Source organism: Pelagimonas sp. (genome assembly GCF_058892305.1).
The window spans coordinates 1-57,671 of the sequence record NZ_JBZXVN010000017.1 but is presented as its reverse complement, the minus strand read 5'-3'; the positions used below and the strand labels follow the sequence as shown (position 1 = coordinate 57,671).

The following is a 57,671-nucleotide window of genomic DNA, read 5'->3' as shown; positions in this document are numbered from 1 at the left end:
TCAAGGACCGTATCGTCGCCTGCGCCAGCATCGACAAAATCACTCCCCTCTCCCCCTACTAAGGAGTCGTCACCGTCACCGCCAAAGATTGTATCATCGCCGTTCAAGCCATTAATGGTATCATTGCCGTCACTACCTTCGATGCTTTCGGAAACATCAGGTGAAGGTATCGGTGCAAGGGGAACCTCAACCTCGTCTGCCTCGTTGACCTCATCGGATTCATTAGCATCAGACGATGCGAAACCAAGTAGTCCAATAGACAACACACCTGTAAGAATCAGCAACAATTCCATAGCACTCATCCAGTATAAAATTTTAAATCAAGGGAAAAATAGCAAACAGAAATAGGGGAAGCAAGCATTCCAAGTAATGTCACATCAGCATTAGATTGACCGCTGGCGAACAACAAAAACATGGCTGAATCTCATGAAGGTTAAAGGCGTGTCCAATCAGGCATTTCAGACACAATTTTAAAAAAGGAGGTTCTTCCGGCAATAATCCCGCTGGACAACGCGAAACCTCATGCTCGATTGTTTGCCCAATTTCTGTGTATATATTTTGTGGTGCATTTGGTCCGTTTTAGCCAGAGATATTTCATATGAGCACTAAAGCACTATTGCAACGACCAAGTTGGCAAAGCACCCCATTCACAAAGTTAGCTGTTCTGATGGGCGCTTCCGGCGACGAGGCTTCTAAGTAACAGCTATATGATTATTGTCGGCCTGACTTTGCAAATGTCGTTGGCTGCGCTTCGCGGACCTTCGCACGATCCAGGGTTGCGCCGGGGCCGCTCACTTCGACCAAGACGATCGGTGTCAGCCCAAAATGGCTGATGTCTGACGACTGTGAGCAGCCTCGCTACTGGTTCCAACTGTTTGCCTCCACTTACCTATAGCCGAAATTCATACCGAAAGAGATTTGTTTCAAAGCGCGACGCCCGATGCCTTCGCGAACATCACGGGTAGAGCACCCATACGTCATTACATACTCTTTCTGCTTGCCTAGTCGTGTAAAATCGGGCTTGGTTGGAATGGAACGAAAGAAATCTAGAAATTGGATTCTGGCAGAGGCTATGAAAAAAGGGCTTTCACTTATCATGCTGGTTGTGCTCGGCTTTGGTGTTCTGGGCTTCATTATAAAGGTAATTGTGGGGATTGATTTTGTTGACGAAAGCGTTTTCCCCGCCGAAATTCTCGCTCTGGCCGATGTTTCTTTTGCGATTTTTGTGGCCCAAACATTGGCGTTGGCGGCATATGATTTGCTAAAATAAATTGAACGAAATCTTTGGAAACATGGTTGGGCGCGCAATAGAGCGGGTTTAGGTCACGTTAACTAAAGGCGCACCCAGAGCCGGATGAATGTGATACCTATGAAGCCCAAGAGGCTATCGGCATTTTTGTTGCGGCATTCGTCTCTTCGGGCTCACTGCGAACATACGGCGGTGCTACGCAAGGTATTCGCCCAAGTTGTGCTGCCAGAGCAACACTGGATGACGAGAGACAGCCCGGAGCGGACACGGAGGGTTACGGAGAAACAAATATCTGGTTTAAAGTGACACTTAAACGTAACGAGTGAGATTTCGATGGTTATGCAATGAGTGGACATCAATGAATTGGCTCTCTCGATATTTTCGACTCTATATCCAAGCGTGTAGAAACCTGCTTAGTTTGTTTGTCTGGGCATTTGCAATAGGTGGTGTTTTATTCATCGGTATCGTTCTGCTTCATTATTTTTCTGTGTCGCCTAACTGAATACGCAGCGGAAGAGCTCCCACCTTCCGCAGCTACCACACAATCGCAAGCGACACCGGATGACCGCAGTCAGCCCAAACCAGACGTGTCGCTTGAATTCCGAGGCACCAATGCGGACTTTCAACTTGGGCTGATTGCTTCGACGTCAGACCTTAGACTGGATTGCGCGCAGTCTGGTACAGTGATTTGCACAAACGGTTCAAAACACAAAAGGTTTTGCTCCGGTTTTTTTGAGCCTCGAAAAGGTCAGCAAGTGTGAACGGCTGGGTAGGCAGCTCAAAAACGACCGATATTGGTGAAAAACTCGACCTAATAGACGTTGCGTTTAGCGATGAGTCACTCCCATCATACTGCCATGCGCGCGAACTATGGTGCTATCAACCACTTGCAGGGTGTCGGGAACCTCACCGCTCTGGCTCAGGGCTTCCAGGATTTCGTCCCTAGTCCTGACCAAGGCGGTGGCGGGTCGGTTTTGCGCCAGTTGGAGACGCGGATAGCGAGGAAAAAGTTTTAAAAAACGCCCATTCTTCGTCCGCCATCGGATCTCGTGCCAAGCTGGCCTCCATAGCAGATACTAATTTGAATCATGTTTGCTGTCCGTTGGGAAATCTTGTTGTCAACATGACCTAACGCACTGCACAATTGCCCCAGTCTTTACGAACGAACTTCCGGCCCTCAATCTCTAATGCCCCGGCGGCTAGAAGGATTTGCGAATAGGATGCAAATTCATAAGGACTTATGTCGGTAGACTTGAAAGTCTGTTGGATCTCCGCATCCGTTGTAGTGCAATCTCGCCCCAGAAAAAAGTCCTGAACAATTAGAAAACGTGCCTTGCTTGCTGACAAGTACGCTGGAGGCCTATCACATTTTCTGGTATTTGCTTCCAATCGGGCGTCAAACACGGAGAGCTTCCCCGTTTTCGTTCGCAATTCCCAAATCAAATCGATGCGTTCCTGCGCGGACGAGAAGCCAGCGGAAGTAAAGATTTTTCGTGTCCGTTCGAGCGGAATTGCACACCCATTCTGTTCCTCAACGACAGTTAATAGGGCAATTGCCCGCGTACTGGTAGACTGCGTCCCCCCGTTCTGACAAGCAACCAAGAGAAAAACACATAAAGTGGCGCAGGCCGCGCGGAGAGAAAAAGATGGGGAAATAGTCATTTGTTTACTCAGTCTATTTTTTAGGAACATAATTTCTTTTTTTTGGGATGTACGCAACTTCTGGATAACTGCGCATCTCCCAAAAAAGGCCGTTCAAGCCGTAGTAGGCGCTCGATCATACCGTTGGATCGCCCGCGATCTTGGGGTCAAAAAATACTGAGCTCGATATCATGAAACGGTAGCGTCAGAATTCCTTGTGATGCGATCATTCCAGTAATCTGGGCCTCGCTAAATCCGCTTTTTCGCATCCGTTTGCCCCTTCGAAAGGTTTAGAAAACTCGACATCAAGGTGAGGGAAGTTTCAGGGATCAGGTCATCCCGATTATGTATCTCCGCTAAAAAGTGCCGCCTAAATTCAATTTCACTATTGTCTTTCACTCTTTACCTTCTCGAGTGACAATTCATTGTCCCCTTTCGGAATTGCATCCAGCGTTGCAAACTCCGCTTCCAGCGTTTAGCTGCCTTCACGATTTGTAGTCTGCCTTATTCCAATCGGCACGACGTCTGTTCTTCGGGAAACACTTATTCCACGGCAATACGCCAATTTGCCTGTAGACCTCTTGCGTGGACAAAAACGCCCCACTTTACACGCCACGTTGACACGGGGGCCTCGGAAAATAGTGCGGCCGAACCACCCATTCCCCAAGCCCCCCCGGCCCCTTATCCCATCTTGCGCAAACGTTTGAACAGACTGGACGTATCCCAGCGACCGCCGCCCATTTTTTGGACGTCTTTGTAGAACTGATCAACAAGCGCCGTCACCGGCAAGGACGCGCCGGTTTCATCGGCTGTATCAAGGCAGATACCAAGATCCTTGCGCATCCAATCCACCGCAAACCCATGTTCGAACTCGTCATCAATCATGGTTTCAAAACGGTTGACCATTTGCCAACTGCCTGCGGCTCCGCCACCGATCACTTCGACAACCTCGCGCCCGTCTAGACCGGCTTTCTCAGCGAAATGCAGCCCTTCGGACAGGCCTTGAACCAAGCCAGCGATGCAGATTTGGTTGACCATTTTACACAGCTGCCCTGCCCCGCTTTCACCAAGACGTTTGCAGAGTTTCGCATAGGCGGACATGATCGGTTCAGCCCGCGCATAGGTCGCCAAATCGCCCCCACACATGATCACCAGCTGGCCGTTTTCGGCCCCCGCCTGACCACCCGACACTGGTGCATCGACAAAGGCGACCTCGGCGCTTGCCGCGATGTCGTGCAACTCGCGTGTTACCTTGGCCGATACGGTGGTGTGATCGACAAAAACGCTCCCCGCCGCCATTCCTGCAAAGGCCCCGTCTTTGCCCAAACACACGCCGCGTAGGTCATCGTCATTGCCAACGCAGGCCATGACAAAATCCGCGCCTTCCGCGGCCTCACGCGGTGATGGGGCCGCCTTGCCGCCAAATTCCGCCGCCCATGCTTCGGCCTTGGAAAAGGTCCGGTTGTAAACTGTTACCTCATGACCGGCTTTGGCCAAATGTCCGGCCATCGGATAGCCCATCACACCCATGCCCAAAAACGCAAGTTTCGCCATTCTCTGTCTCCCTCAACTCCCCCGCCCCTTGGCAAGCCGCCACACACGGGATAGGTCCAATCTCACCTTCAACTAACGCATGGTGAGGACAAGGGAAATGGTACTTGTGTTCCGGTGGCTGTTTCGGCTGACTGTCTTGGCTATTGTGGTGATCGTGCTGGGTGGCCTTACTGTGCGCTATCTCGCCGGGCGCTCGCTCCCCAATTATGACAAATCCCTGCCTGTGGCCGGGATCACCGCCGATATTGAGATCGTGCGCGACAATGCCGCCGTGCCCCACATCATGGCGCTATCGGATCGCGATGCGTTTTTTGGCCTTGGCTATGTCCATGCCGAGGATCGCCTTTGGCAAATGACGGTTCTTCGCCGCACAGTTCAGGGGCGGTTGTCCGAAATCTTCGGCACGCGCACGATCGAGACCGACACGCTGATGCGCCGCCTTGACCTTTACCCCCTGGCGGTCAAATCGGTGCCCCATCAGGACGCCGCGACATTGGATGCGCTTGAGGCCTATGCCGCTGGGGTCAATGCCCGCATCACAGAAATCAATTCCAATAGTCTTGGCCGCGGTGCGCCGGAACTCTTTGTCTTCAACGCGCCAATTGCCCCATGGCAACCGGCGGATTCCATTGCCATTGTCAAACTGATGGCGCTGCAATCGTCCGGCCACCTGCGCGAAGAGGTGCTGCGCGCCCGCACCTCGCTCTTGCTTGATGACAACCAGCGTCTGTCGGACATCCTGCCGGACATGCCCGGCGGCGGTATTGCGGCCCTGCCCAAATATGCTGATCTGGCCCCCGGCCCTTTGAAACGGTTCGCCGAAAATCAGGTTCCCCCGACATTCCTCCCCCCCATTCCCGAGCGCGGCTTGGCCGGGGCATCAAACGCTTGGGCGGCTGCGCCTGAACGCAGCGCCGGGCGCGGCACCCTCTTGGCCAATGATCCGCATCATGGCCTCTCCGCCCCGTCCTTTTGGTATCTTGCCCGCCTGCAATTGGCCGACGGCGGTGTGATTGGTGGCACTATTCCTGGTGTCCCGACCATCACCGTTGGTCGCTCTGAAAACCTCGCTTGGGGCGTGACCTCCTCTTATCTTGATGATCAGGATATTTTCATCGAAGAGTTGAACCCGGACGACCCAGAGCAATACCGCACGCCGGACGGGTTCAAACGGTTCGAAACCCGCAAATCCATCATCAACATCAAAGATGCGGCCCCGATCACCGTCACATTGCGCTGGACAGACAACGGTCCGGTGTTGCCGCGCTCGGTCTTTGACATCGACGCTGTGACGCCGCCGGGCCATGTCGCGACGCTAAGCTGGACGGCGCTATCGGCCCAAGACACGTCGATGACCGCCGCGATTGGATTGATGTCGGCGAAATCCGTCGAGGACGCGCTTGAGCTGTCCCGTGCCTATGTGGCCCCGGCGCAGAACCTAACGTTGATTGATCGTGACACCGTGGCGATGAAGCTTGTCGGGGCGATGCCGCGCCGCGATGTGGGCCATCAAAGCAAGGGTCGCCTACCGAGCCCCGGCTGGATCGCGGAGAACCGTTGGCAGGGCGTGTTGCCCTACACTTCGAACCCCGAATTCCTTGCCCCCGAGGGCGGGATTGTTGGCAATACCAACAACAAAACCATCGACCGCGCCTTTCCCAACCATGTCAGCTATGACTGGGGTGACAGCCAGCGAGTTCAACGCTGGCGCGGCTTGATGCAGGGGCGCAAGGTGCACACCCGTGATAGCTTTATCGAAGCGCAGCTTGACACCGTATCGGTCACCGCGCGCACCCTTTTGCCGCTAATAGGCCGTGACCTTTGGTACACCGGCGAAGCCGCCGCCGAAGGTACACCCGAACGCCAACGCCAACGCGCTCTTGATCTCTTGGCCAATTGGAACGGTGAGATGAACGAACATCTCCCCGAGCCGCTGATTTATAGCGCTTGGCTCCGTGCCCTTCAGGAACGTCTGATCCGTGACGATCTTGGCCCGCTGGCGGACAAGTATCACCATGTGGAACCCTTGTTCATCGAACGGGTGTTCCGCGATTTTTCAGGGGCGTCTAAATGGTGCGACATCATCCGGTCGGTCAAGACCGAAAGCTGTTCCGACATTTCGCGCCTCGCTTTGGATGACGCGCTGATTTGGATCAACGAAACCCACGGCTCTGCGCTGGAAAGCCTGCGCTGGGGCGATGCGCATGAGGCCACCCACGAACATCCTGTGCTTGGCAAAGTGCCGCTTGTGCATTTGTTTATGAACATCACGCAATCGACCTCGGGTGGAGATCATACCCTGCAACGTGGTCGCACCTCGGGCAAAGACCCCGAACCTTTTGCCAATGTCCATAGCGGGGCCTATCGCGGCGTCTATGATTTCGCCGATCCCGATAGCTCGGTTTTCATCATTTCGACCGGTCAGTCCGGGCATTTCTTGTCGCGACACTACGAAGATCTGGGGCAGCTCTGGCGGCGTGGTGAATATATCCCAATGTCGCTGGATATTGGGCTTGCTCGTGCGGCCTCGGTTGGGATCACGCGACTGGTCAAACCGTGAGCGGTGCCACGCATTTGACTGGCGAAGCGGCCTATGAAATAGCCATGGCCGCTTTGGGTCGATTGTGGCCGGATTGGTCCGGTGAGCTAATGCCGCTCAAACCCTTGACCCAACCGTTGCGCGCCACGCCTTTTCGGCTGTCCGGTGGGGCAAAACCCGCTGTGATCAAAGTCTGGGGTCCCGGCAATGCCTCCAAGGCTGCGGCCCAAGCCGCGCGCCAAGAAAAGGTCGCTTTGGCGATGGCTGCCGGTGTCAACCGGGGCGTCCCGGTTTTTGGATTTGACGCGGCGGCTTGTGCCCTTTTGATGCAGGATGTGTCTGGTGAAACCGTCGACCACGCCTTGCAAGAAACGCCGGATCGGCTCAATGAACTGGCCACCCGCGCAGGCACTTGGGTACGCGACTATCATGCCCTGTCCCTGCGCCCTGCCTCGTTTCGACCCGCTGGGCATATTGCATGGTTGGAAAAACTGCGCGCTCAGATTGCAGACGGTCAGCGAGATACCCCCGATCCAAACAGGTTTTGCCGTCTCGCGACTCAGGTCTGCGACCGCGCCATGACCTTGCGCAAGCGTCCAGCCCCCAAGGCCATCACCCATCGCGATCTCACCCTTGGCAACCTATTGGTTGATGATCAAAAAACTCTTTGGGGAATAGACTTCGAAAACAACCGCGAAGACGAGCCACTGCGCGACCTGTTTTCCCTTGCCGTTGATCTGATCGGGTTTTCCTCTAACGGCACACAGGCAAGCCAAACCTATCGCGGTCTCACACAAGCCTATGCCGATCGCGAAACCGACCCAGAGGTTCACGCGTTTTTGTTTCACTGTTTTGCGCTTGGGGTTTGGGCCAACACGCCGGCCACACCGTCAAAACGGCAGGCCAAGCGGTTTCGGGTTTCGCAGTGGATGTTGCAAAACCCTAACGCAATCGCGGGTTAAAGGCTTTCGAACCGCGCCTTGTCTTTGGCGGACCAGCGCAGGCTTAGATGATACCCATCCTCGTCCTGCCGCTCCGCTTCGATCAGGCCCTTTTCAAACAACCAAGCCCGCTCGCGGCCCTTTTCATAGCCAAGAACCAGCTCTTCGTCGCGCTTCTCTTCGCCAAGCGCACGGGTGACTTCGGTGAGGAAATCATCCAACCCTTCGCCGCTTAGGGCCGACACCGCAAAGATATGATCTTCTCGCTCAGCACGGGATCGGATCGCCTCGGCTTCCTCCGCGCCAAGCTGATCCATCTTGTTCCAAAGCTCAATCTGTGGTGTGCGTTCGTCCACTCCAAGACTATCCAGAATGGTCGCCACATCACGGGCTTGTTCGGTGGTTTCGGAATGGGAAATGTCGCGCACATGTACGATCACATCGGCGGCCAAGACTTCTTCCAAGGTCGCACGGAACGACGCCACCAATTCGGTGGGCAAATCCGAGATAAAACCAACCGTATCCGAGAGGATTACATCCGCTCCTGTGGGCAAGCGAACCGAGCGCATCGTCGGGTCAAGCGTGGCAAAGAGCATGTCCTTGGCCATGACTTCGGCCCCGGTTAAGCGATTGAAAAGCGTCGACTTCCCGGCGTTTGTATAGCCTACCAACGCCACAATCGGATAGGGAACTTTGGCGCGGGCCTTGCGGTGCAATTCGCGGGTTTTCACCACTTTTTCAAGCTGGCGACGCAGGCGAACAAGTTGTTCATCAATCGCCCGACGGTCGGCCTCGATCTGGGTTTCACCGGGACCACCGACAAAGCCCAAACCGCCACGCTGACGTTCTAGGTGGGTCCAAGCACGAACAAGGCGGGTGCGCTGATAACTGAGCGCCGCCATTTCGACCTGTAACACCCCTTCGCGGGTGGCTGCACGGTCCGAGAAGATCTCCAAAATCAACCCGGTCCGGTCGAGCAATTTGACCTTCCACGCCTTTTCAAGGTTGCGTTGTTGAACCGGCGTCACCGGGCCATCAATCAGCACCAACTCGACGTCATTGGCATGCAGCTTGGCTTTAAGCTCTTCGATCTTGCCAGACCCGAAAAGCATCCCCGGCTGAGGTTTCGACAAAGGCACAACATCGGCCCCCGCCACCTCAAGTTCGGGCAAGGCACGGGCCAATGACACAGCTTCGGCCAAGGCCATCGTGGCATCACGACGGTCCCTATCAATTTTGATGTCAGGATGCAGGACCCAAGCGCGGGTCACATGCGCAGCATGTTCCTTCAAGAGGCGTCTTCACCATCATAGAGGTTGATCGGCTGACTTGGCATAATCGTCGAAATCGCGTGTTTATACACAAGCTGCGACTGACCATCGCGGCGCAAAAGCACACAGAAATTGTCAAACCAAGTGATCACACCCTGTAGTTTAACGCCATTAATCAAGAAAACCGTGACCGGAACCTTGGTTTTACGAACATGGTTAAGAAATGCGTCCTGTAGGTTCTGTCTATCCGAAGCCATTGAATTGCCTTTATTCTTGCCATTGCCCCGAATGCGGGCCGTCCCTCGTCGAACGGAGTATGTCTTGCAAATCCGAGAGTTTCCAGCGCAAAAATGGACCTTTTCGAAACCGTGTCTTATCCGCGCCAGCTTTCGGGGCTTATCATCACGATAATTGCCAGCAATTCCAACCGCCCCAGAACCATGGTTGCACATAAAATCAGCTTTGCTGACGGGGCCAGGCCGATGAGGTCAATATCTTGGGCCGGGGCAACAGAAATCAGCGGGCCAGTGTTGGACAAACAGGCCACCGTCAACGTGATCGCCGCCTCAAAATCAATGCCATACAACCCAAGGATCATCGTCAAAGCCGCCAAAGACACCGCAAAGAGCATGAAAAACACCCAAGCGATAAAGGCCCCTTCGCGACGAATGCGCCGCATCACCGGGCCGGACCTTCCGACCGACGAGGGGTGGATCAACTTTTCGATCTCGCGTGCGCCGTTGACATAAAGCGCAAACACCCGGAGCAGTTTGACGCCCCCCGCCGTGGTGGCCACGCCGCCGCCTAAAATCGCCAGCGCTATCAGGATGATACCCGGCGTTGCTAATCCAGACCAGCCCTGCGCCGACGCCCATTCCGCGCTGACAAAACCGGTGGTGGTCAGGAACGACAACCCGGTAAACAAGCCCCCCCACAAGGCTCGGAACCCGGCGGCAAGGTTTTGTTCATCACCAACCTCAAAGGCCGCAACCCAATGGCGCAAGAATAACAGCATTGGCACAATCAGAATGATCGCAATCCCCATCCGGAACTCAGGATCATAAAGTAAACCCGTGCGCGTACTTTGCCCGGTGTCGGTTGAAAAAGTCAGACGCGACAAGGCAAAGAACAAAAAGCAAAACACGATCATTTCACCGGGCAACCCGCTTGGGCTAGAGGCCACTCCGCCAACCGGCGAAATGCCCGAGGTCGACATCACCGACATGGCATGGCTCAGCGCGACAAGGGGTGAATCCCCCGATACCAGCAACATCACACAGAGCGCGGCGGTCAATCCGACATAGACCGGAAACAGCTCTTGGGTGCTGCGCAGCAGGCGCGCGGCAGGGTCGCTTTGCCCATCCCGTGCTGCGCCGTGGGTCATCGCCTGCCCCGGTGCGCCCGCGGCGGTGACTTCGAACCCGCCAAGCGCCAAAGGGGCCAAAATCGCCGAAGCCGCCACCCACATCAACAAGCCTCCCATCCACCCGACCTGAGCGCGCCACAGGTGTTCGGGACCAGACAATCGGTCCGGCTCAAACAATGTCGCGCCAGTGGTGGTCATCGCCGACACCATTTCGAAATAGGCGCTGGAAAAGGACGTGTTGCGCACGGCTTCGTGGAAAGGCACCGCCAAAATGATCGGCAAAAGCGCAAACCCTGCCAAAAGCGCCACCAACTGCCGCAACGCGCTGGTGTTATGTGACCGGGTCGCCAAAGCAATGCCAAGGAAACTGGTTAAAATCAGGCCGATCACCCCGGCATAAAAGAACGACCGCGCATCGTGAAACTCTTCGATCACCAAGGCATAGGAGGCAGGCACAAAGGTCGACACGGACGCAATGGCCAGCATCAGAAGGAAAAACGGCAGGTTCTTGATCGTATTCATGGCGCGCAGAGGCCTTTCGGCTCAGAAGAAATCGATCGAAACTTGCAACAGACGCTCAACTTCGGCCACGTCTTTGCTTAGGACAAACAAAACGATATGATCGCCCTCTTCGATCGGCAATCCGCCGGTGATCCGCACCACATTGTCGCCCTTGCGCACGGCACCGATCAGCACGCCCTCAGGGAAATCAATGTCGCGCACCTTGCTGCCGGCGATGGGCGATGTCGAAAGGACTTCGGCCTCAATCACTTCGGCCTCAGCATCGCCAATCGAATAGACCGATTTCACTCGACCATGGCGAATATGGCGCAGGATCGAACTTACCGTGGTCGCGCGCGGGTTGATATAGGCATCAATCCCAAGCGGTTCCATCAGGGGCACCAAGGTTGGATCGTTGATCAAGGCAATCACCATAGGACAGCCCGCCGCCTTGGCCCGAACCGCCGCCAGCATGTTCACCTTGTCATCATCCGTCACACAAAGCGCCGCATCGGCACGATCAACCCCGGCCTCGCGCAAAAGCGCCGCATCCATCCCATCGCCGTGCAAAACGATGGTCCGCTCAAGTGCTTCGGCAGCTTGTTCGGCGCACTTGCGGTTGCGTTCGATCATCTTGGCCCGCACCCGGCTTGGCCCGGATTCAAGATGTTGCGCCACCGACAGGCCGACGTTGCCACCGCCGACAATCACGACACGTTCCTGTTTGCGGGTGCTTTTGCCAAAGATTTCAAGCGTTCGCGCCTGGTCCTCGGCATGCACCATCACATAGCAACTATCGCCTACAAAGAGCTGATCACGCGGTTCGGGGGCAAAAAGGCTGCCCTCGCGGCGCACCCCAACCACAACCGACCGCAGGGTGGAAAAGAGATCGCTCAACTGCCGCAAGGGCGTGTTGACCACCGGACATTCTTCGTCAATCGACAGGCCAAGCAACTGCGCATTGCCATCCAGAAAGGTTTCCGTGTCAAAGGCCGCTGGGGCCGACAACCGCTGCATCGCGGCGGCGGCGACTTCGCGTTCCGGGCTGATCACCACATCAATCGGAAGGTGGTCGCGGCGATAAAGGTCGGAATAAATAGCCGTCAAATAGCTTTGCGCCCTCAATCGGGCGATCTTGCGTGGCACTTCAAACACCGAATGGGCCACCTGACAGGTCACCATGTTGACCTCATCGGAATGGGTGGCGGCAATGACCATGTCCGCATCACGCGCGCCCGCCCGATCCAACACATCCGGATATGACGCAAAACCGGCAATGCCCTGTACGTCCAAAGTATCCGTGGCGCGGCGCACCAACTCGGGGTTGCTATCCACAACCGTCACATCGTTGCGCTCACCTGACAAATGTCTGGCGATCTGCCAACCCACCTGACCCGCACCACAAATGATGACCTTCATGCCCATCCCTCAAACGATTTCGTCCCTTGGCATGACACGCCCCCGCGCGCCCGTCAATCATTCCACCGTTTGCAAAGGGCCAACTCCTGCGCGACAGGCACCCTAGCCTATCATCCGCTCTTCGTTTTGCATAAATCGTCACCTTGCCACGCACCAAAACAAAGCGCGCGGAAGCGCATAATAAAACAGCGGTTCGTGCCCAAAAAAGTTAGCTGTCCGTGTTGTTGCGCGCGTCGCGACGTTTGCGTTTGTAGGCAAAAACCTCGGACCGTTCGACCCAACGATACTTTGGGTCTTGTGTCACCTTGGTGAAAAACAGCTGCCCCTGCCCCAATCGCCATGGGTCAAGCACAACACCATCGGCCATGCCGTCGCCCTTGGCCGACACAATAAGCGTTGAATGCTCAACAAGGATGTTGTCGTGATTGGCGATCGCGCGGTGCCAATCAAGGGTTTGAACCCCTTCGCGGGCCATTCGCACTTGCAGATCATCGGCCCAATCCTTGCACAAGCCGCGCGGTTTCATGCCTTGGTTCACCTTGATATTGTGAATATAGGGCGCGTCTTCAACGCCCCATTCCTTGGCCCATACCAGCGGATCTTCAACCGCGATCCGCGCCACAAGGGCGGCCTCGGCCGGGTCTACATCGGGACCAAGCGCCGCGATCAACGCCGTCAATTCGTCGATCTTGGCCTCTTCGGCATCGACCTGAGCAAAAGCCATGGTTTGGGGAACGGTGTCTACCCGCTCCGGCGCAACACATCCCGCCGCCCCCACAACCATCAAAGCCGCGAAAACTCCGCGCATCACATACTCTCCCGTGGCTCAAGGCACCCTATTTAGGAGGCCTCTTGCACTTCATCCTCAAGCCGCGCAACCCGCGCGCCCGATTTCTGCGAGGTCACAACTCCAAGCGATTTTAGCTTGCGGTGCAAGGCTGAGCGCTCCATGCCAACAAAGGACGCGGTCCGGGAAATATTCCCGCCAAACCGGTTGATCTGGGTGAGCAAATATTCGCGTTCAAACGCCTCGCGTGCTTCACGTAGTGGCAATGTCGCCAAGGTTCCCGACAAAACAACTCGCCCGTCATCGCTTTCGGTCGGGCCGCTGTCTTGGGGCAACTCACGGGCCTCAATCGGGCCAGTGCCATCGCCTAAAATCAACACCCGCTCGATCAGGTTCTTAAGCTGTCGCACATTGCCGGGCCAGGTCATGGTCTGCATCAAGGCGACCGCATCATCCGACATCTCGCGAAGCGGCAGGCCCTGCGCTTTGTTGCACAGTTCCACAAAGAATTGCGCCAAAACTGGAATGTCCTCGCGGCGTTCGGCCAAAGAGGGCACTTGGATCGGCACCACGTTCAGGCGATGATAGAGTTCCTCGCGAAATTGCCCGGCGGCTATTTCCTCCTGCAAGTTCCGGTTTGTCGAACTGATAACCCGCAGATCAACCTTAACCTTGTCCGAGCCCCCTACACGGGTGAATTGCTGATCGACCAGCACACGCAAAATCTTGGATTGAGTCCCAACCGGCATGTCCGCGACTTCGTCGAAATAGATCACCCCGCCATGGGCTTGTTCCAACAACCCCGGCTCAACACCGCGCTGCCCGCCTTCGCGACCAAACAGCATGGCCTCCATCATTTCAGGCTCCATCCCGGCACAGTTGACCGTGACAAAGGGGGCACTGGCGCGATTGGAATTGGCATGAACATAGCGCGCCGCCACTTCTTTGCCCGACCCGGCCGGGCCGCTTAGCATGACGCGACCGTTTGATTTCGTCACCTTGTCAAGCTGGCTGAGCAGGGTTCGGAACGATGCACTGTCCCCGATCATCTCGGCGGGCTTGCTATCGCCTTGCTTGAGCTTGCTATTTTCACGACGCAAAAGCGAGGTTTCCATCGCTCGGCGGATCACCACCAAAAGCTGATCAATATTAAAGGGCTTTTCGATGAAATCATACGCGCCCTGTTTGATAGCAGCGACGGCGATCTCGATATTGCCATGCCCGGAAATGATCACCACAGGCACGTCTGGGTAATCTCGTTTGACGCATTTTAGGATGTCGATCCCATCCATCTTGCTGTCTTTCAGCCAGATATCAAGGATCAACAAGGCCGGCGGTTGCTCTGCGACCTGTGCCATGGCCTCCTGGCTGTTGCCGGCCAATCGCGTGGTATAGCCTTCATCCTCGAGGATATCCCCGATCAGCTCCCGAATATCACGTTCGTCATCGACGATCAGAATATCGCTCATGTCATGTCCCTCAACAAACCCATGGTCAAACTCCCTCCAATAACCGAGCCCGACCCCCATCCTCTTGCGCGTCGCTCAACGGCAATTGGATAACGGCCATAGCCCCTACATTGGCACCTTCCTCAAAGGCAGGTGCAGTTTCGAGCGCCAGCGTTCCGCCATGCTCTTCGATAATCTTTTTCACGATTGGCAAGCCAAGGCCGGTGCCCTCATCGCGCGTGGTGACATAGGGCTCAAACAGCCGTGCCCGATCTTCGGGAAGGCCGACCCCATTGTCCATGATCCGAATTTCAACCCGCGCATTGTCAACAATATCAGCCGCCACGCGAATTTCAGGTCGATGCCCTTCGGGGGCCCCCTCCCGGTGCAGGCTTTCGATCGCTTCACCGGCGTTTTTAATCAGATTGGTCAACGCCTGCCCGATCATTGTCGCATCAAGGTCGCCGGGCATTGGCTTGCGCGCGATGTCGGAAACAAATTTCACATCCGGCTGGCCGTTTTCCTGCAAAAGCACGGCGCCGCGCAGTAAATCACCAATATCTTCGTGTTTCCGTTCCGGTTCCGGCATCCGGGCGAATTTTGAGAATTCATCGACAATGCGGCGCAAATCGCCGGTCTGACGGATAATCACACTGGTCATATCTTCGAGTTGATCGGCGCTTGTCTCGTCCAAATGACGGGCAAATTTGCGGCGAATACGCTCCGCCGAAAGCTGGATCGGAGTCAAAGGGTTCTTGATTTCATGGGCAATACGGCGGGCCACATCGCCCCAAGCCGCGGTTCGCTGAGCGCTTACCAAATCGGTGACATCATCAAAGGCCACAACATAGCCTTCAAGGCTACCGTTGGCGCGACGGCGACGCGAAAACCGCGCCAAAAGATGCTCCATTCGCCCTTCCCGGCTGACCTTGACCTCGTCTTGCACCATCTCACGGCCTTCGTCCCGGATACGGTCAAACAAGGCCCCGAATTCCGGAACCGCCACGGCGATTGGGTCGGCGCGATGGGTTTCATGCCAGCCCAAAAGCCGTTCCGCCGAGCGGTTCACAAAAGTCACCTTACCCTCGGCATCAAGACCAACAACACCAGAGGTGACCGAAGACAAAACAGAATCAAACAGCCGCTGGCGGCGTTCAATCTGGCGGGTGTTTTCAAGAAGCTCTTCCCGCTGGCCCTTAAGCTGACGGGTCATTTGGTTGAAATACCGCCCCAGCATCGAAATCTCATCATCGCCGTCTTCCTCGATGACCTGGACATCCAAATCGCCGCCACCAACACGTTGCGCCGCGCCGGTCAATCGCCCCACCGGGCGGCTTAGACGTTCGGCGAACCAAAGGCCCGCCCATGTCGCCGCAAGGATCAACAAAACCGCAAACCCTAGATAAAGCAGCGCAAAATCAAACAACCGGCGGCCGCGTTCGCTTTCTTGTTGTTGGTAAAACTGCGCAGTTTCCTGAGTTTCATCCAAGAGCTTCAACAGCTCGCCGTCAATCTCGCGGCTCACATAGAGATAGCCATCCGGAAAGGTGCGCAACTCGATCAAAGCACGCATCTCGTTGTTTTCCCAATCGGCAATCACGCTGACGCCGTCGGCCCCAAGGTTATCAAAGGCCCATTGCGGAGGCTGTTCGTAGTCAAAAAGGTAGCTACGCTCACCTCTGACCTGAATTTCACCAATGCTATTAATGACATAGGCTTCGCGCAATCCGCGCTGGATTTGCCCTTGCCCTTGACTTAAATCCTGCCGCAGCTCGCCGTAGTCGGCGATAAAGCGCCCGCGCTGTTTCGCGTCCAGAAATCCGCCAAGCGCCCAGACATCCTGAACCAATCCTTGCCGCTGTTCCTCTTCATAGGCCTCCGCCGCCGAAAGCGATGCCCCGACCACATTTTGCACTCGATTGGAAAACCATGTTTCGAGGCCGATATTGATGGTCAAAACCGCAAACACCGCCACGGTCACCGTGGGCAAAAGCGCCATAAGCGCAAAGGCCGCCGTCAAACGCAGGTGTAGACGCGATCCGGCGGATTTCGCCCTCCGCGCGGCGATCATCCGCGCCACGCGCCCCAACACCATCGACGCCAGAAACATCACATAGATGAGGTCTGCTAAGATGACCAAACGCAGGCTGATATCCGACGCACTATGATCCAGCGGCCCCAAAACCAAGAAGGTCACAAAGGCCAATATTGGCCCCAACGCAACCACCGTCAGGGCAAGCGCGTTTTGCACACGGCGTGTGCGCCGCAGTCGGCTAAACCGACTCCAAGTCCAAGAGCGTGCCCGTGTGGCCACAGCCATACCTCTTACTGATGTGCCGACCTAGGGTTCCCCAAGCCAGCGACCGCCATATTTTGTGGTCTTTCCAACACAGCTAGGCATTGGCGCCACAGTTATGTGGCTCTTTTACATCAATTTACGGCGACGTGTCACGCGAATATCGAGTTCGGTGATTTTCTTTCTGAGGGTATTCCGGTTGATTCCCAATAAATCAGCACATTTGGCCTGATTTCCGCCTGTCGCCTCTAGCGCGATTTCGATCAAAGGGGCTTCAACCTCTCGAAGAATGCGGCCGTAAAGACCGGGCGGCGGCAACATCGCACCGTGCAAATCAAAATAACGGCGTAGGTGACGCGCAACACTTTCACCAAGCTTATCCCCGTCTCCGCCGCGCAGTACAGGTCCGGTGTCAGGTTGGTTGCCAAGCACGGCCTCAACCTCGGACCGGCTAATCTCTTCGTTGCGGCTGGTGAGGCTGAGACGGCGCACCGCGTTTTCCAATTGGCGCACATTGCCGGGCCAGGAATAAATGCGAAAAAGCTCCATCGCGCTTTCGGACAAAACCCGATGCGGCGCGCCGTCACGTTCACAGCGGGTTAAAAAATGCTGCGCCAACAAGGGGATATCCTCAACCCGCTCACGCAACCCCGGCACTTCGATCGCCGCGCCATCAAGACGATAAAACAAGTCTTTGCGCACCTTGCCGTCTTCGATAAGCGCTGTTGGATCGTATTGAGACGACGCAATAAAACGCGGAACATGATCGCCCGGCACATCCATCATCCGAACAATGCGGCCCTGCACCTCGTCATCAATATCGGCGATTTCATCAATCAAAAGCGTACCGCCACGCACCCGCGCCAAGACCCGCGCCGGACCATCGAGATCGGTCAGATCAGCCCCGGTCACCGTCACAAACGGCAGGCTTCGCCGATCTGAAAAGTCGTGCAAAGCTTTGGCAATAAGGGATTTCCCCGTCCCACTTTCACCGGTCACCAAAACCGGTAGATCCGTGTTCATCACCCGAGCGACCAAACGATAAAGCGCCTGCATCACCGGTGTTTTACCAACAAGCGGCAGCTCTTCGGGCGCATCGGCCTGTGGCACCGGCTCGTCGCGTCGCGACGTGCGATTGCGACTATCCAAAGCCTTTGACGTGCGTTTCATCAGGTCCGGCAGGTCAAACGGCTTGGGCAAATAGTCATAGGCCTCGGCCTCGGCCGCCTGAATGGCTGTCATAATGGTGTTTTGCGCGGAAATCACAATAACCGGCAGTCCGGGGCGGTCTTCGGCGATTTTAGGAAGCATTTCCAAACCATTGCCGTCTGGCATAACCACGTCGGAAATCACCACATCGCCTTTGCCCTCACCGACCCATCGCATCAGCGTGGTCAAGCTAGATGTGGCATGCACCTTGCAGCCGGCCCGTGTTAGCGCCTGGGTCAAAACGGTGCGGATTGTGCGGTCATCATCCGCAACAAGGACGGTTCCATCCATCACTTACTCTCCTGTGCTGTGCCTGCCGGTTTCGTCACCGCGCGAGGCAGAGATATGCGAAAAACGGTGCGACCGGGGACGCTATCCACCGAAATCCAACCGTCATGATCTGAAATAATTTTGCTCACCAAGGCCAAGCCCAGCCCAGTGCCATTTTCTTTGCCCGACACGAACGGATCAAAAACATCGCCCGCTATTTCGGGCGGCAGACCTTTGCCGTCGTCGATGACTTCGATCTGCAAAGGCAACACTTGCGTTGCACCATCGGCCCCTCGTGTGCGGAAGCTGTGATCGTAATAGGTGTGCAAACGAATGTTTCCGCCTTTTGAATCAGCGGCTTCCGAGGCATTCTTTAACAAGTTCAAAACGACCTGCAAAAGCTGATCCGGATCGCCAAGCGCCATGGGCAAGGAGGGGTCGTAGTCTTCGACGATGGTCATATGACCACCAAACCCCAACAACGCCGACCGGCGCGCCCGGTCCAAAACGTCGTGAATATTCACTTCGCGCCGCTCAGGAGCAGAGAGGTTTCCGAATTGCTCAACCTGCTCCAAAAGTTTGACGATACGGCGGGTTTCTTCGACGATTAAATCCGTGAATTCAAGGTCTTCCGGTGGAAGGCTCATGCTTAAAAGCTGGGCCGCGCCAGTGATCCCCGCAAGGGGGTTTTTGATCTCATGAGCCAGCATTTCGGCCATGCCAATCGCAGATTTCGCCGCCGATTTCACCGAATGGTTTTGGGTCATACGACCTGCCAACTCGCGCGGCGAGATGAGCATGATCATCCAGTTTGGCTGTCCCTGAAGCGGTGCAATCTGCAGATTACAGACAAGCGGCGCGCGGTTTCCCGTCCCGACATCGACGTCGTTCACAAACAACGCCGTTCCGTGATCTCGCGCGCGGATCAGGCTTTCTTCGAGTGGGGCATCCACATGTATTCTGTCCCAAATTGGGTGTCCTATCAAGGACTTGGCTGAGGAGTTCATAAACCCTTCGGCAGCGGGATTGACCCCACCGATGTTTTCATCCGGGTCAATCAAAAGGGCGGGTACCGGCAAGGAGGACCAGATCGGATCGGTTTGAACAGTCATGCCGCCACCGCCTGATCCATCGCCAGTGCGTCGCGCAAAAGAACCAGAACCTGCTTGGGGTCTTTTTCCGTCAAAACCCGCCCACGCAATGCGCGCGGCGTTGCAGCACGGTCCATATACCACCCCAAATGTTTGCGGGCGACGCGATTGCCAAGCGCCTCTCCGTAGAAACTCAACATTGCCTCATAATGACCTGATACCATGTTATAAAATTCAATTCCTTGCGGGATATTTGGCCACTGCGAGCCATAAAGAGCGGCCGAGATTTCGGCCAATTTCCAAGGTGCGCCCTGCGCCCCGCGCCCCACCATAACCCCATCGGCCCCTGACCCGCGCAACGCCGCCTTGGCCGAGCCCGCACCGACGATGTCACCATTGGCAATAAGAGGGATGTCGATGGCTTCGCGCACGGCGCGGATGGCCTGCCAATTGGCACGCCCCTTGTAGAACTGGCATCGGGTGCGACCATGGATGACAACCATTTGCACCCCGGCATTGGCCGCTCGTTTCGCGAGGTCCGGCGCATTGATTGACGCGCCATCCCAACCCAATCGGGTTTTTAGCGTCACCGGCAAATCTACCGCATCAACCACCGCCTCGATCAGACGTAGCGCATGATCGGGCACCTGCATCAAGGCCGAGCCAGACCAGCCGCCAGTGACCTTTTTCGCCGGACACCCCATATTGATGTCGATGACCCGCGCGCCCATGTCGGCGACCATTTTGGCGGCCTCGGCCATGGGGGCAGGCTCACGCCCAGCAATCTGAACGCTGGTGTTTTCGATCTGCGCGCCAAGCTCGGCTTTTTCGCGGGTACCGGGGCGGGCCGTTAGGAATTCGCCCGACGCGATCATTTCCGACACAACAAGGCCTGCGCCAAAGCTGGACACCAGATTCCGAAAGGGCAAATCGGTGATTCCCGCCAACGGAGCGAGCATCACAGGTGCCGATATTCTTTGTTTTCCGAGTGAAAAGCCCAAACGCTTAATCCTTGTGCAGTGCCTCTGAGGTAGCCGTTGTGCTGCTATTGTACAATATTTCAAGCGCATTTTGCAGGTGCAGCAAAGTCATTTGCCTATTTTTTAAGCAACCCCCTTGGCCAGATTGCCTAAATTGTCTCAACGCCCTACACCCAAGAGCAAAGAGGACAGGATATGACAACAGCCGCCATCATCGTTGCCGCAGGGCGTGGGACGCGCGCCGGTGGGCCGCTGCCAAAACAATGGCAGGAGGTGGCTGGAAAACCTGTTGCGCGCTGGACGCTTGAGGCCTTTGCCGCGCAGGTCGACACCCTTGTGATGGTTATCTCACCACGGGATCGGGCGCGGGCCGAGACCTTGATCGACGGTCTTGAGGTGCTTTTGGTCGATGGCGCAGATGAACGCGCCGGGTCCGTGCGCAATGGGCTCGAAGCGCTGGCGCATAGCGCTCCCGATCATGTTCTCATCCATGATGTCGCCCGCCCCTGCATCCCGTCCGAGGTGACGCAATCGGTTTTGCACGCCTTGACCCAAACCCCCGGAGCGGCCCCGGCCCTTGCGGTCACCGACGCCTTATGGACCGGCGAGAACGACAGGGTGAGCGGCACACAAGACCGGACCGGCCTATATCGCGCCCAAACCCCACAAGGGTTTCACTATGATGCCATCTTAAACGCCCATCGCGCCCATCCGGGCGGCGCAGCAGATGATGTTGAGGTCGCGCGTACCGCAGGGCTGGACGTTGCCATCGTTCCGGGCGATGAACGCAATCTCAAAATCACCACCCCCGCCGATTTCGCCCGCGCCGCGGGCATTTTGGCCAAACAGACGGAGAGCGCTTTGGATATTCGGTTGGGAAATGGCTATGACGTGCATGCCTTTGAGGACGGCGATCATGTCATTCTATGCGGCGTCAAAATCCCCCATCATCGGGCGCTTAAGGGTCATAGCGACGCCGATGTTGGCATGCATGCGGTGACCGATGCGATCTACGGGGCTTTGGCCGAAGGCGACATTGGCCGTCACTTCCCGCCGAGCGATCCGCAATGGAAAGGCGCGGCCAGCGAAATCTTCCTCAAACACGCCTGTGATCTGGCGCGCTCTAAGGGGTTTGAGATCGGCAATGTCGATTGCACGCTGATTTGCGAACGCCCCAAGGTTGGCCCGCATGCCGCCGCCATGATGGCAGAGATGGGGCGTATCATGGGTTTGGCCCCGGATCGCGTGTCGATCAAGGCAACAACGTCTGAACGGCTCGGCTTTACCGGGCGCGAAGAAGGGATAGCGGCGATTGCGACCGCGACATTGGTGAAATCATGAAAGCTATTGCCTCCCTTTTCTATGTCGGCTTCCTAAAACCCGCGCCGGGTACGTGGGGGTCTTTGGCCGCCCTACCCCTCGCCTATCTTGTGCATCAAATCGGTGGTTTCACCTTGCTGGTTGCCTTGACCACCATCGCCTTTGGGCTTGGCTGGTGGGCCACGGCACAGGTTACCGCCAATGCTGTCACCGAAAAAGATCACGACCCGAGCTGGGTGGTGATTGATGAGCTGGTCGGGCAATGGATCGCGCTTTTCCCGGTGAGTTTTGGCGCAGGGATGATGGGGATCGAGATTTGGCGGTTGTGGCCCGGTTGGATCGCTGGCTTTGTGCTCTTTCGCTTGTTCGACATCACCAAACCGTGGCTGGTCGGCAAAGCCGATCGCATGGGGACGCCGCTTGGCGTAATGTTGGATGATGTGATCGCAGGTGTCTTTGCCGCCATTTGCGCCATAGCTTTGGCATCGCTTTATCATGGGTGGTTGATGTGACCGCGGTCTTAGCCACCAAAATCCTTGAGTTGGCCAAGGCGCAGGGCAAAACAATAACCTGCGCCGAAAGCTGTACCGGGGGCAAGGTGGCCGCCGCCTTGACCGACATCGCGGGTAGCTCGGCAATTTTCGAGCGCGGCTTTGTCACCTACTCCAACACGGCCAAAAACGAGATGCTCGGCGTCTCTGCCGCAACTTTGGAAACTTACGGAGCCGTATCCGAACAGGTCGCCCAAGAAATGGCACTTGGCGCGCTAAAGGCCGCCAAGGCGGATATTGCCGTCGCGATTAGCGGTATTGCGGGCCCCGGCGGATCGGACTCCAAACCCGAAGGTCGGGTCTGTTATGGGCTTGCCACCGGACGGAAGTTGATGGCGCAGACAATCGAACATGGCACCCTTGGGCGCGACAACGTGCGTGATGCGGCCACACAACACGCCCTGACTCTGATCCTTGATGCGCTATCGAAGTGATCAAGATGACCGAAAACGCGGCTATAAACTAAGCGCTTTCAAAAATTAAAAATCGCCTCAATAATCGCCAAAACTGCAATTTTACGCACAATTTTTAAGCATTTCACAAACCGCCCGCTATTTGCGCGCCCTCAAACGGCCTTGCTTCTTTTTTCCGCGCCCGAATCCCGCTTGAAGCCCTGTCAAACGGGACAATTGAAGGGAAAGACCAATGAACGGAGCGGATACCGCCTGGATCATCGTCGCCACAGCGCTGGTGTTGTTCATGACACTGCCAGGATTGGCATTGTTTTACGGCGGGCTTGTACGGGCGCGCAACGTGCTCAGCGTATTCATGCATTGCTACGCCATCGCCTGCTTGATGAGTGTTCTCTGGCTGGCCGTTGGCTATTCCATCGCCTTTGGCGGCGGCGGCACCGGGTTTTGGGGTGGTCTCGACAAGGCCTTCTTGAACGGTGTCACGGTTGATAGCCTCGCGGGCACCCTGCCCGAAGTGCTGTTCTTTGCCTTTCAGATGACCTTTGCGATCATCACACCGGCGCTGATTGTTGGTGCCTATGTGGAACGCGTCGGATTTGGCTTTGTCATGCTGTTCTCAGGCCTATGGATGCTGCTGTGCTATGCGCCGGTGGTTCACTGGATCTGGGGCGGCGGGATGCTGGCTGATGGTGGCATCTTTGGTGAAACCGGGGTCAAAGACTTTGCCGGTGGCATCGTGGTTCACGAAACCGCTGGTCTGGCTGCGATCCTGATCGCCGTCTTCCTTGGCCCTCGTAAGAACCAAACCACACCTCCGCACAACCCCGGTTTTGTGATGATCGGTGCTGCGATGCTTTGGGTTGGCTGGTTTGGCTTTAACGGTGGCTCGCAATTGGCGGCCGATGGCGGTGCAGCCATGGCGCTCACCGTGACCCATATTTCCGCTGCGACCGCATCGCTGTCATGGGCGGTTTGGGAAAAGATCAAGTTCGGCAAAGCCTCCTTGGTTGGCATCGTGACCGGCACCATCGCGGGTCTCGCCTCGATCACGCCGGCGTCTGGCTTTGTTGGTCCAATCGAAGCGCTGATCATCGGGGCCGTCGCGGGTATCTTGTGCCAAGAGGCAGTGGTTTTGGTCCGCAACAAGCTGAAAATCGACGACACATTGGATGTCTTCGCGGTTCACGGTGTTGGCGGTATCTTTGGCACCATCATGATCGCTGTCTTTGGCGCGGGCACATGGGCCGCACAATTGGGTGGTCTGGCTGTGGTTGGTGTCTTTACCGTGGTTGTCACCACCGTGCTGATCTTTGTGGTCAAAGCAATCACACCACTGCGCGTTGATGCGGAAACCGAAACCAACGGGCTTGACCTGATGGTACACGGCGAACGCGCCTATGATCACAACAGCTGATCCAATGCTAAATTAGTACCAAAACGGGCCCGGTTTCGGGCCCGTTTTCTATCCGACCCTCTGGCGCGCGTCGTTTCCAATATGGAAACATGAAATGCATCGTTTCCCAATTCGAAACAAAAGCTCGACCAAGATCGCCGCCCCTTCAACGGTGCCCCGCCTTTGACAGACGCCAAGACACATCCACCACCTAACGAAAAACGGGCACACACAAGGTGTACCCGCATTCATGAAAAGACCGGACTTTTAATGATATATGGCCCGTCACTCACACCGCGCCACGTATCGTCCTTGCCAAAGGTATACCCAATTATTGGTAGGTATTTCAACCGCCTTGGCGGCTAGTTTTCCGACATCAATGCCGCAATCGCAAACATGTCACTTTGGCCGACTGCCTGCCACAGATGATCAGTCCCGGTTAATACACTGGCTTTGTTGCGGATTTTTCGGGTCTTTGCGGACAACTCCAACGGAGTGTTTAAGTCAAACCGTGCGGAAAACTTTTGCTTTGACTGGATGGAAACATGCGCCTCTGTTTCGGACAAGGCGGGATCAGAAGTGACAACAACCTTGTCACGCAACGCACCAACATCCCGACGAGCAATTAAATCATCGCGATAGGTGTCCAAGGCGGCGGTGTCATGCCCCAACAAAGACAGGGCAACAACGGTGCGATAGCTGAACTTGGCCCCGAGACCGGTTTGCGGGCTAAGGTGATTGCAGACCGTCATCCAACGCGGATGGGTTGTAATATCAATATGTTGAATGTTCTGCACATCCAGGGGCTTCAAGGTCTCTAACGCCTCAAGCGTCGCGTGCAATCCGTGACAACAGGCATGGAACTTGTGGCTGATCCCTTCCATCAACCATCCCTGTACATCGGCCTCTTGCCCATCCGCATGATGCGTCGGCAAAAACCCGTTTTGACCGGTCAAAGCGTCGGGGTTGGCCTCAAAACCACGGGCGATCAACAGGGCTGCTTCGACCCCATTGGATGCGGCAATCCCAGCGTTATAAGGTTTGCCCATGGTGCCAAATTGCGACTTTAACCCCGAGGCGCGCGTGCTGACCAAACCAAGCGCTTGCGTCATTTGAAACTCATTCAGGCCAAGCAATTGGCACGCAGCAACCGTCGCCCCAAAGGCCCCCGCCGTACCGGTTTGATGAAACCCGACTTGATAGTGGCCACGTCCCATCAGAACCCCAAATCGAATCGAGGCTTCGCAACCGGCCAAACAGGCGCGCAGAAACGCATCAAAGCCCGCCCCCTGCGCTTGCGCAATGGCCAATGCCGCCGGAATCACCGCCACAGAAGGGTGGCCGATATGGGCAAAATGGGTATCGTCATAGTCAAGCGCATGGCTGGTTGCGCCATTGACCAAAGCCGCCGTGCGACATGGAACGTGTCCGCCGCCAAATAGTGTGGCTTGCGCGGTGCCGCCTTCTTCGAGGGCCAAGGACCGGGTGATTTGAGCAACCGGTTCCGACACGCCAGCGATGCCGCAGGCCAACCAATCCACCAAGGACAAGCGCATAATTTCAAGCGCTGCCTCACTTGGGTCCGTCAAGGCCGGGCGCAGCCAGCTATCAACCATAAAGCTCCTTTGCACGCTCTTCAAAGGCGCGCACCACACGTTGCATCGCCTCATAAAAGAACAGGCCAGCGGCCTTTTGCAAGATTACATTCTTGAATTCAAAATCCACGTCGAAAGAGACATCACATCCTCCATCCTCGGCATCGGCAAAGCGCCAATTGGAAACCAGATATTTGAACGGCCCGTCCAAATACTCGGTTTCAATCCGCTTTTCACCTTCGAACAAGCGCACCCGCGATCCAAAGCGTTCCCGAAAGACTTTGAAGCTGATCACCAAATCGGCCAGCATCTCGGTATGATCCGCGTGCTGATCCGTTGACCTAATCCGCGCCGCAGCTGTCCAAGGTAGGAACTTGGGGTAATTGGCGACATCCCCCACCAACGCATACATTTGATCCGCGGTATAAGGCAGGCGTTTTGTCTCGGAATGGGATGGCATCTTGCTCTCGGTTAGGTGTTTGGGGTACGGCAGGTTGGGCCGCATGACGTGCGGCAGATGTCGTATGCCACGCGTGAAAATACAAGGGTCCAGCCATGACACAGCGTCCTTATGTCGTAGACGAAATGATCTCGGCCAAGGCCATTGCCGCCCGGATCGAAGAGCTGAGCCGCGAAATTCATCGCGATTTCTCCCAAACCGACAAGCTTTATGTTGTTGGCCTATTGCGTGGGTCCTTTGTGTTTATCGCCGATCTGGTGCGAGAATTGGATTTGCCCGTCGAGGTCGATTTCCTTGAGGCGTCATCCTACGGAAATGACATGGAAAGCAGCCGAGAAGTGCGCATTCTCAAAGACTTGCGCGGCCCAATTGAAGGGCGCGATGTGCTTTTGGTCGAAGACATTGTCGATACCGGCCACACGTTAAACCATGTGATCCACCTGCTCGAAAGCCGCGCGCCGGCCCGCTTGCGCACCATTGCCTTGCTCGACAAACCCACCCGGCGCGAAGTTGATGTGCGCGCCGATTGGATTGGCTTTGAGATTCCGGATGAATTTGTTGTTGGCTATGGCATCGACTACGCACAGCGCAACCGCAACCTGCCCTTTATTGGCAAGGTTCGTTTCGACGATTGACCTGAGGGCGCGCGGGGCGGCGGGTTATTCCGGCTGATACGCCGCCAATTCCGCAAACACCCCACCATATCGACCAAGCATGGCGCGATCTGGCTTGTAAAACATCCAGTTTCCAAACTTCTGCCCGCTCACCAGCCCCGCAGCCGCCAGCTTTTTCATATGTGAGCTGATGGTCGGTTGGCTCAGGCCGGTTTTTTCGGTGATCGCCCCGACACAGACCCCATCCCGCACCAAATCCCCGTCGATTTGCGGCGGGAAATGCGAGCGCGGGTCGAGTATCCACAGCATGATTTGCAACCGCACCGGGCTCGACAGCGCCGCAAAGACCTTGGCGCTTGACTCTGTATCCATATCGTCAAATATCAATATAGATGATTCCCTATATAGGCTGATTTCGATATGACCATACCTGAACCTCCCCTGTCTCGCCAAGCCTCGGCATATGCGCTTGGGTCACAATATGGCCGTGCCTATCTTGAGACTCTGTCGGACCGATCGGTTTTGGCCGAAAAATCCGACCTCGACATGCTCGACCTTGCCTTGCCTGACCAAGGGGTGTCGGCCGAAACCATTCTTGAACTTATGCATCGGGTCGGTTCCCCGGGAACCATGGCAAGCGCGGCGGGGCGTTATTTTGGCTATGTGATCGGCGGGAGCCTCCCTGCCGCATCCGGGGCGCGTGCCTTATTAAGCGCTTGGGATCAAACCGCCAATTCCGACACAGGTCCGTCTGTGATCAAACTGGAAGAGATCGCCATTCGCTGGGCCATTGACCTTCTCGACCTGCCGACCGAAAGCACCGGAGCCTTTACGACCGGGGCCACGATGGCCAACATGACCCTCTTGATGACCGCCCGCGATCGACAATTGGACCGGCTTGGCCATCCGCGCGGCAAGGGATTGATTGGGGCCCCTGCCCTTCGGGTAATTGCCAGCGCCGAAATTCACGCCACCGTTCTAAAATCCCTGCGCATGATTGGCCTTGGCAGCGACGCTATCGAATTTGTTCCCGTTGATGATCAAGGTCGGATGCGCGCCGATCAAATGCCAGACCTTGACCCAAGCTGTCTTGTGCTTGCGCAGGCGGGCAATGTTTGCACCGGCTCCTATGACCCGTTTGACGCCTTGGCAGATCAATGTCAGGCGGCCGGTGCGTGGTTGCATGTGGATGGGGCCTTTGGGCTTTGGGCACGGGCATCTTCGCAACTCGCCCCTGCTTTGGCGGGATTGGAACGCGCCGATAGCTGGGTTGTCGATGCCCATAAAACCTTGAATGCGCCGTATGATTCGGGGCTGGCGCTTTGTCGTCACCCCGATGAATTGCGCGCTTCGATGGCGATTGGGGCCGGGTATTTGCCAAAGACCGATCCAACCCCGTCTGACCTCGCCCCCGAGTTTAGCCGGGCCGCCCGTGGCGCGGAAACATGGGCCGCTTTGTTGTCGCTTGGAAGACAGGGGTTGGATGAGATGGTCACGCGGTTTCATCATCAAGCCGTCTCGCTTGTCCCGCGCTTAGAGGCGCTAGGGTTTGACGTGCCACATCAGGTCCATTTCAATCAGGTCTTTGTCACCCGCCCCGGCGAGGATGCGCTTTGCGCCAACGTGGTCAAACACGTCCAGCGATCTGGCGAGGCTTGGTTTGGTGCCGCAACTTGGCAAGGCCAGAACGGCTTTCGCATCAGCCTCTCGAATTGGGCGACCCAAGACCAAGATTTGGATCGCTTGATGGGCGCACTCGAGACCGCCCTAGGTGATCTTGCTTAACCGGTCAAAGCCCATCCGCAAACAGGCGGGCTGTTTCCTTTTCCGTATCGGAAAGATCGGCGGATGTTCCCGCACAAATCGGATCAGCCTGTTCCGGATCATGGCCTAATTCCAAAGCCTTAAGGCAATATCCATAGGCCTTGACCGGATCGCGCCAAACACCGTAAAACCGCGTATCAACAGAGAATTGCGCCAACCACAGGGCCGCTTTGGAATTGCCGCGATCAACCCCATAGAGGTAAAGCGTATAGGCGCGCAGTGGATCAGCATCGAGGCCTTCGCTCCCCTCGTAAAGATACGCCAAATCGGGAATCGACCGCGTGTCGCCCGCTGCAACCGCTTGGTCTAGATAATCCCGAACAAGCGTAATGTCGCGCTCGACACCTTCGCCATGGAAATAGGCATATCCAACCGCGCGCAGCCCAACATAAGACCCCATATCGGCCGCCTGTTTGTAGTGCATAAAGGCCTTGAGCAAATCCTTATCGGTGCCCTTGCCTTGATGGAACATGTCGCCAATCAGATTGGGCGCATGGATGTAGCCCATAGAGGTGGCTTTTTCCGCCAAAGCGCGGGATAAATCGTAGTCAGCGGTAAAACCTTCGTGATCCGTTTGCCAAAACAAGGCGAGGTTATAGACCGCCTTATCAAATCCTTGCGCCGCAGATTGTTCATACCAAGCCAGCCCAGACTCAGGGTTATACTCCAACCCTTTCGAGCCATCCGGCGTGGTCAATGCCGCGCCTAACATGTTCTGGGCAACGGGGTCGCCGCCCTGCGCCTCGGCCTCAATAACGGACCATATGTCACTGTAATCGCCGGATAAATACCGGTCGCGCGCCTGTGACAGCTCCGATGACATCTCCGCAAATGCCAACCCCGGCCAAACCATCATCACCAAGCCTAAAAGCCGCATGTCATATCCAATCCAGTATCACTTTGAAAACATAGCCAAAGGCACCCACAAATTAATCTCTGGGTCAAGTGTGGGGATTCAGAATAGGATTGTCACATACGCCGTGCATATTATGGTGGGAAGTATTGAAACCAGGGAGATACCAATGAAAAAGTCTTTCGCCACCGCAGCCATTTTGGCCACGCTCGCAACGACTGCCCTCGCCGAAGTGCCTCAGGCCGTCAAAGCCCGTCAGGGTCAGTTTAACCTGATGGCGCTAAACCTCGGCATTCTGGGTGGCATGGCCAAAGGTCAAGTCGACTACACCGCCGAAGCCGCACAGGCCGCTGCCGACAACCTTGTCGCCGTGTCGATGATCCATCAGCCCGCCTTGTGGCCAGAAGGCACCGATTCCATGTCAATCGACGGCACCCGCGCCCAACCCAACATGTGGGAAAACATTGATGATGTGATGGCCAAATGGGGTGCCTTTGGTGAAGCCGCCAAAGCCATGCAAGCCGCCGCTGGTCAGGGCAAAGATCAGATCGGCCCCAATATGGGTGCGCTCGGAGCCTCTTGCAAAGGCTGCCATGACACCTATCGCGCGCCGAAGTAAATGCGCCGCGTATTGAAATTGTTGGTTGCGGCGGCCGTTCTCGGCGTCGCAATCGGCCTCTGGCTCACCGCCCCGGATCGGGTCGCGCCTGACCGCTTTGCCAATCTGACGGGCGATGCCGGCAAGGGTGAGCATGTCTTTACCGCATCTGGGTGCGCGTCGTGCCACCATGTGCCCAAAGCAGAGGATAAATTGATTTTAGCCGGTGGCATGGCTTTCCCATCGGAATTTGGCACTTTTTACGCTCCAAATATCTCCCCCGACCCTGAGCAGGGCATCGGAAACTGGGAGCTAGTGGATTTGGCGAATGCGGTAACGCGCGGCGTGTCGCCCGCCGGACAACATTATTACCCGGCTTTTCCCTACAACGCCTACAACAAAATGACGGATCAGGACATTGCCGATCTCTTTGCCTATCTGCAAACCCTACCCGCCGATGCGACACCCTCCAAACCACATGACGTTGGATTTCCGTTTAACATCCGCCGCTCTCTTGGCGGCTGGAAACTGCTGTTCTTTAACGACGACTATGTGATGGATGTGCCCGCCGATCTGGAACGCGGACGTTACTTGGCCGAGGCTCAGGCCCATTGCGCCGAATGCCACACACCGCGCAACGTGCTTGGCGGATTAGATACGTCTCGCTGGATGGCTGGGGCTCCGAACCCATCGGGCAAAGGCACGATCCCTGCCCTGACCCCCGACAAACTAACCTGGTCCGCCGAAGACGTGGCCTACTATCTCGAATCCGGCTTCACTCCGGATTACGATAGCGTCGGTGGCCATATGGCAGAAGTGGTTGATAACTTTGCCACCCTTAGCGCCGAAGACCGCAACGCGGTCGCCGCCTATGTCAAAGCGCTCCCGGCACCGGGAACCGCACCGCAAAGCGATTACTAATTTTGCTTCGGAGCCATCCCTCACCTTTGCCCTAAAAGGCCGGGGATGGCTCTTGGCGCAAGAAAAATTGCCAAGGGGCCCCATATCATGGGGAGACGGCCATTTTACTTGAGACCAGAGACAGCTTCGGTCAGGGCAAGCCAAGTGAGAGATGGGTCTGAAGCAAAAGGATTTTGCTTTGGTGAATCCTGATCCCGAACTCCCATCAACACACCTCCCGCTGTCAAACGGCCGTCACCTATCGACACAACTCAAAATGCGCGCGAAAGCGCATAATGTAACACCAGCCACGTCAAAAAAACGGAGGCGCGATAAGATGATCCGCCCCCGTTTACCGTGATTACATGACCTTGCCTTGATGTCTTACGCTTGGCCCAGTTTTGCCTCACGCGCCGCACGCAACCGCGCAAAGTCATCACCCGCATGATAGCTTGATCGGGTCAAAGGCGTCGCTGAAACCATCAAGAACCCTTTGCCAAAGGCGGTTGTTTCATAGGCCTTAAATTCGTCAGGCGTCACAAACCGATCAACCACATGGTGTTTGGGGGTGGGCTGCAAGTATTGCCCGATGGTCAGAAAATCGATGTCGGCGGCCCGCATGTCATCCATAACTTGGTTCACGCCTTGGCGATCCTCGCCCAACCCGACCATAATTCCCGATTTTGTGAAAATCGACGGGTCCATTTCCTTGACCCGCTGCAACAAACGCAACGAATGGAAATAGCGCGCACCGGGGCGCACGGTCGGATATAGGCCGGGTACCGTTTCAAGGTTGTGGTTGAACACATCCGGTCTGGCTTCGACGACGATTTCCAAAACAGATGAATCACACTTGAGAAAATCCGGCGTCAGAATTTCGATCGTAGTCTCAGGCGAACGGTGGCGAATGGCGCGGATGGTCTGGGCAAAATGTTCCGCCCCGCCGTCTTCCAAATCGTCCCGATCAACCGAGGTGATGACCACGTGGTTCAAGCCAAGCTTATTAACTGCGTCTGCCACCCGTCCCGGTTCAAACGCATCAAGCGTGTCCGGCTTACCGGTGGCAACATTGCAGAAGGTACAGCCCCGCGTACAAATCTCGCCCATGATCATCATGGTGGCGTGACCTTGGCTCCAGCATTCCCCAGCATTGGGGCAGCTCGCCTCTTCGCACACTGTCGAGAGCTTATTCTCGCGCATAATGCGGCGCGTGGTGTTATACCCTTCGCCCCCTGGGGCCTTGACCCGGATCCAAGATGGCTTCTTTGGCTGGGCATTGTCCGGGCGATGCGCCTTTTCAGGATGCCGTTCGGACGGAATTTTGAGATCACGCACAGTTTTTTCCCCGCGAAGGTTTCACGCTACGTCACTAATACGGACTTGCAGGGGGTTTTTCCAGTGAAGCTTAGCTGAGAAATCAGCGGCGCATCCCCAAATGTAGCGAGTTCCCCCTGCGCCGCTGCAAAATATAGGCAATTAGGCTTGTGTGCAGCGAATTGCCGCCATGCATCGTCAAAGCAATCTCGCAAATGTGCCATATCCCCTTGCGACTCGCGGCACGCTTGGGTACCTCGCTTTTAGAAACATTCCAAACTCTCAAAGGTGCCCGATGAAAGCTGGTTTCACCCTCCCCGACGTAACATTCCACACCCGTGTTCGTGACGAAAGCATTGGCGGCGACAACCCGTTCCGCTGGCAGGACATGACCACCGCAGATTATTTCAAAGGCAAGCGCGTCATCCTGTTCTCGCTACCCGGTGCCTTTACGCCCACATGCTCGACATACCAGCTGCCCGGCTTTGAAAAAGGCGCGGCAGATTTCGCCAAGCACGGCATCGATGACATCTACTGCCTGTCCGTCAACGACAGCTTTGTCATGAACAAATGGGCGCAATCGCAGGATCTGGAAAACGTCAAAGTGATCCCCGATGGCTCCGGTGAATTCTCGCGCAAAATGGGTATGCTTGTTGCCAAGGACAACCTTGGTTTCGGCATGCGCAGCTGGCGCTATGCGGCCATCATCAACGACGGTCAGGTCGAAGCTTGGTTCGAAGAGCCCGGCCTGTCGGACAACCATGGCGAAGACCCTTACGGCGTGTCTTCCCCTGAGAACCTATTGAAGCACCTCGAAGAGAAAGCGTCTTCTGCGGCCTAAGCCACTTAGAACGCACACACAAAAGGCCCGCCATTTTGGCGGGCCTTTTCGGTTTGACGGCTCTTCATTTTGACGTCAGGCCCCTAGCCAACAAGATCACCGCCATGAGCGGAGAGCTCTTCGTAATGGCGACGCAGTCTTTGTAAAGCGATCCGCAAAACCACTTTGCCAGACCGGGCCGCCCAGCCCAAATGCTTTTCAGTCGTTTCCAGCCCCTCAAGGTAACAACAACACCGCAGTGCAACATCGCCCAATCCAGGGCCAAGATCCTTGAGCGCAGCTTGTAGCCGGCCCTGCGCTGCGCTGGTGCCGTTTGCCGGTCCCATATTTTGACTGCCCCCACCAGTCAAAAACTGATCCCAGTTTTGCTCAACACGAGGGCCAATCTGTGCCAGTTCGAAATCTTCACGCAGACGTTCACCGGCAGCCACAAGCGCGTCGGACAAAAACGGTGTGCCATCCTTGTCTTTGCGGCGAGACAGGGCCGTTAGCGGGCTCTCGGCCAGCAAATAACGCCCTTTGCGTACGCGCGGGTCACGCTCCACCTCTTCCAACGCCGCCTCTGCGGCGCGCCCGGTGTCAAATCCGGCTTGCGCCTCGGCAAAACCGCGAACCTTGTTCTCTTGCTCTGCCACCATACGGCTGAGTGCCGCGCGCCCGGTTGCCGTGATCCGGTAACGTGAAATGCGTCCCGGAGCATCACAGGCGATCCAGTCTTGCAACGCCATGGCCTCGGCGATCGGCGCATCAACCACAGCGGTTCGGGTGCTCCCACCTTCGCCGGTATCGCGCACCACCACGGCCTTTTCCATTTCAGCTGCGACCGCCAAGACAGCACCGCTTTCGCACAATCGTCGCAGAACGCGACGCGCTTCACGCGCCAGGGTGGTTTCATCAGGCGGGGTTACGGTCTCTCGGGCAGCGGTCATCAAGTTCTTGTCCTTTCCGACGTCAAGCGCTGCGACATTTGAAACTGCTGACTTGCCTGTGGACGGCTGACCAAGATGGCGTAGAGCCGCATCAACAAGGGGATCGTCGCGCCGTGTTTCGATCCGGCGGACCTGACGCAGAACGGTCGAGGCATGACAGCCCGCCTGACGCGCCAGTTCACGAATTGAACACCCCTTTTCGGTATGCGCAAGATAGACACGCGCCGCGTCCGGCACCCACTTGGGCAACCCCATCACTGCACTGTCCAAATTCGCTTCGCCCATCTCGCGTATTCCCGTTATATTTGCTCGTTTTCCACAGGTTTATCCCCAGAGGGACAAGTCGCAACCTAGGCGTGTGTAGATTACTGCTAGGTTAACAAAGTCGCACAAATGCCATCATTGTGCCCAAAGTATAAACGTTTCTAACCCCTGCGAACGCCAACAACCTGTGCAACGCAACAGCGCACAACTTGTGAGAATGTTTCCTCAGAATCACAGTTATTCGGAGAGCAGAAATGAAAGATATACTTAGCATTCTCAGTGACTTGCGCCGCCCCCGCCTTCTTATTCGGGCCGCACGCATCGGCGCTCAGGACTATCGCCGCAACCCACAACTTCATCGACTTTTAGGATATGGTAACCTTCCACGCCCCGGCGCGGCGCTTATGAGGTTAATGGAAATTGAAGCCGATCTTAACGATCGCCGCTGCGGAAACGATTCGGGATATTCCGTGAGTCGCCATGTGGAAATCTTGGTGGCGATGATGGGCGAAGCCCGCGTCCTGCGCGAAACCCAGGCCAGCTACGACTAAAAACGCCCCCTCTGATACCAGAGAGGACGTGACAGGGCCAGACGGGCGCGCCAGACTTGGCCGCCCGCCGGAAACACAAGACTTTAGGTAAAGCTGTCGGGCATCGACGCTTTCTTATCGGCGACGTATTTTGTCAAAGCCTGATAGATCTCTGGATCCAAAGCTGGTTGCTTGTAGTTGTCCAACAGGTATTTCACCCGTGCACTGGCCAAGGCCACGGTGTCGCGTCCACCTTCCTCTGACCATGTCTCGAACGGTTTGTAGTCAAACAGTTCGGTTTTCCAGAAGGCGTCTTTGAAATTGGCCTGAGTATGTGCGCAGCCAAGGTAATGCCCCCCCGGTCCCACTTCGCGGATCGCATCCATGGCTTGGGCATTGTCATCCATCGGCACGCCCTTGGCGAGACCGTGCAGCGTTCCGAGCTGATCCGCGTCCATGACGAACTTCTCGAAAGACGACACAAGACCGCCCTCAAGCCAGCCACAGGAATGCAGCATAAAGTTGACACCTGACATCAGGCCCATGTTCAACGAGTTGGCGGTCTCATAGGCCGCCTGTGCATCGGGGAGCTTTGAGCCACAGAACGACCCAGCTGAGCGATAGGGCAAGCCCAAACGCCGCGCCAATTGCCCAGCGCCATAGGTCACATGCGACGCCTCTGGGGTGCCAAAGGTCGGCGCACCCGATCCCATGTCGATAGACGACACAAAGGCCCCAAAGATCACCGGCGCACCGGGCCGGATGAGCTGGCTATAGGCGATACCGGCCAAAACCTCGGCCAAGACCTGTGTCAACGTGCCCGCAACCGACACCGGAGCCATCGCGCCGCCAACGATAAACGGCGAAATGATACAGGCTTGGTTGTTCTTGGCATAAACCTCGAGCGCCCCCATCATCACATCATCAAACTGCATGGGCGAGTTGATGTTGATGAGCGATGTCATCACGGTGTTTTCCTGAACGAATTCTTTGCCGAACAGGATTTCACACATCTCGACGCTGTCTTGAGCGCGCTCTGGTGCGGTGACCGAGCCCATGAATGGCTTGTCGGAATAGACCATATGCGACAGCAACATATCGAGATGGCGCTTGTTCACCGGCACATCCGTCGGTTCGCAGACGGTTCCGCCCGAATGGTGCAACCATTTCGACATATAGCCAAGCTTCACGAACTTGTTGAAATCTTCCATTTTGGCATAGCGGCGCCCGCCTTCGGCATCGCGCACAAAGGGCGGCCCATAGACCGGGGCCAGAACAAGGTTGTTGCCCCCCACCACAACCGACTTCTCCGGGTTACGGGCGTGTTGGGTGTATTGGCTTGGCGCTGTGGCACATAGCTTGCGCGCCAATCCGCGCGGTAGACGGACCCGTTCGCCCTGAACATCGGCACCGGCGGCGCGCCACCGCTCAAGCGCGGCGGGGTTGTCGACAAAATTCACACCGATCTCTTCCAGCACCGTTTCGGCGTTGTGTTCGATGATATCCAACGCCTCTTCACTCAACACCTCAAAGTTGGGGATGTTGCGTTCGATGTATTTGGCGGTCTCGATGCTCACTGCGGTGCGTTCTGCCCGGCGGGCTGCGCCGCCACCGCCACGGGTTCGTCTGCGCGCTGGTTCTGCCATGGGTTCGTGTCCGTCCTGAATTTCGCTTGGGGTCCGTGATAGCCGATGCCCAGCGCCTCGCGTCACAGGTTAGCGGCGTTCCAAGTGCAAAAGCGACATTTGGGCCCAGGTAAGGCGACATCCCCATAACGTCTTTGACCCACTAGCCCCCTTCGGGCACCATGCTTGTTCCTGAGGAGGAGACATTTATGGATGCGCAGGATCGCAATGCCCTAACCCCGGCTGAAATCGGCGCGGTGGCGCATTTGTATCGTGGCGAAGTCTATCGCAGTACGATTTGGCGGACCCGGCTCGACACAACCACCAATTGGGCCGTTGTCACCTTGGGCGTGGCCTTGTCGATTAGCTTTGCCTCTCCCGATGCCTCCCCCCTGCCCTTGGTCTTGGTCGGTGTGCTGATCATCCTGTTCTTGATGCTCGAGGCGCGGCGCTATCGGTATTTCAACGTCTGGCGGGCGCGGGCCCGATGGCTTGAGACGCATTTCTACGCCCCCATGCTCTATGATGGTGATCTGCATCTCGAGGAAGACTGGCAGAAGGTTCTGGCCGACGATTATATGAAGCCAACTTACCATGTGTCGACCTTGACGGCGGTGGGGCGACGTATCCGGCGCAACTACCTCTGGATCTTGATTATCCAGTCCCTCGCCTTTGCGGGAAAGCTTACCGTTCACCCCACCGCCGCCACTAGCTTTGACGAAGCGGCGCGGCGGGCCGATATTGGCCCTATCCCCGGAGAGGCCATCATGGGTGTCGGGGTTATCTATCTCCTGACATGGGCCGGTATTGCCTATTGGTCGTGGCAAGAAGACATAGCGCGCGGTGAACAACGCGGAGCCGAGAAGTCAGAGAGTATGGGATAAACCCCAACACAGGCAAATGCTTGGTCCCATAGTAAAAAGGTTGAAGAGTGAGACGGTATGCAAAATAGATATGTTGGCGATATTGGCGACTATGTGAAATTTGGGCTCCTTCGTCGGCTCGTCCCCAATCGCACATTGGGGGTCGCGTGGTATCTACACCCGGATGAAGGGCACAATAGCGACGGCGCGCATATTCGGTATCTCGATCAATCCGAGACATGGCGCTCCTTTGACCCCGGCCTCTTTGACGCCTTGCAGCGTGTTGTTGCGTCAGGCCGATCCTTACGCGCCATCGAGAACAGCGGCCTTTTCGGGGCGCAATTTCATTCTGACCCGTTGATTGCCCCCAAGGACCCGGCGCACAGATCGAGTTTTCGTACCCAATGGTTTGAGACCCTCCAGTCACAGCTGAGCGCCTGCGACCTTGTGTTTGCCGATCCCGACAATGGCATGATTGATGACACACCGGATCGCAGACGGGACCACAAGCTGGCGAAACAAATTCCGATTGGCGAAGTCCGCGCCCTTGCTAAGGATAGAACCGCCATCATCTACCACCACAACACGCGGTTTAAAGGCGGGCATGACGCCGAGGTCGATCACTGGATCGGTGAAATTGACCTCCCGACACTGGCTGTTCGGTCAACGGCCAATAACTGTCGCACCTTCTTTGTGGTTAATCCCGACGAAGAAACCGCCCAGCAGGTTCAATCTTTTTGTCAGGACTGGTCAGGAGCCAAGGTTCACCTACATGGCGACGGGCACAGGAAACAAAAGTTCCGCTCAAACCCTCGTTCCACACGACCTATTTCTCCTAGGACCATTCCCATGACCAACACCACCGAAACCGGCCGCACGCTATCAGAAGAGCTTAACCCCGGCATGGAGGCCGCGCTTGAAGCGCGCTATGGCCATTTGATCCCCGGCATGGCCGAAGGCGTGGTGGATTTCGCCTATGGCCGTCAATACGCCCGCCCCGGTCTTCCTCTACGGGATCGCTATCTTGCTACCATTGCGGCGTTAACGGCCTTGGGCGGGCAAACCGCCCCCCAGCTCAAGGTTAATATCGCCGGAGGCCTCAAAGCCGGGCTTACCCAAGAAGAGATCGCAGAAACCATTTGGCAAATGTCGCTCTATGGGGGCTTTCCCGCCGCCATCAACGCCTTGAACGCCGCGCTCGAGGTGTTTGACGATCACGACAAATCTCCACCCAAGTAAGGTATACCCTCGGTATGGCATGCCAGACTATCGGTGACATCCCATCTCTCTAGGGTAAGGGGCAGACCACGCGCCCTCCTCTTACCCCGGAAAGCCTGTCCCATGTCCCAACTAGTCAAAACCGCCGCACTTGCCTGCGCCACTTTGCTTTTTTGTTCCGAGGCCTATGCCGCCAAGCGGACCCCGATCAGCCGCAGCCAAGCCAACTCGAACCTGTTTGTCTGTGGTCAGGTGCCCACAAGCTTTCCGATAGAAACCCTAAGCTCGACCGGGTGTTGTTTTGAGGATGATCAAAGCGACAAGACCTATTGCACTATGTGCAACAAAGAGACCCATGATTGCGCTGAATACGAGGCACGCGACACATCCCCCCGCGCCCTGCGCAAAGAGATCTTGCAAAACACCAACCCGGCCGTCGCGCCATCGGCCCCCTCCCCGCGCAAGAAGCAAAGTAACGCGCCTTCTATGGGAACAACTAAGAAACCCTGATCAGGGCTTGGGCGTACAAGACAAAACCATAGAGCCAATCGGTATCCGCTTGCGCCGCCGTCTGAAAGGTGGGGGCGATCGCCTGCGACATCCATGTCAATCAATCGGCATTGTTGGTGCCATCGCGGCGCATTGTCCTATGCGTTTGGGTAAGCCGGCAGGACCTTTCCAATACGGACACCTGTCACGCGTGACAGGCAATTTAGCACATCGCCTGCCAACCAATATCGGCTTTGAGCCCATTGTCGCAAATACTGCATGTTGCACGAATGGCGGGTTCCAAAGGTTTGTCGAAACCAATCTCTTGCCTGAGACAACGGCCGCGGTTACGCAAAATTGATGACCAAAGATAGCAATGAAAACGATCATTCCCTTTCGGGAAAACTGACGCCGAGAAAAATGCGGGCAAGGACCCCCAAAAACGAGGTCAAAACGCTTTCAGTGTCTAGCGACACGTTTTTCAACCGAAAGTTGGCTGATGAACTCGCACAATGGCCCAGAATCAAAGAGGTCTTGCTTTGGGGCACAGTGAGCAAGGCGGCATTGCGGCGTCTTTTGACATTGGCGGAAATTCACGAAATCTACGTGATGGAACTGCACAAACACGGCAACCTTTGCGACATTGATCCAACAAGCTCATTGCGGACTTTTAGAAGTGGTTGGACTTCCGCCCGCGATTTGAGAGCAATAGCGCAGCTCCGGCACTTGGAGACGTTGAGCGCTCAAAACTCTATTGTTAGCCCTCAAACTATAGAGATGTTCGTCAAAAGTAGCTCGTTGAAAAATTTAGACCTCGAGGCATCCAACCTTGACGACGACATGGCAAAAGAGTTGGCACAATCTTCTAAGATTGAACAGCTGCATCTTGGCGCAACGCAATTGGGGCCATCTGGTTTACAAGAAATTTGTAAGATGACGCAGTTGCGCGAACTGGATATTTGGGCGCTGGACTTGAACGAGCACGACCTAGACTGTTTGGAAGGGCTCCCGAATCTCGAATACTTGTCGATTGGCGGGCACGATGGCCAAGAGCGGCTGACAACAAAGAATGTGTTGCCAAGACTAGCAAAGCTTTCATCGTTGCGACGAGTTTGGCTTGATGGAATCCCTGTTTCCGAAAGCGAGGCTAATGAACTGAGAGAGCGCTATGAATTTGCCCAGATAACTTTTGCGGCATAGCGGTCATTGGTGCAACCGCAGCGCACGGCCGCTCCTCCCGCAGCCCGTCAATCCAGTTATCAAAAATGCGGTACGATTTGACGAACGGCTGCTCTGGTGAAGTTACGATGTTGGGTAGAACATGCCAGTGCACGGCAGCTCCGGGCCGTTCGCTTCATCTCCTGGCGTTTGGAGGTGGCATCCAGTTTCCGAACCCGTCAGTGGTGACGACCATTGGCTTCAATGTTACTTCCGGCCCGTTCCTGCCTTTGGTTGGACAACCACACGCTGCATTGCAGCTTCACCAAACCTGCCGTTCAACAGATGTCGCAGCATTATTGACAGCCAGAGGGAAGGACTGCGGACAAAACAGCCATTGGTTCCGGTCGCACCAATGTCGGCTATGAGATTGAGTTCTCATCATTGAAACTGAGGCCCGCTGTCGGCGAAGCAGATGAAATATGGTCTTTCCCGATAGACTCCGGCTTGGTTGTCGGCATCTCGTTTCTCTATGTACCCTGCTCGATCTTCGTTTATTGAAACAATTTTTCCGTCAGCGTTTACGTAGGAGTGGTTAGGAACCCTCGCCACCTCGTCGAAGCTATAGCCTTTTGGTACTCGAAAAAATCGAAGGAAAACGTCGAACCATTGGAAAAGACCGAGCTGTCGGTCATCTCAAAAACCTATCCTCTCCAGCTCATCATGGTTTCTTCCCGGATTTGGTTCATAACCTCTGATGGAAGCGCGAAGGGACTTGGTTCGATCGACCAGATATGAGGTGCCCCTAGATTTGTAGACGCTTTGCTTGGTAATTTTGGAAGCAAAGGATGATGCAAATGTCAGGCCAAAAATTCCTCTACCTTGCTTTTCTTCCTCGAACGGGCGCAGTGCTAGATCAACAGTCGGCTTCGCCTGTCGCAAAACCATGCACGGAAAAAGATCCCATCTTTAAAGGTGACCGAACATCAGCATTGCGGTCCATAGTCTGGATCGTCGTGATCCGCGTTCACCTCCAAGTATTTCGTGAGCCTCCGTTGAAAATGACGCTTATTCACGTCACTCCCCCTTGCCAGTAACGAGCCCTGGTGCAAATACTTCAGGCATAAATTGATTATTGCGAGTCTTTGCCATGTCTGTCGCTTTGCTATCCCTGCTGCTGTTCGGAACGTTGGCCTCTTTGGGGATTGGGGGCAGCACAGATGAGGACGCAGCAGATGACCCGCTGACCGAACCCGACGAACTTGATCTGGGCGCCACAATCACCGAATCCACCGATGGTGAAACTGTCTCTGTCGAACTGGGCGAAGGTGAAACCGGCAGCCTGCTGTACGTGAACTACACCGATACCGAGGATCTCGGCACTGGGGCGGGTGAGTATCTTCAGGCGCGGCTATACTTGGTGCCCGAGGGGGTCGAGCTGACCGAAATTAACGGCGGTGACGGCACAATGCGCACGCTGGATGACATGGCAGAGGATCTGGGGTTCAAACTGTTGGGAAGCTGGGAGCAGGGATCTGTTCTGCAGCTAGCAGATGGCGTCACCGTTACCAATATCAATCCTTCACCGGTGGTCGTATCAGACTCTCCGATCGAGGTGATTGATGTCGAAGCCAATACCGATGGCGATGATGTGGTCACCCTGCAGGAGGCCGACCAGGCCCGTGTCTCTACGCTGGACTTGACCCTGACCGAAGAAGAGGACGGCACGCTGACGGTTGAACTGGGACCGGATCAGGATGGCTCTGTGGTCGCGGTTCTTCACGAATCCAATTACCGTCTGCACGGGTATGGTGCCCGGGGCTACGAGGTCGCGCTTCAACTTTACCATGTGCCAGAGGGCGTCACCTTTCCGGACAATCTGGACGCCGTGCCAGACGATGTCGACAATGGCTGGGTTGAAGAATTCTTCCCCGGCGAAGTGACCCTTGGCCATCTGGCGCAGCATTATGGCATGACGTCCCTGGGCAACTGGGATCTTGGTGGGTATGTCGCGAATTATGTCGACGAAGAATTCGAAGACACCCGGATTGCGGCCCCGCTGATCGTCACGGATGTGGACGTCCAAAGTGTCTATGTCAGTGATGCATCATATGACGAGGCACCCGTTATTGCTGCAATCACACCCATCGACAACCCGCAGGACACGCCTTTCGACTTGCCCTTAGCTGGGACGGATGGGGATGACACGCTCGTTGGCGGCCATTTGATCCGCACAGATGGCGGTGCGGGTGAAGACCTAATCCAACTCGACAGAGGCGGCCTAGTCCTGGGAGGAGAGGGCAATGACACGATTGACATCGCAGGATCGGCCCTGATCCGGGGAGGCGCAGGAGACGACGTAATCCGCGCCGAATTCAATGGCGGCAGACCAGATGATTTCCGGGGCGGCGCAGGGGATGATTATATCGTCGTAAACGAAGGAGGCTTTGCCCTTGGCGAAGCAGGTGACGACACGTTGACCGCCAGCACTACAGAGGCAAATGACGGATTTGTGTATCCGGGCCTGTCTGGCGGGGAGGGTGCCGACAGCTTTCAGGTCCTGACGGCTGGACCATTGCCTGACAGCTCGCCAGCAACTCCGTTCTTGCTGGCCCGCATTTACGGCTTTGATCCAGCCGAAGATGTCCTGGTGGTTGACACCTCGCTTGGGATACCTCAGTCTGCAACCTTCGCAGATGAATACCTCACACTGGGGTATACAGGGGACACAACCTTGCAGGTCTACCTACCGGGTCTGGCAAATCTGGACACCACCCAGATCCTCTATCGCGATGTGGTCGGAGAAGTCGAAGCGGCCTTCGCCTAACGGATACAGTATTTCAGAAGATCATTGCCATTCATAGTAAACACCTCTCAATCGCCATCGAACAAATCGAATTTGCATAGTTCACACAAAAGCAGACCTTAAGCCACACCGCCGCATTTAGAAGGTATGGGCTCGAAGCCGACCTCGGATGCGACGCAGCATTCTATGATATGGTGGGATCGTCAACGTCGGGTTGTCGTTGTGGGAGGGCATGGCGGATCGGCGGATCAGTCATGGAAACACCAAACTTACCGGCCATTCGTGCGCTTCACCCGGCTTGGAACAAGGGCCGTATCGTCGGTCAGAAAAGACCCCTGAAGCCAAAGCATGTCTGGGCAATCCGTGTTCGACTTGAACTCGCCGAGAACCATCGAGATCTCGCGCTGTTCAACATGGCGATCGACAGCAAACTGCGCGGATGTGACCTTGTGAAGATGAAAGTCGTCGATGTCATGGCGTCTGGTCAGATCAAAGAACGGGCATCGGTGCTACAAAGCAAGACACAGAAACTTGTGCGATTTGAGATATCCGAAGGCACACGCGCCTCTGTCGAAAAGTGGATGGAAGATGAACTCATGGTCGGCTCGGAGTACCTATGGCTGGGTCGGTTCCATGAACGTCTGCACATCTCGACACGCCAGTACGCCCGGATCGTCTGGGTTTGGGTCACGTCGATCGGTCTGGAGGCCAGCGCAAACGGAACGCATTCGATGCGGAGGACAAAAGTTACACAGATATACAAGAAGACTGGCAACCTGAGGGCGGTCCAGCTGCTACTTGGGCACACCAAAATGGACAGCACCGTCCGGTATCTCGGCGTTGAACTGGAAGATGCCCTTGCGATTGCAGAGGCCATTGAAATATAACAACTTGGGCCGTCTCAACGGACGGCCCTTGCCGGACATTTAACTTGGCAAACGACTGTCGCGATCGCAGCCCGCTTAACCGACATTGGTTATAGCGAGCGGTATCACTAACAGGTTCGACCTGTACAATACTGACTTCGGTCATTGTCGGTCTCCCTTGACGTGTGGTTGGTTGCAAAACCACAGTAGACACCTGAGACCCGGCTATGTTCACCTGCTGCGCTATTTGAGCGCTGCGCAGGCAACAATTGCCTCAAAATCAACGTCTTCCAATGGTGTTACGGCCCAGATTATTTCAGTGGCTTGCTCAAAACATGGTTTGAGACGCGTGGCGCCCGCATCGAAAAGTTCCAGCCAGCAAAGCCGCAGCAAAACAGGTATAGCGACCGTTGCAATCGCACCGTCCGCCACGAAGGGCCGGATCAAAACATCTTTTAAACAATGAAGGATCTGCAAGCCTAGGCTGCAAATGGCTCTGGGCGTGCAACAAAAAGCGGCCCAACACGGCCAACGGCGGGGTCACTCCTGTTATGAAACTGAAAATGGCGACGTTGTTCTACAAGCGGACCCCAAAAAGATGGGGGAGTCCCGCTACAAACCGATCTCCTTTGACTGGGCTACGCCGCTTATCCAGATAGATTGCCGATAGTCCATCCGCGTATCAGCCAAGCGCGACATGGAGACAAGGCAAGTCATCCACCGAGACAATTTCATCTCGGCAGATAAAAGAAGAAGGCCGTCAGTTGTGCTGCCGGCCTTCTCCTAAGATACAGATGTCGTGACGTCCTATAGGATCAGATCGCTGCCATCAATGATGGGCGCGCCGCTAATATCTATCGAGAAGTCCGAGGCCTGGTCACCGTCCAGATCGACATAAAGGCGGCCAATGGCTTCGTTGTAGCGCACCTCACCGGCAGCACCGGTATATGCTGCGCCGACGAAATTCAGCCCGGCGGCAAGCCCCGAAAGGTCGATCTGGTCGATCCCGTCCTCGAAATCGGTGATGGTGTCTCGGTCCGCACCGTGGATGCTTTGGTTGGCGTTGGTCCAGACGAATGTATCCGCGTCCGCTCCGCCGGTTAGGATATCCGTTCCGGTACCAGCGATCATGCGGTCTTCGCCTGTCCCACCACTGATCTGGTCATCGCCGTTGTTGCCAGCCAGGGTGTCGTCACCAGAGCCGCCGATAATCGTGTCGGCCCCGTTTCCACCGCGGATAACGTCATTGTCGCCGCCGCCATCGAGCCGGTCGTCGTCATCTTCACCGCGCAGGTTGTCCCCGCCCGTGCCGCCGAACATCCGATCTGCGCCCGCGCCGCCGGTAGCAACATCATCGCCCGCGTTGCCGGCGATCAGGTCGTCGCCATTGCCACCGGACAATTCGTCATCGCCTTCTCCGCCGCGCAACTCGTCGTCTTCGTTGCCGCCGCTGAGAGTGTCAGCACCGTCATCGCCACGCAGATCATCCGCACCGTTGCCGCCAAATATATGGTCGGCACCCTCACCACCTCGGATATTGTCGTCGCCGTCATTGCCCGCAAGCGTGTCCTCGCCGGTGCCACCGGTCAACACGTCGTTACCTTCACCGCCACGCAACCGGTCGTCATCGGCTCCGCCAGAGATCGTGTCATCACCTGCCAATGCGTCGATTACGTCTGCGTTCTCTGTCCCGGTCAGATCATCATCGCCATTGGTCGGTGCAATGCCCAACACCTCGTTTGCCGTAAATGTCCCGTCCACAAATTCGAGGAATTCGATATTGCTGACAGTATCCGTATCACCGCTGCCATTGCTGACCAAAAGGTTTCCTTGGGAGTCCAGGTCAAAGCTGTAGCTGTCGAACGTGTTGCCAAACCGGGCCGTATCAATCCCGTCACCGCCATTAAGGGTGTCTGACCCGACACCGCCGACCAGCAGGTCATCCCCATCTTCCCCGTTCAGCCTGTCGTCATTTGCGCCCCCATCAAGTGCGTCGTTTCCTTCGCCGCCGTTGAGTTCGTTGCGACCCACATCACCGGTGATATTGTCATTGGACCTGGTGCCGATCACGTTCTCAATAAAGCTGAAGGTGTCGCCTTGCGCCTCGCCGCCGACACTTGCCGTGACGTTGCCTAGGTGGACTGTGATACCCGAAGCAGACCCGGAATAGTCGGCCACATCGACACCAGACCCACCGTTCAACGCATCAGCACCCAGACCGCCGATCAGTGTGTCGCCACCCGCACTTCCATCAATAGTGTCGTTGCCTGCGCGCCCAAACAACAGGTCATCGCCGTCGCTGCCGTCAAGACTGTCCTGACCGTCGCCGCCATCGACACTGTCATCGCCGAAGCCGCCTGAAATCTCATCGTCTCCGACCCCGCCGTCGATGTCATCATCGCCGGCATCCCCCTGTATGGTGTCGTCGCCGCCACCACCGCCAAGTAGGTCGTTCCCGCTGCCGCCAAAGATCAGTTCACCACCAACACCGCCAGTTACGCTGTCATCGCCAGCCCCCCCAGAGAGGTCGCTCTGTCCGCTGCCGCCAAGGATAGTGTCATTGCCGTCGCCGCCGGACACCGTGTTGTTACCGTCGTCCGTGGCGATGAGAGAATCGTTCCCGGATTCTCCGCGCAGCTCGTCGTCTCCATCATTGCCAAAGAGAGAATCGTCTCCGGATCCCCCCGAAACAACGTCGTCCCCTTCGTCCCCGAAAATCGCGTCATCGCCACTATCACCGGTGAGGGTGTCTTGTCCGGTACCACCCCGCACAACGTCGTCATCGGCGCCGCCTGAAAGGTCGTCATCGCCGTCATTACCGTCAATCGTATCACGGCCTTCACCGCCGGACGCGCCGTCGTTCCCAAGGCCACCGCTGATCAGGTCATCGCCGCGATCCCCAGCGAGGTCATCGTCTCCTGCGTCACCATTGATCGTGTCCTCGCCATTGCCGCCTTCGATGGTGTCAAGGCCATTGCCGCCGCTCAAAAGGTCGTCGTCTTCCTTGGCTGAATCGGCAAAATCGTTGCTGCCGCCGATTATATGGTCATCACCACCCTCGCCGTTGATGATGTCGTTGCCTTCACCGCCTAGCAGCTGGTCGCCGGTCCCGGCACCTATGATTGAATCGTTGCCCTCTTGGCCATCTATGACGGTGAGGCCCGCCGTCACAATTGCCTGACCTACCTCTGCAAGCCCGGCAAAGATCGTATCATCACCTGCACCGCCCCTAATAGTGTCACCGCCGCCTCCCCCTTCGATCACGTTGGCCTGGTCATCACCGGTCAGACTGTCCGACGCTGAGCTGCCCCGAAGGTTTTCAAATCCTGAAAAGACATCGACTTCGGCATCATCATTGCTGGCTTCGCCGGTGGAAAGATTGGCCGTAATCCCGAAATCAGCGTCTCCAAAAAAGCTGAGTGTGTCATTGCCTGCGCCGCCGTCGATGCTGTCTTCGCCGCCCCGGCCATTGATCACATCATCCCCGTCACCGCCCAGGATGGTATTTGCGCCGCCATCACCAGACAGACGGTCGCCAAAGGCCGACCCGATGATGTTTTCGAAGTTTGTGTAAACGTCGTTGCCCAGAGCGTCCCCGGTTGCGCTGTTCACATTCAGGTCAACGTCCACGGCAGCCGCACTGGCCGCAAAGGAAATTGTGTCCACGCCGTTTCGACCATCGATGTCGTCGTCGCCGCTGGAGGCAATCACCAGATCGTCGCCAACCGTTGCGTTGAACGTGTCATTCCCATCTGTCCCTTCGAATGTCCTGTCGGACTCAAACGCAAAGGTCGAGGTGAAGACATTGCCATTTCCATCGGTGGCCGACACGGCAATCAGGCCGTCCTCCAGAAGTGCCAGAGAGACTTCCGAGAAGATCGACCCCTGTAGGATCTCAATTTCATTGCCTACGGTGACACCGCTGTCGTCGCGGCGCCGCATTTGCAGCCCGTCTTCGCGATCATCGACGTAGACGATTATATACCCGCCGGTAGGAAGGCCTATCATTTGTGGGTCGGAGTTTCTATCCGACGCGTTGCCAGTCTCGGTGACTCCGGAAAAACCACCAACTGTGCCACCGTTCGCGTTGTAGGTGCGCGTGTATACGTCTTGGTCGCTATCGGATGACCGAAAGGCGATAACGAAGCCACCATTGGCAAGGGCCGTAACATCCGGGTCGGACATGGATCCGCCATTTGTCGAATGTACAAAGGTGTTCACCACGGTGCCGTCGGGTGCGGTGATCACAACATCCCAGCTTCTGCTTCCGCCATTTCCGTCATCGTCAAGGACGACGACGGTGTTGCCGTTTGCCAGTCGTGCACTGACAAGATCCGCATCAGATTCACCGCCGGTCGAAAAGATGGTGTTTGTCGCGCTGAAGATGCCACCGGCGACATCGCGGTGTTCAACGATTCTGACGGTGCCGCCGACCGTTTCCGTAAAGTGCAGCGTCAAATTTTCAAGGCTGTCTCCCGTCAATCTGGGCTCTCGGAGCGTTGCACCAGCGGTCACAATGTTTTGGGTCAGCGCAGGGTCTGCAGTAGCAACGCCATCGGAAATCGTGATGGACTGAACCTGAATCTCGCCACCATTTTCGAAGGCCAGCGCGATCTGATTATTCTCGAGCGCCGTGATGGAGAAGTCGATACCGCCGCCCGACGCACTCGAGGCCAGCGTGATCTCATCGCCGATCAGGTTGCCGAGTTCGTCAACATTCCGGGCCACAAGATTCGAACCGTTTGTGTCGCCGCTTACGGAGTAGACGATGATGTAAGTGCCATCGCTCAGCATGACGCTTTCCAGCGCGCTGGCATTGGCCGTTGTGGTGTTGATGTTCTGGAAGCCGGTGACCGTGGTCGGTGTTGTCGTAGTCATGTCTCTTCTCCTTTACGCCCCCATAGAGGGCGTTTTCCAAGCGGCCGGACGCACGAAGCAAAACGCGCGTGTTCCGTGGCCATTCCTATGCTTTTGCGCGAGACAAACCTGTCGCGCGCATGTGTCCGAGGAGTTGGTTAGTGGGTATCTGAGACCCCGCCTATCACCTGAAAAGGTGATAGCGTGACAGACGTAGGCTCCTTATCGGTCAGACTATTGTCGATAGCCACAACTCACATCCGGTCATCGGATTTAGGGCAATGATACGTTTGCAAATTTCAGACGCGCGGACTGTATTGGCAGGACATTAAGGTACAGAACTGGTAGGGTGCTGAGCATCAAGAAGGAGAGTTGATGATCCGTGTCGCTGTTATAGAAGACGATCCCGTCATGCGTGGCATCCTGTGCGATGCCATTGATGCCAGTGGTGACATGCGCCTGGCGGGCAAGGTTGACAATGTGGCCGCAGCATCCATCATGATTGACGCTGGGGGATACGACGTTCTGCTGTGTGATCTTGGCCTGCCCGATGGCAGCGGCATTGATCTGATCCGGCGAGAGTCACAAACAGGGCGCGACACCGATATTCTTGTGATCACAATGTTCGCCAATCAAAAGAACGTACTGAATGCGGTGCGCGCCGGGGCGCGGGGATACCTGCTCAAAGATGAGCGGATCGAAGACTGCATCGAGGCCATTCGTAACATTCGCAAGGGCGGCTCACCCATCAGTCCGATCATTGCGCGCCAGCTTCTGAAACAGATCCCGCCTGACCGGCCCGACGACACGCCACCATTGGCGGCCCCCTTGACGGAACGGGAATACGAAGTCTTGAACCTTTTGTCGCGCGGCTTGTCGAATTCCGACTGTGCAGGCGTGTTGAAGATTTCCAGCAATACGGTTGGCACGCATATCAAAAACATCTATCGCAAACTCGAAGTGAACAACCGTACCGAGGCCCTATTTGAGGCGTCTTCCAAAGGTCTTCTGTCAAATCGTTAGCGCGGGCGCACGAACTAGCATGAAAACAACCCTGCTCTTTTTGTGCCTGAGCGCCTGCTGGGTTGGCATCGCCCTAGCGCAAACTGCCAGCCGCACCCAGGTCCCCGCATTTTCAAACGGAGACGTGATCGAGTTTCTGGACGGGGAATACGTGATCACGGCCGGCATGGATTTGCCCTTGACCCAGTGGGAACCTGACACCAATCCCAACATGAACCGTGACAATAGGGCCGGGCAACGTCCTGGTGACTACCATACGATGGGCGGCCGCTTTTATGTCGAGCGGGCGGATATTGGCCCCGGCCCGACTGCAATTTACGTCATTGGGATGCGGGGAAATTTCTCTGTCTCGGTCAACGGAACCGACATATTTCGGAACTATGCCGAAACCAGCGACCAGATGAACCCCTGGTATCGTCCCTTCCTGATCCCCGTGTCCGACAGCATTCTAACACCTGGTCTAAACGAAATTCTGGTCCATTCGTTGTCCCGAAAGTCGGTTGGAATTGGACGGGTGCTAATTGGGTCGAATAGCACCTTGGTGACGCACTACAAATCCCGATACTTCTGGCACATGACAGCACCCATAGCCGCAAGTTTTGCGATGCTTGCGGTTTCTTTTTTGGTGTTTGCACTTTGGTTCGCCCGCAAGAACGAAATGGAACTGTTGTGGCTCTCGCTCTCGGGCGTACTTTGGTTTGTGCGCAACCATCAGTACTATTCCGATGCAATCCCATATAACTACTCTCTGCACGCAATTGTGTCTGTTCATTCGACCTATTTCGCGATGGCAGCAACAGCCGCGTTTTACCTTTGCTACATTAAATTCCCCTATCGCAACCGGATCATTGCAGGCATGTTCCTGTTGGGCGCAGTTGTCACCTGTACCAAGGTTATTTTTGCGCTGAGCAGCACCTACGTGTATATTGCGACCACGATTATCCTATGCATGGTCGCGATTGTCGCGTCATTTGACATATACCGTCATCGCAATCTTGAACGCGGGGCACTTGGTTTTGGCCTGCTCTTGATGCCTTTCGCAAGCATTCATGACGTCGTGATGCTTTTGCGTTATGGTGGCGACGGCCACGCGACGTATTATGCTGTCTTTTGCGGTCCGGTCTATATTGCAATTTTTCTGGTGTCTTTTGGCAAGCGGGTTCTTGAGGCATTCGAAGACTTGGGAAGATCGAAATCGGTGCTTGAGCAAAGCGTTGCAGACACCCGGGCTGAACTTATGGCAAGTGAGGCGATGCGGCGCGAACTGCTTGTGGATCAGGCATTAACCAGCGAACGCGCCCGCTTGATGCAAGAGATGCACGACGGCATCGGGTCCAATCTGACAACCGCTTTGGCGGTCGCCCGACAACAAGACCAATCCAACACGACAATCGACGTTTTAAAACGGGCCCTGGGGGACCTCAAACTCACGGTGGATTCCCTTGAACCGATTGAGGGTGACCTCGTCGCGCTTATCGGCAATCTGCGCCACCGTATGGCCCGAGACCTTGCTGATGCCGGAATCACATGCAAATGGGAGGTTGAAGACTGCAGACCTCTGACATGGCTTGACGCAACCAATGCATTGCATGTCTTGCGCATCCACAACGAGGCGATCAGCAATATTCTCGCCCATTCAAATGCGACCGAGATGCGAATTGGTTGCTACGAAAGCAAACACAACGGTGTCGAAGGCATCTCCACCTTTGTCGCCGACAATGGCGATGGCTTCGAAGTCGAACAGGCGAACAAGGGAAAGGGTCTGAACAACATCAGATCACGCGCGCATTCCCTTCATGGCGCATTCTTCTGCCATGCCCAACCTGGCAGCGGTACGACTGTACGTTTGTGGTTCCCATATGTACGAACGGATGCCCATCCTCACGAGGCTGGAAACTAATCGTCGTTCCGATTTGCCTGCCGAGAGATCTTCCAAACATAGAATATCGTTAAACGCCTCCCCGCCTCTAATCGGTGGCGAGCCCCCATCGAGTGGTCCGATTTGTTTGACAATGCATCGTCGGCCTCTGGTACATTGGAACGATGCTTTCGGGCGCAGGAGCATGCCAATCTGCCAATGCATTCTCACGATTGTCCTTAAAATGAAGAGGATTGTGTGTCTCAAGTAGGACTTGTTGCACAAGCCGGGGTGTGCGCGGACTTCCCCTTTCCCGGACAGACTTGCCCTTTGGGCTCTGTGACGGGGATGCTATGAGCGGTGTTGCAATTGAGCACCACGACGCGGACCGAGATTTCCGCGACCTGCCGGTCAAAGTTTCTGGGCATCAGGGGGGACCAAGACGTTTGATGCAGTTCATCCGCTGACCGGCAGGGCATTGTAAAGCAATGTCCCGATAGGTTTTCAACGCGGCTTCGGCGGCGGTATCCGCTCCATCGTCGCCAGATGGCCCGGCCCAGAGATCGCGACGCATTGCCGGCTTCGATCCGGGCGATAGCACCTGTGCTCGTGGGTTTCCACGACTTGGCATTCTTGCGCGGGGGGATAACGGCATGAGCGATGCGACTGGCACTGGCGTCGTGACATTTGCGAGTGTCATAAGCCCGCCGGCTGTGACCGATCCGATGTCCTGGTCAGGCGCAATTTGGTTAAGCAACTCCGGTAACATGGCGGGAAGTGGACAAGCGGCGTTACAAACGACGCAACAGGATCGAGGTCATGTTCGGTAGGCTGAAGGACTGGCGGCAAGTTGCGACGCGCGACGACCGCGGCCCCAAGGTCTTCCTCTCAGCCATCGCACTCGCCGCTCTCGTTGTTTCCTCGCTATGAGTCCTGACTTTAGCTGTTCCGGGCTCCTTTCAATGGCTGAGCGTGCCGTCAGGGATGACGGGAGGTGTTTTGGGCCGGGCTATGATCGTGCATTAGATACTTGTGTCCGAGCGACCAGTTCGTTGGCTCGATCTGATGACGAACGTTTCTTCTTTTAAAATGGGGTGTGCCTAAATTTTTCAATTTGGGTAGTTTTGTGCGTTGGGTTCGTCAGTCCGGACATTGACGTATGTGCAATGGAAGGCCGTTTTGTCCGCTCAGCCGACATTTGAGAAGTCGCATTCCAATACCCGCAACGCCGCGCCCGTCATTGCCTTTGTAGCCGTTGTAAAACTGTGACCCAAGCTGCGTATGCCTTTTCCTATTCTTGCCTTGTGGGAAGATGTGAAGTCACCAAACCCTTCTGACAGAATGCGCCGGTTTATGGGCATTTTGCTCTTTCTTAACTCGCTTCTCCCGACAAGATCGCGCGCGTGGCATCCTCCGGTGGCGGCTGTGGTGAAAACACTATCAGCTGCCCAAGCTTGCTTGCTTGCTGGCGACAGAGGCCCTCCTCCCAACCCCATGCTTCGCAGCCTGTCGATTTATGCGTTTCTTGGCTTTCTGAACCTTGCCGGAAACCTCTGCGATTGGAGTGTTCCAACATCGCTGTAGATCTCGGCGACGCCATCCGAACAATTTGAATGCAAAGTCACACCTTTCTTTCGGGCGGCGGTGATAAACGTGGCTCGCCAAAACACTGGGTTCTCCAATTCAATGGGTCCTACCCTTTTCAGATCAAATAGAACTTTTTCAAAGGGGAGTGGTCTGTCCGCCGTTGTCAAATGGGCCAGTGCGCGTCACATAAGGGTTAGGATCAACGGGGGAAAGTTATGGCACATGATCAGTCTTGCGGTTCGGGTTGTGGCTGTGACCATCATGGTGACAAGGGGCCGCGCCCCAAAGTTGCTCAAACTCCGCCCCCATGGCGGCCCGCACAACGACTCCGCGTTCTGAGCATCGCCATCATACGCCGCGGTGATCACATCCTTGCTGGTCCGGTTTATGACGATAACGGCCAAATCAAAGGTTGGCGCCCGCTTGGCGGCGGCATCGAATTTGGCGAACGCGCCATTGATGCGCTTGCTCGCGAACTCCAAGAAGAAACCGGCCAAGAAATCACCGACATTCACCACATCGGGGTCATGGAAAACCTCTTTACCCATCACGGTGAGACCGGCCATGAAATTGTGATGATCTACGCGGCGCGTTTTGCCAATCCCGACATTTACAAAGCCGACCTCGTGGCCTTTGCCGAACAAGACGGCATCGAACTGCACGCCAAATGGATCTCCCTGCCCAAAGCCTTGGCTGGACGCACGCAATTGTACCCAACTGGCTTGGCCGAGCGTCTTCTTGCCAAGTAGAACGGGCAAAGCTGAGATCGCCCAAGGTTTGCCCTACCGCAATCGGTGGCCGTCTTTGCGCGATCATTCCATTGGTTGCCGTTAAAACACAGGAAAATTTCGTACTTTTATGCGCCCGTTTTTATTCCATCTCGTCCCTGATAAGCCGCAAGAAATTGTTCATATTATCAAGGTGTTTTCCGGATGAAACCTCAGATTGCAACCGCAGCCGCAACCGTTTTGACGGCCACCTTTCTGGCAACGACTGCGGTGGCAGGCGAATTCTCCGGGGACACACAAAATACGACCGCCATAGCACCTAGCACGGATTGGAGTGGTTTTTATGGCGGTCTCATTTTCGCAAAAAACACAGGGTATCATTCGGCTGGATTGAAGATTGCGCCATCCATTCGGTTTCCCTCAGGCGACGGCAGTTGGTCCGGTTCGGGCGTTGGCCTCGTTATTGGTCATAACTGGCAACGCGAAAAACTGATCTACGGAATTGAACTGGCCATTTCCAATCAAGATGTTTCAGGCAAAGCGAGCTGCCTCGAGAATCCTAATATTTCTTTGGAGTGCGAAGCTGCGATAGAAAAACAAGCCTCGTTACGCGCAAGGCTAGGCATCTTGACTGGCCCCAAAACCTTGGCATTTACAACTCTGGGCATTGTCCAAGCAGATGTATCCACCGGCCTGATATACGATCCCGCTGCAATCCGCGCCACTGGGTTTCCAGAAACGATTTTTAACCTGAAAGGCAGCGAAACATTTACCGGCGGCGTCTATGGCATCGGTGTAGAACACGCTTTTTCACCAAAATTCTCGCTCCGGGGAAGCATTCTGACATACGACTTCCAGGAAAGGGACACAAAATTGAAATCCGATTTTACGCAGCTCGGGCTGAGTGACTTCAAAATCGGTCTGCACTCAATTGAGCTAACGACAATCCTTCGCTTCTAGCGCGGAAAAAAAAGGGCTGTTTGTCTCTTGGACAAGCTCTCACCAGCCAGCCTTCTATATTGCACTTCTGGTCGTTGCTGCCTATTAGGACGCATGACCAGCACCTCAAAATCCTCCGGGCATGACCGCCTCTTAATCATCGACTTTGGCTCTCAGGTGACGCAGTTGATTGCGCGCCGCCTGCGTGAGTTGAACGTCTATTGCGAAATCCACCCCTATCAGGCCGTGACCATGGATATGGTCCACGAGATGTCGCCCAAGGCGATCATCTTTTCCGGTGGCCCAGATAGCGTCACCCGCGACGGCAGCCCGCGTGCCCCGCAGGAAATTTTTGACCTCGGCGTACCGATCCTTGGCATCTGTTATGGCCAGCAGGTCATGATGCATCAGCTCGGCGGCAAGGTCGAAAGCGGCCAAGGCACCGCCGAATTTGGCCGCGCCTATGTGACCCCATCGGTGAAATCGCTTCCGCTTCTCGACGGTTGGTTCCAATCCGATCAGGATCGCGAACAGGTCTGGATGAGCCATGGCGACCACGTCAGCGAGTTGGCCTCCGGCTTTGAGGTCTACGGCACCTCGCCCAACGCCCCTTATGCGATCACCGCTGATGTGGCGCGCAACTTCTATGCCGTGCAATTCCACCCCGAGGTACATCACACCCCCAACGGGGCCAAACTGTACGAAAACTTCGTCAAATTGGCTGGATTCGCGGGCGATTGGACCATGGGTGCCTACCGCGAAGAGATGATCGGCAAGCTCAAGGAACAGGTTGGCGACAAAAAAGTTATCTGTGCCCTTTCTGGCGGTGTTGATAGCTCGGTCGCCGCGGCGCTCCTGCACGAAGCCATTGGTGATCAGCTGACCTGTGTGTTTGTTGACCACGGGTTGCTGCGCAAGGATGAGGCCAAAGAAGTCGTTGGCATGTTCCGCGACAACATGAACCTGTCCGTCATTCATGCCGATGAAAGCGATCTGTTCTTGGGTGAGTTGGACGGTCAGTCCGACCCCGAAACCAAGCGCAAAATCATTGGCAAGCTGTTCATTGACGTCTTCCAGAAATACGCCGATGAAATCGACGGGGCCGAGTTCCTTGCCCAAGGGACGCTTTACCCCGATGTGATTGAATCGGTCTCCTTTTCCGGTGGTCCGTCGGTGACAATCAAATCGCACCACAATGTGGGTGGCCTGCCTGAGAAGATGGGACTGAAACTGGTCGAGCCGCTGCGCGAGCTGTTCAAGGACGAGGTCCGCGCCTTGGGTCACGAACTTGGCCTGCCCGCGTCCTTTATCGGTCGCCACCCCTTCCCTGGACCGGGCCTTGCCATTCGTTGCCCCGGTGAAATCACCCGCGAAAAGCTTGAAATCCTGCGCGAGGCGGATGCGATCTATATCGACCAGATCCGCAAGCACGGGCTTTATGATGACATCTGGCAAGCCTTCGTTGCCATCCTGCCGGTGCGCACCGTCGGTGTGATGGGCGATGGCCGCACCTATGACTACGCCTGTGCCCTGCGTGCAGTAACAAGTGTCGACGGTATGACGGCGGATTACTATCCGTTTAGCCACGAGTTCCTTGGTGAGACCGCGACTCGGATCATCAATGAGGTCAAAGGCATCAACCGCTGCACCTATGACATCACCTCCAAGCCTCCGGGCACGATTGAGTGGGAATAAGTCGCGTCATAATCAGGCTGGGCCTTATCGGGTCCGGCCTTTTTCTTGCGACATTTGCGGCAGTGTCGGTTTGGACCTTTGGTGATTTTTGGACCGATGAAAAGGACGTGCCATCAAGCGATATGATTGTCTGCCTCGGTGCGGGCGTCAGCGCCAGCGGGAACTTGGGCCGGTTTTCAATCCAACGCGCCGAAACGTGTGCCCGACTGTATGTGCATGGCAAGGCCTCCAAAATAATCTTTACCGGTGCTGGTCCCAAAGGACAGCCCGACGCCGCAACATTGATGGCGCTTGTCGCTCGTGAAAACGGTGTCCCCGACGGTGCCATCCTCATCGAACCAAAGGCCTATTCCACCCTTCAAAACGCCATGTTCTCAATGCCTTTGGCCCCGCGCGCGCAATCTATTCTCTTGGTCACAGACAGCTTCCATCTCCCCAGAAGTTGGATGTCGTTTCATTGGCTCGGCACACCAACCCTCACGCTGGTTCCAAGCCGATCACACATTCCAGAGCAACAGGCTATGCCCGGCATCCCTATGCTCATGCGTGAAACTCTGGCGATATGGTTCAACGCAGTACGGCTTCCTATATTTTGGATCGCATCTCATCTTAACGTTCCACATGCTGTGGTTATTTTACACTAGGAGCAAATCCATGACTGTCACCCTAGAGGGATACATCCAAGTGCCAAAGGAGCGTTTGGACGATGTTCGGACCGCCTTGGTTGAACACATCGAATTGACCCGCGCCGAACCCGGCTGTCTACGATTTGAGGTTGTCGCCTCGCAAACCGAGCCGGGCCGGTTTGACGTATCCGAAGAATTCGAGGACAAAGCCGCCTTTGAAACCCATCAGGCGCGCGTAAAGTCCTCTGATTGGGGGCGCATCACCCAAGGTATCCCGCGCGACTACAAAATTCGCGGTCTTTAGCGCCAAATTCATAACGATCTTGCAGATTATGAATTTGCCTATAGGCGCAGGATGTGAAAAACCGCGCC

General features: G+C 55.9%; 47 protein-coding genes and 2 pseudogenes (1 of these 49 running past the window's edge). 27 read left to right on the top strand and 22 right to left on the bottom strand.

What is annotated here, in order from left to right:
- Positions 1–293, bottom strand: partial view of a calcium-binding protein gene (locus AC5EFR_RS06795; RefSeq protein WP_493575118.1) — the beginning only. It extends 1,336 nt beyond the left edge of the window; the window shows 293 of its 1,629 coding nt (coding positions 1–293); its start codon is at positions 291–293; the stop codon falls past the left edge of the window.
- Positions 294–1,030: 737 nt separating this feature from the next.
- Here AC5EFR_RS06795 and AC5EFR_RS06790 point away from each other — a divergent pair.
- Positions 1,031–1,270 carry a hypothetical protein gene (locus AC5EFR_RS06790; protein WP_493575117.1) on the top strand — a complete coding sequence of 80 codons (240 nt, stop codon included), beginning with the start codon at positions 1,031–1,033 and terminating at the stop codon, positions 1,268–1,270.
- Between the two features lie 2,301 nt (positions 1,271–3,571).
- Here the strand turns inward: AC5EFR_RS06790 and AC5EFR_RS06785 are convergent.
- A complete protein-coding gene (locus AC5EFR_RS06785; protein ID WP_493575116.1) occupies positions 3,572–4,444 on the bottom strand; it encodes an NAD(P)-dependent oxidoreductase in 873 nt (290 codons plus the stop codon).
- A gap of 97 nt (positions 4,445–4,541) precedes the next feature.
- Here AC5EFR_RS06785 and AC5EFR_RS06780 point away from each other — a divergent pair, with 97 nt between their 5' ends.
- Both AC5EFR_RS06780 and AC5EFR_RS06775 read left to right on the top strand, forming a co-directional pair.
- Positions 4,542–7,004 (top strand): penicillin acylase family protein, encoded by a 2,463-nt coding sequence (locus AC5EFR_RS06780; RefSeq protein WP_493575115.1) that lies wholly within the window; start codon positions 4,542–4,544, stop codon positions 7,002–7,004.
- Positions 7,001–7,945: a phosphotransferase gene (locus tag AC5EFR_RS06775; RefSeq protein WP_493575114.1), complete on the top strand. Its 945-nt coding sequence runs from the start codon at positions 7,001–7,003 to the stop codon at positions 7,943–7,945. The genes AC5EFR_RS06780 and AC5EFR_RS06775 overlap by 4 nt, the downstream gene beginning before the upstream one ends.
- Here the strand turns inward: AC5EFR_RS06775 and hflX are convergent.
- From hflX to dusB, 10 genes are all read right to left on the bottom strand, one after another.
- The gene (hflX, locus tag AC5EFR_RS06770; RefSeq protein ID WP_493575113.1) at positions 7,942–9,216 is read right to left on the bottom strand and encodes a GTPase HflX; all 1,275 of its coding nucleotides are present in this window, start codon (positions 9,214–9,216) and stop codon (positions 7,942–7,944) included. The genes AC5EFR_RS06775 and hflX overlap by 4 nt on opposite strands.
- Positions 9,213–9,452, bottom strand: coding sequence for an RNA chaperone Hfq (gene hfq / locus AC5EFR_RS06765; RefSeq protein ID WP_097802888.1), 240 nt, complete (start codon positions 9,450–9,452; stop codon positions 9,213–9,215). Before hfq ends, hflX begins: the two co-directional genes overlap by 4 nt.
- 116 nt (positions 9,453–9,568) lie before the next feature.
- Complete coding sequence (locus tag AC5EFR_RS06760) at positions 9,569–11,083, bottom strand: TrkH family potassium uptake protein (RefSeq protein WP_493575112.1); 1,515 nt, start codon at positions 11,081–11,083, stop codon at positions 9,569–9,571.
- 21 nt (positions 11,084–11,104) lie between these two features.
- A complete protein-coding gene (trkA, locus tag AC5EFR_RS06755; protein WP_493575111.1) occupies positions 11,105–12,481 on the bottom strand; it encodes a Trk system potassium transporter TrkA in 1,377 nt (458 codons plus the stop codon).
- Positions 12,482–12,689: 208 nt separating this feature from the next.
- Positions 12,690–13,289, bottom strand: coding sequence for a hypothetical protein (locus tag AC5EFR_RS06750; protein ID WP_493575110.1), 600 nt, complete (start codon positions 13,287–13,289; stop codon positions 12,690–12,692).
- 32 nt (positions 13,290–13,321) lie between these two features.
- The gene (gene ntrX, locus AC5EFR_RS06745; RefSeq protein WP_493575109.1) at positions 13,322–14,737 is read right to left on the bottom strand and encodes a nitrogen assimilation response regulator NtrX; all 1,416 of its coding nucleotides are present in this window, start codon (positions 14,735–14,737) and stop codon (positions 13,322–13,324) included.
- Positions 14,738–14,762: 25 nt separating this feature from the next.
- Positions 14,763–17,036: a sensor histidine kinase NtrY-like gene (locus AC5EFR_RS06740; RefSeq protein ID WP_493575108.1), complete on the bottom strand. Its 2,274-nt coding sequence runs from the start codon at positions 17,034–17,036 to the stop codon at positions 14,763–14,765.
- Positions 17,037–17,141: 105 nt separating this feature from the next.
- Positions 17,142–18,512 (bottom strand): response regulator, encoded by a 1,371-nt coding sequence (locus tag AC5EFR_RS06735; RefSeq protein WP_493575107.1) that lies wholly within the window; start codon positions 18,510–18,512, stop codon positions 17,142–17,144.
- Positions 18,512–19,603 carry a two-component system sensor histidine kinase NtrB gene (locus AC5EFR_RS06730; protein ID WP_493575106.1) on the bottom strand — a complete coding sequence of 364 codons (1,092 nt, stop codon included), beginning with the start codon at positions 19,601–19,603 and terminating at the stop codon, positions 18,512–18,514. Before AC5EFR_RS06730 ends, AC5EFR_RS06735 begins: the two co-directional genes overlap by 1 nt.
- Entirely contained in the window at positions 19,600–20,541 is a 942-nt protein-coding gene (dusB, locus tag AC5EFR_RS06725; protein WP_493575105.1) for a tRNA dihydrouridine synthase DusB, read from the bottom strand. The genes AC5EFR_RS06730 and dusB overlap by 4 nt, the downstream gene beginning before the upstream one ends.
- A gap of 216 nt (positions 20,542–20,757) precedes the next feature.
- On the opposite strand from dusB, the gene AC5EFR_RS06720 reads away from it, so the two are divergent.
- The 4 genes from AC5EFR_RS06720 (at position 20,758) to AC5EFR_RS06705 (ending at position 24,260) form a co-directional block, all read left to right on the top strand.
- The gene (locus AC5EFR_RS06720; protein WP_493575104.1) at positions 20,758–21,903 is read left to right on the top strand and encodes a bifunctional 2-C-methyl-D-erythritol 4-phosphate cytidylyltransferase/2-C-methyl-D-erythritol 2,4-cyclodiphosphate synthase; all 1,146 of its coding nucleotides are present in this window, start codon (positions 20,758–20,760) and stop codon (positions 21,901–21,903) included.
- Positions 21,900–22,394 (top strand): phosphatidylglycerophosphatase A family protein, encoded by a 495-nt coding sequence (locus AC5EFR_RS06715; protein WP_299924656.1) that lies wholly within the window; start codon positions 21,900–21,902, stop codon positions 22,392–22,394. The genes AC5EFR_RS06720 and AC5EFR_RS06715 overlap by 4 nt, the downstream gene beginning before the upstream one ends.
- Positions 22,391–22,867, top strand: coding sequence for a CinA family protein (locus tag AC5EFR_RS06710; RefSeq protein WP_493575289.1), 477 nt, complete (start codon positions 22,391–22,393; stop codon positions 22,865–22,867). The genes AC5EFR_RS06715 and AC5EFR_RS06710 overlap by 4 nt, the downstream gene beginning before the upstream one ends.
- A gap of 211 nt (positions 22,868–23,078) precedes the next feature.
- Positions 23,079–24,260, top strand: a complete 1,182-nt coding sequence (locus AC5EFR_RS06705) for an ammonium transporter (protein WP_493575103.1) — start codon at positions 23,079–23,081, stop codon at positions 24,258–24,260.
- Between the two features lie 341 nt (positions 24,261–24,601).
- Here AC5EFR_RS06705 and AC5EFR_RS06700 read toward each other — a convergent pair whose 3' ends face one another.
- Together AC5EFR_RS06700 and AC5EFR_RS06695 are read right to left on the bottom strand one after the other, a co-directional pair.
- Positions 24,602–25,855 carry an MmgE/PrpD family protein gene (locus tag AC5EFR_RS06700; RefSeq protein ID WP_493575102.1) on the bottom strand — a complete coding sequence of 418 codons (1,254 nt, stop codon included), beginning with the start codon at positions 25,853–25,855 and terminating at the stop codon, positions 24,602–24,604.
- Complete coding sequence (locus tag AC5EFR_RS06695) at positions 25,848–26,294, bottom strand: type II toxin-antitoxin system RatA family toxin (RefSeq protein ID WP_493575288.1); 447 nt, start codon at positions 26,292–26,294, stop codon at positions 25,848–25,850. Before AC5EFR_RS06695 ends, AC5EFR_RS06700 begins: the two co-directional genes overlap by 8 nt.
- Before the next feature lie 95 nt (positions 26,295–26,389).
- Here AC5EFR_RS06695 and hpt point away from each other — a divergent pair, with 95 nt between their 5' ends.
- Positions 26,390–26,929, top strand: a complete 540-nt coding sequence (gene hpt / locus AC5EFR_RS06690; RefSeq protein ID WP_493575101.1) for a hypoxanthine phosphoribosyltransferase — start codon at positions 26,390–26,392, stop codon at positions 26,927–26,929.
- Positions 26,930–26,953: 24 nt separating this feature from the next.
- On the opposite strand, the gene AC5EFR_RS06685 is transcribed toward hpt, so the two are convergent.
- The gene (locus tag AC5EFR_RS06685) at positions 26,954–27,280 is read right to left on the bottom strand and encodes an ArsR/SmtB family transcription factor (RefSeq protein ID WP_493575100.1); all 327 of its coding nucleotides are present in this window, start codon (positions 27,278–27,280) and stop codon (positions 26,954–26,956) included.
- A gap of 48 nt (positions 27,281–27,328) precedes the next feature.
- On the opposite strand from AC5EFR_RS06685, the gene AC5EFR_RS06680 reads away from it, so the two are divergent.
- A complete protein-coding gene (locus AC5EFR_RS06680; RefSeq protein ID WP_493575099.1) occupies positions 27,329–28,693 on the top strand; it encodes a pyridoxal phosphate-dependent decarboxylase family protein in 1,365 nt (454 codons plus the stop codon).
- 4 nt (positions 28,694–28,697) lie between these two features.
- On the opposite strand, the gene AC5EFR_RS06675 is transcribed toward AC5EFR_RS06680, so the two are convergent.
- Complete coding sequence (locus tag AC5EFR_RS06675) at positions 28,698–29,609, bottom strand: tetratricopeptide repeat protein (RefSeq protein ID WP_493575098.1); 912 nt, start codon at positions 29,607–29,609, stop codon at positions 28,698–28,700.
- 145 nt (positions 29,610–29,754) lie between these two features.
- Here AC5EFR_RS06675 and AC5EFR_RS06670 point away from each other — a divergent pair, with 145 nt between their 5' ends.
- Positions 29,755–30,204 carry a c-type cytochrome gene (locus tag AC5EFR_RS06670; RefSeq protein ID WP_493575097.1) on the top strand — a complete coding sequence of 150 codons (450 nt, stop codon included), beginning with the start codon at positions 29,755–29,757 and terminating at the stop codon, positions 30,202–30,204.
- The gene (locus AC5EFR_RS06665; protein WP_493575096.1) at positions 30,205–31,104 is read left to right on the top strand and encodes a c-type cytochrome; all 900 of its coding nucleotides are present in this window, start codon (positions 30,205–30,207) and stop codon (positions 31,102–31,104) included.
- 363 nt (positions 31,105–31,467) lie between these two features.
- On the opposite strand, the gene lipA is transcribed toward AC5EFR_RS06665, so the two are convergent.
- Positions 31,468–32,418 (bottom strand): lipoyl synthase, encoded by a 951-nt coding sequence (gene lipA / locus AC5EFR_RS06660; protein ID WP_493575095.1) that lies wholly within the window; start codon positions 32,416–32,418, stop codon positions 31,468–31,470.
- 274 nt (positions 32,419–32,692) lie between these two features.
- Between lipA and AC5EFR_RS06655 the strand changes: the two genes are divergently transcribed.
- On the top strand, positions 32,693–33,238 hold the full coding sequence (locus tag AC5EFR_RS06655; RefSeq protein WP_493575094.1) for a peroxiredoxin: 546 nt from the start codon (positions 32,693–32,695) through the stop codon (positions 33,236–33,238).
- An 83-nt stretch (positions 33,239–33,321) separates the two neighbouring features.
- Here the strand turns inward: AC5EFR_RS06655 and AC5EFR_RS06650 are convergent, their stop codons facing one another.
- Entirely contained in the window at positions 33,322–34,452 is a 1,131-nt protein-coding gene (locus tag AC5EFR_RS06650; RefSeq protein ID WP_493575093.1) for a DUF6456 domain-containing protein, read from the bottom strand.
- A 233-nt stretch (positions 34,453–34,685) separates the two neighbouring features.
- Here AC5EFR_RS06650 and AC5EFR_RS06645 point away from each other — a divergent pair, with 233 nt between their 5' ends.
- Positions 34,686–34,982, top strand: a complete 297-nt coding sequence (locus AC5EFR_RS06645) for a DUF6477 family protein (protein WP_299924695.1) — start codon at positions 34,686–34,688, stop codon at positions 34,980–34,982.
- Between the two features lie 83 nt (positions 34,983–35,065).
- Here AC5EFR_RS06645 and AC5EFR_RS06640 read toward each other — a convergent pair whose 3' ends face one another.
- Complete coding sequence (locus AC5EFR_RS06640) at positions 35,066–36,607, bottom strand: trimethylamine methyltransferase family protein (RefSeq protein WP_493575092.1); 1,542 nt, start codon at positions 36,605–36,607, stop codon at positions 35,066–35,068.
- A gap of 161 nt (positions 36,608–36,768) precedes the next feature.
- On the opposite strand from AC5EFR_RS06640, the gene AC5EFR_RS06635 reads away from it, so the two are divergent.
- The 6 genes from AC5EFR_RS06635 (at position 36,769) to AC5EFR_RS06610 (ending at position 44,007) form a co-directional block, all read left to right on the top strand.
- Entirely contained in the window at positions 36,769–37,470 is a 702-nt protein-coding gene (locus AC5EFR_RS06635; protein ID WP_493575091.1) for a DUF2270 domain-containing protein, read from the top strand.
- 57 nt (positions 37,471–37,527) lie between these two features.
- Complete coding sequence (locus AC5EFR_RS06630) at positions 37,528–38,688, top strand: carboxymuconolactone decarboxylase family protein (RefSeq protein ID WP_493575090.1); 1,161 nt, start codon at positions 37,528–37,530, stop codon at positions 38,686–38,688.
- A gap of 102 nt (positions 38,689–38,790) precedes the next feature.
- The gene (locus tag AC5EFR_RS06625) at positions 38,791–39,177 is read left to right on the top strand and encodes a hypothetical protein (RefSeq protein ID WP_493575089.1); all 387 of its coding nucleotides are present in this window, start codon (positions 38,791–38,793) and stop codon (positions 39,175–39,177) included.
- A gap of 339 nt (positions 39,178–39,516) precedes the next feature.
- Positions 39,517–40,356 (top strand): hypothetical protein, encoded by an 840-nt coding sequence (locus AC5EFR_RS06620; protein ID WP_493575088.1) that lies wholly within the window; start codon positions 39,517–39,519, stop codon positions 40,354–40,356.
- A gap of 1,108 nt (positions 40,357–41,464) precedes the next feature.
- On the top strand, positions 41,465–43,141 hold the full coding sequence (locus AC5EFR_RS06615) for a hypothetical protein (RefSeq protein ID WP_493575087.1): 1,677 nt from the start codon (positions 41,465–41,467) through the stop codon (positions 43,139–43,141).
- Between the two features lie 233 nt (positions 43,142–43,374).
- The gene (locus AC5EFR_RS06610; protein ID WP_493575086.1) at positions 43,375–44,007 is read left to right on the top strand and encodes a tyrosine-type recombinase/integrase; all 633 of its coding nucleotides are present in this window, start codon (positions 43,375–43,377) and stop codon (positions 44,005–44,007) included.
- Positions 44,008–44,229: 222 nt separating this feature from the next.
- Here the strand turns inward: AC5EFR_RS06610 and AC5EFR_RS06605 are convergent, their stop codons facing one another.
- Positions 44,230–44,463 (bottom strand): hypothetical protein, encoded by a 234-nt coding sequence (locus AC5EFR_RS06605; RefSeq protein ID WP_493575085.1) that lies wholly within the window; start codon positions 44,461–44,463, stop codon positions 44,230–44,232.
- A 330-nt stretch (positions 44,464–44,793) separates the two neighbouring features.
- Positions 44,794–48,864 (bottom strand): beta strand repeat-containing protein, encoded by a 4,071-nt coding sequence (locus AC5EFR_RS06600; RefSeq protein WP_493575084.1) that lies wholly within the window; start codon positions 48,862–48,864, stop codon positions 44,794–44,796.
- Positions 48,865–49,218: 354 nt separating this feature from the next.
- Between AC5EFR_RS06600 and AC5EFR_RS06595 the strand changes: the two genes are divergently transcribed.
- Complete coding sequence (locus AC5EFR_RS06595; protein WP_493575083.1) at positions 49,219–49,866, top strand: response regulator; 648 nt, start codon at positions 49,219–49,221, stop codon at positions 49,864–49,866.
- A gap of 19 nt (positions 49,867–49,885) precedes the next feature.
- Complete coding sequence (locus tag AC5EFR_RS06590; RefSeq protein ID WP_493575082.1) at positions 49,886–51,766, top strand: sensor histidine kinase; 1,881 nt, start codon at positions 49,886–49,888, stop codon at positions 51,764–51,766.
- 221 nt (positions 51,767–51,987) lie between these two features.
- Here AC5EFR_RS06590 and AC5EFR_RS06585 read toward each other — a convergent pair.
- A pseudogene (locus AC5EFR_RS06585) lies at positions 51,988–52,493 on the bottom strand (transposase); the annotation flags it as partial.
- An 11-nt stretch (positions 52,494–52,504) separates the two neighbouring features.
- Here AC5EFR_RS06585 and AC5EFR_RS06580 point away from each other — a divergent pair.
- From AC5EFR_RS06580 to AC5EFR_RS06555, 6 genes and pseudogenes are all read left to right on the top strand, one after another.
- A pseudogene (locus AC5EFR_RS06580) lies at positions 52,505–52,654 on the top strand (transposase); the annotation flags it as partial.
- An 872-nt stretch (positions 52,655–53,526) separates the two neighbouring features.
- Positions 53,527–54,060 (top strand): NUDIX hydrolase, encoded by a 534-nt coding sequence (locus AC5EFR_RS06575; protein ID WP_493575081.1) that lies wholly within the window; start codon positions 53,527–53,529, stop codon positions 54,058–54,060.
- Between the two features lie 183 nt (positions 54,061–54,243).
- Complete coding sequence (locus AC5EFR_RS06570) at positions 54,244–54,999, top strand: outer membrane protein (RefSeq protein WP_493575080.1); 756 nt, start codon at positions 54,244–54,246, stop codon at positions 54,997–54,999.
- A 93-nt stretch (positions 55,000–55,092) separates the two neighbouring features.
- A complete protein-coding gene (gene guaA, locus AC5EFR_RS06565; protein ID WP_493575079.1) occupies positions 55,093–56,673 on the top strand; it encodes a glutamine-hydrolyzing GMP synthase in 1,581 nt (526 codons plus the stop codon).
- A 62-nt stretch (positions 56,674–56,735) separates the two neighbouring features.
- Entirely contained in the window at positions 56,736–57,317 is a 582-nt protein-coding gene (locus tag AC5EFR_RS06560) for a YdcF family protein (RefSeq protein WP_493575078.1), read from the top strand.
- A 10-nt stretch (positions 57,318–57,327) separates the two neighbouring features.
- Positions 57,328–57,603 carry a putative quinol monooxygenase gene (locus tag AC5EFR_RS06555; protein ID WP_493575077.1) on the top strand — a complete coding sequence of 92 codons (276 nt, stop codon included), beginning with the start codon at positions 57,328–57,330 and terminating at the stop codon, positions 57,601–57,603.
- The last annotated feature ends 68 nt before the right edge of the window (positions 57,604–57,671 follow it).

Coding starts and splice junctions, on each gene's coding strand:
- AC5EFR_RS06650 (WP_493575093.1), bottom strand. CDS start 34,452: ATGGGCGAAGCGAATTTGGACAGTGCAGTGATGGGGTTGCCCAAGTGG.
- AC5EFR_RS06630 (WP_493575090.1), top strand. CDS start 37,528: ATGCAAAATAGATATGTTGGCGATATTGGCGACTATGTGAAATTTGGG.
- AC5EFR_RS06735 (WP_493575107.1), bottom strand. CDS start 18,512: ATGGATGGAACCGTCCTTGTTGCGGATGATGACCGCACAATCCGCACC.
- AC5EFR_RS06750 (WP_493575110.1), bottom strand. CDS start 13,289: ATGCGCGGAGTTTTCGCGGCTTTGATGGTTGTGGGGGCGGCGGGATGT.
- trkA (WP_493575111.1), bottom strand. CDS start 12,481: ATGAAGGTCATCATTTGTGGTGCGGGTCAGGTGGGTTGGCAGATCGCC.
- AC5EFR_RS06570 (WP_493575080.1), top strand. CDS start 54,244: ATGAAACCTCAGATTGCAACCGCAGCCGCAACCGTTTTGACGGCCACC.
- AC5EFR_RS06740 (WP_493575108.1), bottom strand. CDS start 17,036: ATGGCTGTGGCCACACGGGCACGCTCTTGGACTTGGAGTCGGTTTAGC.
- dusB (WP_493575105.1), bottom strand. CDS start 20,541: ATGCTCGCTCCGTTGGCGGGAATCACCGATTTGCCCTTTCGGAATCTG.
- AC5EFR_RS06595 (WP_493575083.1), top strand. CDS start 49,219: ATGATCCGTGTCGCTGTTATAGAAGACGATCCCGTCATGCGTGGCATC.
- hfq (WP_097802888.1), bottom strand. CDS start 9,452: ATGGCTTCGGATAGACAGAACCTACAGGACGCATTTCTTAACCATGTT.
- AC5EFR_RS06680 (WP_493575099.1), top strand. CDS start 27,329: ATGACCATACCTGAACCTCCCCTGTCTCGCCAAGCCTCGGCATATGCG.
- AC5EFR_RS06600 (WP_493575084.1), bottom strand. CDS start 48,864: ATGACTACGACAACACCGACCACGGTCACCGGCTTCCAGAACATCAAC.
- AC5EFR_RS06675 (WP_493575098.1), bottom strand. CDS start 29,609: ATGCGGCTTTTAGGCTTGGTGATGATGGTTTGGCCGGGGTTGGCATTT.
- AC5EFR_RS06785 (WP_493575116.1), bottom strand. CDS start 4,444: ATGGCGAAACTTGCGTTTTTGGGCATGGGTGTGATGGGCTATCCGATG.
- AC5EFR_RS06705 (WP_493575103.1), top strand. CDS start 23,079: ATGAACGGAGCGGATACCGCCTGGATCATCGTCGCCACAGCGCTGGTG.
- AC5EFR_RS06615 (WP_493575087.1), top strand. CDS start 41,465: ATGTCTGTCGCTTTGCTATCCCTGCTGCTGTTCGGAACGTTGGCCTCT.
- AC5EFR_RS06670 (WP_493575097.1), top strand. CDS start 29,755: ATGAAAAAGTCTTTCGCCACCGCAGCCATTTTGGCCACGCTCGCAACG.
- AC5EFR_RS06635 (WP_493575091.1), top strand. CDS start 36,769: ATGCTTGTTCCTGAGGAGGAGACATTTATGGATGCGCAGGATCGCAAT.
- guaA (WP_493575079.1), top strand. CDS start 55,093: ATGACCAGCACCTCAAAATCCTCCGGGCATGACCGCCTCTTAATCATC.
- AC5EFR_RS06720 (WP_493575104.1), top strand. CDS start 20,758: ATGACAACAGCCGCCATCATCGTTGCCGCAGGGCGTGGGACGCGCGCC.
- AC5EFR_RS06790 (WP_493575117.1), top strand. CDS start 1,031: ATGGAACGAAAGAAATCTAGAAATTGGATTCTGGCAGAGGCTATGAAA.
- AC5EFR_RS06645 (WP_299924695.1), top strand. CDS start 34,686: ATGAAAGATATACTTAGCATTCTCAGTGACTTGCGCCGCCCCCGCCTT.
- AC5EFR_RS06590 (WP_493575082.1), top strand. CDS start 49,886: ATGAAAACAACCCTGCTCTTTTTGTGCCTGAGCGCCTGCTGGGTTGGC.
- AC5EFR_RS06620 (WP_493575088.1), top strand. CDS start 39,517: ATGACCAAAGATAGCAATGAAAACGATCATTCCCTTTCGGGAAAACTG.
- AC5EFR_RS06695 (WP_493575288.1), bottom strand. CDS start 26,294: ATGCCATCCCATTCCGAGACAAAACGCCTGCCTTATACCGCGGATCAA.
- AC5EFR_RS06655 (WP_493575094.1), top strand. CDS start 32,693: ATGAAAGCTGGTTTCACCCTCCCCGACGTAACATTCCACACCCGTGTT.
- AC5EFR_RS06665 (WP_493575096.1), top strand. CDS start 30,205: ATGCGCCGCGTATTGAAATTGTTGGTTGCGGCGGCCGTTCTCGGCGTC.
- AC5EFR_RS06715 (WP_299924656.1), top strand. CDS start 21,900: ATGAAAGCTATTGCCTCCCTTTTCTATGTCGGCTTCCTAAAACCCGCG.
- AC5EFR_RS06760 (WP_493575112.1), bottom strand. CDS start 11,083: ATGAATACGATCAAGAACCTGCCGTTTTTCCTTCTGATGCTGGCCATT.
- AC5EFR_RS06640 (WP_493575092.1), bottom strand. CDS start 36,607: ATGGCAGAACCAGCGCGCAGACGAACCCGTGGCGGTGGCGGCGCAGCC.
- AC5EFR_RS06700 (WP_493575102.1), bottom strand. CDS start 25,855: ATGGTTGATAGCTGGCTGCGCCCGGCCTTGACGGACCCAAGTGAGGCA.
- AC5EFR_RS06610 (WP_493575086.1), top strand. CDS start 43,375: ATGGAAACACCAAACTTACCGGCCATTCGTGCGCTTCACCCGGCTTGG.
- AC5EFR_RS06730 (WP_493575106.1), bottom strand. CDS start 19,603: ATGACTGTTCAAACCGATCCGATCTGGTCCTCCTTGCCGGTACCCGCC.
- AC5EFR_RS06555 (WP_493575077.1), top strand. CDS start 57,328: ATGACTGTCACCCTAGAGGGATACATCCAAGTGCCAAAGGAGCGTTTG.
- hpt (WP_493575101.1), top strand. CDS start 26,390: ATGACACAGCGTCCTTATGTCGTAGACGAAATGATCTCGGCCAAGGCC.
- ntrX (WP_493575109.1), bottom strand. CDS start 14,737: ATGAGCGATATTCTGATCGTCGATGACGAACGTGATATTCGGGAGCTG.
- AC5EFR_RS06780 (WP_493575115.1), top strand. CDS start 4,542: ATGGTACTTGTGTTCCGGTGGCTGTTTCGGCTGACTGTCTTGGCTATT.
- AC5EFR_RS06575 (WP_493575081.1), top strand. CDS start 53,527: ATGGCACATGATCAGTCTTGCGGTTCGGGTTGTGGCTGTGACCATCAT.
- AC5EFR_RS06685 (WP_493575100.1), bottom strand. CDS start 27,280: ATGGATACAGAGTCAAGCGCCAAGGTCTTTGCGGCGCTGTCGAGCCCG.
- AC5EFR_RS06625 (WP_493575089.1), top strand. CDS start 38,791: ATGTCCCAACTAGTCAAAACCGCCGCACTTGCCTGCGCCACTTTGCTT.